This is a genomic window from Rhodococcus sp. IEGM1428, from assembly GCF_050321865.1.
GTDB lineage: Bacteria > Actinomycetota > Actinomycetes > Mycobacteriales > Mycobacteriaceae > Rhodococcoides.
Map to the genome: position 1 here is coordinate 225,957 of NZ_JBNQFW010000002.1, position 54,550 is coordinate 280,506.

Sequence of the window (54,550 nt, forward strand, 5' to 3'; positions counted from 1 at the left end):
CCACGGCGGCGTCCAGCGGCACTGCCACCGATCTAGTGACCGTTCTCGGCCTGACTCTGGCGGTGGTGGCCATCACCCGCGTCGATCCCCCGGCCACTCTGCTGCTGACGGGTCTGCTGCTGGCTGCGTTCGCATCGTTCACCGGGCGGTATGCGTTCGCGCGCTACCGAGCCCTGTCCGAATGAGAAACGACGTTCGACGGCGTCGCACCGAGAAGGGTTGGTCTCAAAGCGAACTGGCCGAACGGATCGACGTCACCCGCCTGACGATCATCTCCATCGAGAAGGAGCGATTCGACCCGAGCCTGCCCGTCGCCTTTCGCCTCGCCGCGGCGTTCGACTGCACCATCGAGCAGCTCTTCGAGCCGGACCCGACCTGAGGTCAGTTCACGAGCCCCTCGCTCTGCAGCCACTCGTATGCGACGTCCGACGGATCCTCGCCTTCGATATCGACCCGCCCGTTCAGCTCCTGCATCAGGTCGTCGGTCAAACGCCCCGACACCACCGCCAGCAGATCGGCGATCTCGGGATGCTGCTCCAGCACCGCATCGCGTACCACAGCGGTGCCGCTGTACGGCAGGAAGAATGCGCGATCATCCTGCAGCACGGTCAGATTCAGGTTCTTTATCCGACCGTCGGTGGTATAAACCATACCGAAATTGCAGGGCGAACTGTCTGCGGTCGAGGTGTAGACGACACCGGCGTCCATGCGGGTGACGTTGCTGGACGGTACCCCGCCCGGCGCGTTCAGTCCGATCCCGTATGTGTCGAGCATCGGACCGAAACCGTCCGAACGAGAGAAGAATTCGTCATCGACGCAGAATGTTCGTTCGGCTTCCGGAAGCTTCGCGACATCGGACAGAGTGGTGACGCCGAGTCGCTCGGCGGTGGCGGCAGATGCCGCGAACGCATACGTGTCGTTGAAGTTGGCCGGAGGTAGCCAGTCGAGGTCGTACTCACTCTTCTCGATGTCACGAACGCGCTCCCACAGCTCCTGCGGATCGCTGATCGTCTCGGTCTGGCTGTGATAATTGACCCAACCGGTGCCGGTGTACTCCCACAGGATGTCTGCGTCGCCGTTGAGCTGCGCCTGTCTCGACGACGCCGACCCCGGCGCACCGGTCAGGTCGGTCACCTTCGCGCCCGCGGCGGCAAGGTATGTGGCCGTTATCTTCCCGAGGAGCACGCCCTCGGTGAAACTCTTGCTCGTCACCACCAGAGACGCGCCGTCGAGCGGCCTCGCACCGTCCGTGAGCGTGGTGCTCTCGAACGTTCCCGACGAGCTCACCAGACCGCAGCTCGCCAACGAGCCGGCGAGCGCCACAGCTCCAGCGGCGGCGAACAGACGGCGAATCATGCCACTCCTCTTGGGGTCGCGAACAATTCGACCACACGGCCGAGCCAGTCGATGATCAGTGCCAGCAGTGCAACGAGAACGGCACCGGAGATGAGCAACTTCGGCAAGAAGAGCGTTGTGCCCGTCGTGATCAGCGTGCCGAGGCTGGACGCTCCGATGAACGTGCTCAGCGTGGCGGTTCCGACCAGGATGACCAGCGCGGTGCGCACGCCGTTGAGGATCACCGGCACCGCCAGGGGAAGTTCCACTTGCACCAGGGTACGAATTCCGGAGAACCCGATGCCGCGGGCCGCCTCGATCGTTCGCTGATCGACCTGCTGTATCCCGACGATCGTGTTCTGGAGGATCGGCAGAATTGCGTAGACGACCAAACCCACTACAGCGGTGCGGAACCCGGTTCCGAGCCACATCGTCAGCAGCACGATCAGACCGACTGCCGGAGCGGCCTGACCGATGTTGGCGAAGTTGACTGCCACCGGCCGGAAGTTCTTCGCTCTGTCCCGAGTGAGCAGGATGCCCAACGGTATTGCGATGACGACGACGATCACCGTGGCCGTCAACGTCAGAACGATGTGATCGACGATAGTGGTCTTCAGGTTGTCCCAGCCGAGCGATGCTTGTTCGGTGGTGGTCAGTGTCGTCGATCGGTACCACAGGATGTAGCCGAGTCCGAGTACCACGATGACGATCGGCTCGAACCACACATCCAACGGGGCACGGCGCAGTCGATTCATGTTGCTGCGCCTTCGGTATGGGCCGAGTACGTGACGTGGCCGTCGCCGGATCGAGCGTCCGAGAGCTGCCCCCGGATGACGGCCATGACGGTGGCAATAGTCAATGCGCCGGTCACGGCACCTCGGCCGTCGGTGACGAGTACGCCGCCCTGACTGGCGGCCAACATCGAATCGAGAGCGTCGTTGAGCGTCGACGACGGTGCAACGGTGGGCAATCGCTCGTCGACGTAGTCGGTGATGCGGTCCTTGGTGGCCACTTCGTCGAGAGACGGCCAGGCTCGGGGGCGGCCGTGTTCGTCGATGACGACGATCCAGGTGGCACCCTGCGCTCGTGCGCGCGCGATGACCTCCTGCGAGTTGTCGCCGACCTTGGCGGTCACAACCGAATCGTGTTCCACGTCTTTGACCCTGGACAGTGTCAGGTGCGCCAGAGTGGCTCCGGAGCCGATGAATTCCTCGACGAACGGACTGGCCGGCTTGGCCAGAATTTCTTCCGGAGTCGCGTACTGCTCGATGTGACCACCCTCGGACAGAATCAATACCTTGTCGCCCAACTTCGTCGCTTCCTCGAAGTCGTGGGTGACGATGACGATCGTCTTCGCGAGCTCGTGCTGGATGGCAATGAGGCTGTCCTGCAGTCGAACCCTGGTGATCGGGTCCACTGCGCCGAAGGGCTCGTCCATCAACAGAACCGGCGGATCGGCAGCGAGCGCTCTTGCTACACCCACACGCTGTTGCTGCCCGCCCGACATGTCCTTGGGTAGGCGATCGCGGAAGTCGGAGACATCGAGCCCGACCAGATCGAGCAGGTAGTCGGTTCTCTCCTCGATCTTCTTCGCGTCCCAACCCAGGACGCGCGGAATGGCTCCGACGTTCTTGGCGACCGACCAGTGCGGGAAGAGTCCGCCGGACTGGATGACGTACCCGATGGACTGACGAAGCTTGTCCGGGTCCTCGCCGGTCACGTCACGGTCACCGATGAAGATACGGCCCTCGGTCGGTTCGATCAGTCGGTTGATCATCTTGAGCGTCGTCGTCTTACCGCAGCCGGACGGTCCCACGAACGCCACGATATGGCCGGCCTCGATCTCGAGGTCGATCTTCTGCACTGCCGGCTTGTTCTGACCCTTGTACTGCTTGACCACACCGTCGAGGCGAATGGAAGCACCGGTGACCGTCGGTCCGCCGGTCGTGTTGTCCGTCATGACAATCCCTTCGAGATGGTGAGGCGCCCGAGAAGGACGAGCAGGGCGTCGAACACCAGGGCGATGACGACGATGAGGACTGTTCCGGTCACTGCCATCTCGACGGAATTGGTCCCGCCCAGTCTCGACAGGCCGTTGAAGATGAGCGAACCGAGGCCGGGTCCGAGCACGTACGCGACGATGGCCGCGACGCCGACAACCATCTGCGTCGAGACGCGAATGCCGGTGAGAATGACCGGCCATGCCATGGGCAGCGAGACGGACACGAGGATGCGGCTGCGCGAGAAACCGATTCCCTTCGCCGACTCGATCACGGTGTCGGGGACGCCGCGCAGTCCGACGATGGCGTTACCGATCACGGGCATGGCCGCGAAGAACGCGAGCATGATGAACGAGGGCACTACCCCGAGGCCGAACGGCACGATGAGCAACGCGAGCAACGCCAAGGACGGAATCGTCAGCGCTACTCGGCTGGTCGTCAGCGTCAACGCCGAGAACAGCGGAAGACGATGGACTGCGATTGCGATGAGCACAGCCACGACCGTGCCCACCAGAACCGTCTGAAACGCCAGCGACGCATGTTGATAGGTCAGAAACGCGAGGGATTCACCCCGCCCCTGCAGATAACCCCATAGATCCACGAATTCCCTCTCGCCCGGCAGATCGGACGACGAGCGTAACCCGCATTTCCCGGGCCGAGTCGGGAAATATCACCGGGCCACCGGTCACCAAAGGCACTGCAGGACAGCGATCAGGGGCTTTATCTGCATGAACGACCCCGTCCACTACCCGGCACGGAATTAAAATCAGCTCGAGCAGAAGTCCTACTGCGAATACGAACTGAGAAAGTTGCCGAGCCGTTCGAGCGCCGTCGCGAGATCGTCGACGTTGGGCAGAGTGACAAGTCGGAAGTGATCGGGCACATCCCAATTGAAGGCACGGCCGTGACTGACCAGAATCTTCTCCGACTCGAGGAGGTCGAGTACGAACTTCTCGTCGTCGACGATCCCGAAGCGGTCGGTGTCGAGTTTCGGGAACATGTACAGCGCACCCGCTGCCTGCACGCAGCTGATTCCGTCGATCGAGTTGAGCATGCGATGCGCGAGGTCACGTTGCGCGGTCAGCCTCCCCGCGGGAAGGAGGAGATCTTCGATCGACTGCCTGCCGCCGAGCGCAGTCTGTATTGCGTGCTGTGCCGGTACGTTCGCGCACATCCGCATGTTTGACAGCAGGGTGATGCCCTCGATGAAACTCGCCGCACGTCGACGCGGCCCGGTGACCGCCAACCATCCGGCCCGAAATCCACACACCCGGTACGCCTTCGAGAGGCCCGAATAGGTCAGGCACAAAACATCTTTCCCGGTCAGAGTGGCGAGATTCGTCATCTCGGCACCGTCGTAGACGATCTTCTCGTAGATCTCGTCGGCGAGCAGTATCAGATCGTGCTCACGCGCCAGTTCGACGAAACGCTGGAGTGCCTCGCGTGGATACACCGCCCCCGTCGGGTTGTTCGGGTTGATCACCACGATCGCGCGGGTGCGGGGCGTGATCTTGGCTTCGAGATCCTCGAAGTCCGGGGCCCAGTCCTGACTCTCGTCGGCCAGGTAGTGGACGGGTGTGCCACCGGCGAGCGCCACCGATCCCGTCCACAGCGGGTAATCGGGCGAGGGGATCAGGATCTCGTCCTCCGGGTTGCACAGAGCCTGCATCGTCATTGTGATCAGCTCGGAGACCCCGTTGCCCAGGTAGACGTTGCCGACGTCGAGATCCAGATCGGTCAATCCCTTGGTCTGGTAGTACTGCACCACCGCGGTGCGGGCGGAGAACAGACCTCTGGAATCCGAGTAGCCCTGTGCGGTAGGCAGATTTCGGATCATTGCCATCATGATCTCGTCCGGTGCCTCGAACCCGAAGGGCGCAGGATTGCCGACGTTGAGACGCAGGATGGTGTGTCCCTGCTCCTCGAGCTCCTCGGTCTTGTCCAGAATGCGTCCACGAATGTCGTAGCGAACATTCTCGAGCTTGCGCGCCTGATCGATCGATTTCGTCATGCCGAAAGTTCCTCCTGTCGAACGGACGGCGACATCCGGGTCCGGACCGCCACTGTTGCACATGCGATGACCGCTGCTCCACCCCCGACCACCGGCCACGTCAACCCCTCGCGCAGGATGATCGCGGCCCAGCAGATGGTGAGCACCGGTTGGATCAGCTGAATCTGGCTCACGCTCGACATGGGGCCGATGGCCAAACCCCGATACCAAGCGAAGAACCCGAGGTACATGCTCACCACCGCCAGGTAGGCGAACGATGCCCACTCGGGTGCACCTGCTGTCGACGGCTGCCGCCACCACGAGAAAGCGGCCAACGCACTGGTCACCGGAACGCTCCCCACCAGAGCCCACGAGACCGTCTGCCGGGCCCCGAGTTCGCGGGCCAGCAAGCCCCCTTCGGCGTAGCCCACCGCCGCTGCGACAACCGCCCCGAGGAGCAACAGGTCCGACCACCCGAGCCCGGTCAGCCGTCCGCCCTGAACGGCCGCAAATCCGATCGCGACGGCAGCTCCCATGGCTGCGACCAGCCAGAACATCGGCCGGACTCGTTGCCGCTCTCGCACGACCGCAACAACGGCGGTGGCCGCCGGGAGCAGTGCGATGACGACAGCGCTGTGACCGGCGGATGCCGTGGTGAGGGCATACGAGGTGAGTACCGGAAAGCCGATGACGACACCGGCCGCGATCACGGCCAGCCGACCCCACTGCCCACCCTGGGGGAGCCGTTGTCTCGTCGCGGCCAGCGCAACTGCCGCCAGTGCGGCGGCGAACACGGCGCGCCCGGTACCGACGAAGAGCGGTGGCAGGCCTCCGGTGACGGCGATGCGAGTGAGCGGAACGGTGAACGAGAATGCAGTGACGCCTGCCAAGCCCCACAACAATCCGGCGCGCGATAGCGGGCTCGCACCAGAGCGAGTAGCGCTACTATGCTGTGTCATGTCCGACGATAGCAGTTCACGGATTGTGGCCGCATTGAAGCAGTGGATCGCGACCGCGCCCCCCGAGGCGAAGCTGCCGTCCACCCGCTCCCTGGTGGCCCAGCATTCGGCCAGTCCGGTCACGGTGCAGAAGGCACTGCGCACCCTCACCGCGCAAGGCGTCATCGAAAGCCGCCCTGGTGTGGGCACATTCGTCAGAACCGTTCGCACGGCCCGGCCCAACGACTACGGGTGGCAGACAGCGGCGCTGGGAGCGCCGGGCAACCGACTGCAACTGCCGGCCGCCCTACAGTCCACGTCGAGCGATGTGATCGCACTGCATTCGGGCTATCCGGCCCGGGAGCTGTTGCCGGAGAGACTCGTTCACGCTGCATTCACTCGCGCATCCCGCACCGACGCGGTGATCTCTCGGCCCCCGACCGCCGGACTACCCGAATTGCGGGCGTGGTTCGCAGCGGAGTTGGGGGCCTCCACACCGGTGGGTGTCACTCCGCCGTCGGCGAGCGATGTCGTCATCATTCCCGGCAGCCAGACCGGGCTCAGTACCGCATTCCGGGCGCTCGTCGGTGCAGGCCGTCCGCTACTGATGGAATCGCCGACATATTGGGGCGCGATTCTCGCTGCCACCCAGGCGGGCGTCCGCGTCGTACCGGTCCCCAGCGGAGTGCACGGCCCTGACCCCGATGCTCTGGCACAGGCGTTCGCGCGCACCGGCTCTCGGGCGTTCTATGCCCAACCCACGTTTGCCAGCCCGACCGGAGCACATTGGTCGCCTGTGCTCGGCGAGCAGGTTCTCGACACTGTTCGACGGCACGGCGCATTCCTGATCGAGGACGACTCGGCCCACGATTTCGGTATCACCGCCGAGCCGAATCCATTGGCGGCACGGGACGACGCCGGCCATGTGGTGTACCTACGATCGCTCACCAAGACGGTGTCGCCGTCGGTTCGATTGGCAGGCTTGATCGCTCGCGGCCCCGCACACGAGCGAATCCTCGCCGACACCGGTGCCGAGTCGATGTACGTCAGCGGGATCCTGCAAGCAGTCGCGCTGGACGTGGTGACGCAACCCGCCTGGCGTACCCATCTCCGGCATCTGCGCACACAGTTGGCCTCTCGACGGGACTTGTTGGCGAACAGCCTGATCGAGTTCGCACCTCGCGGTCATCTCGATGCTGTGCCGCGCGGTGGGCTCAATCTGTGGATGCGCCTGCGCGACGACGTCGATCTGGAACAGATTGTGCAGCAATGCAAGTCCGCCGGTGTCATCGTCGGGGCCGGCAACGATTACTTTCCGGCCGAACCCACCGGCAAGTACCTTCGACTCAACTATGCCGGCCCCAACCCCGGCGAGTTCCCCGATGCTGCGCGCACGATCGGTTCCATCATCTGAGGCTGTGGGAAACATCCACGGCGAAGGTCGACTTGCGACCCCACACGAACCAGACCAGGGGACCGAGGAAAGGGAACGCCAGTACGACGAAGATCCACACTGCTCGCCCGGCGACGGTGTAGTTGGGGGAACGAATGATGCTGATCAGCGCGGCGATGAACAAGAACACCGCACCGAGCGTCAGCACCAGAGCGATCACCAGGCCCAGGGTTCCCAACCCCACACCGAGCACCTGCTCGGTGGTCGACGGTTGCTGAGAAAGAAATGTTGCGACCTGCATGATGAACCCTTCGCATTCGATGTTTCGTTGACCTGACCAACGCTACGAGTCGGGTTTCGTCTGCACATCGGTCTGCGCGGGTATCTCGCTGTACATCCGAAGATGTACGCGACCCTGACGAACACCAACCAGTTGGATCGACCCAGCAGCTAGATTGACCCGGTGAAGAAGGTCAAGAACGACTACACCGCGTGGATGGAACTGGGACCGGGAGGACTTCCCGCCAATGTCGGTGGCTGGCTGATCACCACCGCACTGAGACCATTTGCGCGACGCGACGCACTTCGTGTCGACGGTACATCCGGTACCGGTCTGCACTGGCAGCTCGAACGTCGCCCCGGACCACGGCCGTCGATCGCGCCGTACCCGATTCCCCATCGCCAGCTCACCGATCGGGGTACCCACGCCCTGATCGAGCGGTTGACTGCATCCGTCACCGCCGAGGCGTCGTCGGATGGACCGTTTCATCTGGAGCGCAGTCGATTCGAGCGTAGAGGGGAGGCACTGTATCTATCCGATCTTCGCTCTTCCTCGCCCTGGATCTCCCGAACCAAAGGCGAAATCGTGCACGTACACGAGACCGAAGGTTCGTTGCACGTCGTACTGCAACCGGACGATGCGCAGACCGTCATATCCGCGGGATGGGGCGAACTGCACCCGCTGGCCGGTCGGCCGATGCTCGGACTACCCGAGACCTACGTCTTCCTGTACGCACCAAGAGATTCCGACGACGCCGACTGCATCGAACAGATCATCCATCGCGCGACAGCTACCTCGATGGTATGACTCTGCGCTCCAGGGGATTCGACATCATCGCCGGATACATTCCGGCGCGCCACAATGTCGCCGCCGTCGACCTCGGTCGACTCCTCGATTCGATCTTCATCCTGGAAGCGAACTCTGCGGCGAAACCATCTCGCGTATAGCGAGATTCGATGATGTCGACGCAGTGCGGTTCGAGGTCGCGAATCCGGCGGCCACTGACGTCCAGGTATGCCGCATCGTGCAACAGGGCCGCCTCCGATTCCTTCGGTGTCGCGACGTCCATGTGCCGGGCTATCGCCTCGTGGACGATCTGGGCCGTTCGATCGTCGCCTTTGTGTCGGCGAACGAACTTTTCGGCTCGCTCGGCACCGATCAGTGCAAAGCATCCAGCCACCTGGTTCTGTTCTGAGCCGAGAGCTACGTCATGCAACAGGCACGCGATGTACAGCGCCTCAGAATCCGGCCGCAGACCATCGATGTCCGCAAATGCCGAGGCGTACTGCCAGCACCGCACGCTGTGCATCAACACGGGCACACTCAGACACTCCCTCGCCTCCTCGAGTGCGTCCCGGCACAACCGTGAATCCGGCGCATCGACTGTGTGCCATGCAGCACTCGACGAACATCGCCGGGAACCGAGCACGGTACCGGGCAACATCGCGAGCTGTTCTCGCACAGCAGCTCCCACGATTCGCGCACGACGCCCTGCGCTCAGTTCACCGGGTCTCATCGTCTTCCCCTTTCAGGTGGCTGAGCATGTCCGCCCGCGTGATCTCGAGCATCGCGTCGAGCATGGATCGATCGACGATGCGTCGTTGATGCAGTGACACAGCGCCGTTCATCGCCGCCCAGGCATTCAGAACCAATGCACGGGGGACGACGTCGGCTCCGGCATCCACCACCGCACGCGTCACCGAATCGATGAGTTCACCGAGTGCAGTATCGATCTTCGTCTTCGCCTCACCGACCGAGGCGGACTCGGACTTGTCCACATCCGTCAGCGCGAGCAGCCGCAGCGCCAGTGGATTGTCGCGGTGGAACGCGACGTATCGGTCGAGGAACTCGGCAACGACGTGCGTAGATTCGACCGCATCGATGGGGGCAGTCATCTGTTCAGCGTGGCTCTGGGCGGTTCGCCACGCCAGAGCGGCATAGACGTCCACCTTGCCGGCGGGGAAGTTTGCGTAGATCGAGCTCACCGCCACATCGGCTGCGGTGGCGAGCATCTCGATCGTCGTTCCCCGATATCCGTGGCGCAGGAAGAGCGAGCGAGCACCGTCGAGCACCGCTGTGTGTGTTCGACGCTTCCGCTTGTCGCTGGGGGTATCCAAGACCATGCACTTATCGCAGTCTGATTCCGATAACGGAATCAAATTAGGATAGAGGAGACGCTATGACAACCGAGGACGTTCAGCTGCCGGACAGCGGTAGCGCGGCAATGGTCCACTTTCTGCCGCAGTCACCGTTCGTGCAGCAGCTGGGAATCGAGCTGATCGATATCGGCGAGGGCACCGCCCGGCTTCGCCTGTCGTACCGAGACGAACTGTCGACCGTGGGCCAGATGCTGCACGGAGGTGATCGCCGGCTGCATCGACATCGGAATCATGACCGCGGCGTGGGCGGGAGCGGCAGTCCCCGAAAAGCTTCGGGGTGTGACCGTGTCCATGTCGGTGCAGTTTCTGGAACCGGTGTACGCCGAGGGAATAGACATAGTGGGGACACGCCTGCACGGCGGCCGAAGCCTGAAGACATGTCGCGTCGACATCGTGGGTACCCAGTCCGGTCGACTGGTCGCAACCGGCACGGGAACATACAAAGTCGGCTGAAGTCTGGGCAGGGACCGCAAAGCATGTGACCATCGATGCATGACACTCGACGACATCGTGAATCTGGTCGGCAGCTTCGACGGCACGTTGGCGCAGCGGCCTCGGGAGGGTGATGGGACTCCGGAACTCGCATGGGGCGACGTGTTCTTCTACTACTCGCCGGGCGGGACCATTCCGACGTCCACCCAGCCGTTCGCAACCATCGTGACGAAGAACTATCCCGGTGACGAGTTGTCCCGCCTGGACCGTGCCGGCGCGTTCCGCGTCAATGTCGTTGTGGGAAAGCAGGATTTCGAGCGACTCCTGGGAGTGCCCCCACGCGAAGCAGCTCACGCACCCCAGGCCGACACCGACGACACCCTTGCCGCCCACCCTCACTACGGCACTGCGGGCTGGTTGTCGGTGGTCAACCCGTCTTCGCAGACCGAATCCCCGATCGGGGAGCTCCTCGAGTCTGCTTACAACGTCGCCAAGGCCAGGTACGAGCGCCACCAACACTGATCACTCGAAGAAGTCGTCCATCGACCGGGACAGCCCCTCGATGTCGAGGCCGTTGGCTCGATCGTGTTGGGCCACCGTTCCGTACTTTCTGCGCTCACCGGGTTCCACCCCGATTCCCGACACTCGATGCCGCACATCCAATAGAGCCCGATCGATCTGTGACACAGACGTTCCCGCGAGGTACGGCTCCACGATCATGACGTCCGGCGCTGTCAGCGTCTCTCGGAGAGTTGTACCGTCGAACGGCCTGATCGTCGAGGTGTGCAGCACGGTGACGTCACGTCCACGGGCCGCGGCCAGGACCCGGTCCGTCATCGGACCGACCGAGATCACAGTGCCGGAATTACCCTGTTGCAGAACGGCCATCGAACCTCCGGGTAGACCGTACGAATGATCGTTCGAGACACCGTCGAGCCTGATGTAGACGCGATCGTCGGAATCAGCCGCGCTGCGCAGCACCCATTCGACCTCGTCGACGTGCCCGGGCACGTGCACCGTCCACCCGTCCAGGGTGTCGAGTAGCGCGACATCGCGTTGGCCGAAGTGCGTCTCACCGCCCTGTGGCCATCCGTAGGAGCCGCCCGAGCTGACCAGGATCGCGCCGACATCCTGATGTCCCAGATCGAGTTTCACCTGCTCGAAGGGCCGCTCGATCAGAAACGGTGGGAATGTGTGCACGATCGGACGCATGCCGGCGAGCGCCATACCGGCCGCGACACCGATCATCGCCTGCTCTCGAATACCCACGTTGACCACGCGCGGCCGAATATCTGACGTCAGATGCGGTTCGAGATAGGCCACGCCGATCTCGGCCAGTACCAGCACGATTCGCTCGTCCTGGGCCAACAGTTCCGGCACCAGTCGGTAGAAGTGTTCGCGCTGATCCGCGGTCCTGTTCAGCGTCGACGTCATTTTAGTTCTCCTTCTTCTCCACGTGGGCGACCACCACGTGGGGCCGGTCGCCGTGATCGATGCGAAACGCCTGCTGGAGCGCACTGTGGTCTCGGCCGTCGACGTCGGATGTCGACCACCCCTCGACGGCGAAGCGCGAGGCGATGCCGCCGGGCCAACCCAGACCGGCAGAATCGTTGTCGATCACCACTGCGGTCAGGTTGCCCAGGTGCGATCGACCGGCGAATTGGATGGCCTCCATGTTGCTGCCCTCGTCGAGCTCGGCGTCACCGATCAGTACGAACACCCGGGCCCCGCTCCGCTGGATCTGCAGCGCCACAGCAGTTCCGGCTGCCAGCGCCAGACCATGACCGAGCGACCCCGATCCGATGTCGACCCCGGGAATCAGCGTGCGGTCCGGATGATTGCCGAGCGGTGAGTGGTAGCTGCCGAACGACGCGAGATCGGTCGGCGAGAGGAACCCCCGCGCGGCGAGCACCGCGTAATACGCCATCGGGCCGTGTCCCTTGGAGAGGTAGAACCTGTCGCGATCGGGGTCATCCGGCTTCGCCTCGTCGAGACGAAGAATGTCGGAGTACAGCACCCACAGCACGTCCAGCGTGGATGTGGCACTGACACCGTGCTTTTCGTCGCCGGTCATCAGCGTCATGAGTTTGGGCAACTCGTCGAAGGTCATCTGCATGAGACCCACCCTGCAACCTCGAGTGCACTCGAGGTCAAGGGCGTCGTGCTACACCCAACCGTCCGACGACCGGCCCGCGAAGTTCGCCAGGCGTTCCAACGGCCCTGCCTCGGAACGGGGTTCCACGATGGGCCCGAAGGGGACTCCCGGAACCCGACTCTCCGCCGGCAGCAGTGCTCGAAGTTCCACGGCTACCGGATCGACGAGCGCGGGGTCGGCATGGGCCGGTTGCCCCGTCGCAACAGCAAGATCCCATCCGTGCACCAGTAACTCCCGCGAATAGCCCCAGACAGCCGATCGCCCTGGGACTTCACCCCACGGAACGACGACAGGGGCGTCGAGTGCCGCGTCGTCGGCCCAGGCCGCGCGCGCCTGCTCCACCAGAGTGTCGAACGATGCGGCGTCGTGATCAGGAGAGAACGGCGAGACCGAGTCCGGGCTACCCAGTTCGGCGATCGCGATCAGCCTGGCCACCGTAGCGACGAGGTGACCGGCCAGCGTCCGGACATCGAACTCGTCGCATGGGGTGGGAAGGTCCAGTTGGTCGGCGCGCACCCCTGCGAGCAGTCCGCTCACCCAGGCAGCGGAGGTGAAGTACACCTCGCGCGGGTCTGTCTGCTGTGTGGTCTCGATGGTGTCCATTGTTGAGCCTTCCGTTCCGCGGCCGCCTGGTGTGGCCTGCTGAATAGAAGTAAATCGGCTGAACATGACATCTTCTGTCATGTTTCGGTGAGAGACTTTTCGGGTGCGCGCAGACCGGCTGTTGTCCATCGTCATGCTGCTCCAACATCGGGGCAGGCTGAATGCTGCCGACATCGCCGCCCAGCTCGAAGTGTCCACGCGCACCGTATTGCGCGACATCGAAGCGTTGTCCTCAGCGGGCATACCGGTCTACACCGATCGCGGTCGCGGTGGTGGCATCAGTCTGCTGCCCGGCTATCGGACCGAGCTGACCGGTCTGACGGCCGCCGAGGCGACGGCATTGCTCGCTTCCGGCGCGGGACGCGTCGCCACCCCGGCGTTCGCGAGCGCGATGCGCAAGGTTGTCGCCGCGATACCCGACGCCCACCGAGCGGCGGCAAGCACTGCGTCACAACGAATCCTGGTACGGCCGGACGGTTTCGCGTTTCCCCACGAATCCGAGGTCCATCTACCGGAATTGCAGCGAGCCGTCATCGACGGTGTGCGGATACGGATGTCGTACCGCAACCGCGGCGGCGAGTTGTCCGACCGAACCCTGGACCCAGTAGGGCTCGTCTATGCCGGCGAGCATTGGTACCTGCTCGCCGCCCGAGAGGGAAACGAACGTGTCTATCGAGTGTCCCGCATCGATACCCTGACCGTCCTCGACGAGCCTGCCCATCGCAGCGCCGCCGTGGATCTGGAGGCGGCATTCACGGCGCATCGGACATCCTTTCGCGCAAGTTTGGCTCACCTCGAAGTCACCTGCCTCGTAGAGGACTCGGTATGGATCTCGTTGACCAAGAACGTCGTTCGAGTGATCAGCGATCAAGTGCAGGACGACGGACGACGCCTCGCAGTCATCGAGTTCTCCGGGCACAATCACGCTGTGGGCGCCATGTGGCAGTGCGCGCCTGCCGTAGCAGTGCTGCAGCCGAGCACAATTCGAGACGAACTGGCTCAACGCGCGACGGCAACAGCGCAGTTGTATCGCTGAAATTTCGGAGACGAGAGTGCATGACCAAGTCATTACCATTGCGAATAGTCTGGTGGTTTCGTAGGGTGAACGCGACTCCGAACATTCAGGACGGCGCTATGGCTTTCAATCCACCCCGAACGTGGTTCGGCCCGAAACGGTACGGCTGGGGAATCAGCCCGCACACGTGGGAGGGCTGGCTACTCCTGGCCATCTTCGTGATCGTCGCCGTCACGCTGGGAGCCACCGTATTCTCGTGACATGTCGCGCCCACACCTCGACGTAGCAGGGATATCCATCGACTGCCCCGAGCCGGGGGAGCTCGCTCGCTTCTACCTCGCGCTTCTGGGCGGAACGTTGTTGTGGCAGAACAAGTCGAGCTCGGGGATTCGCACGCAGTCTGGCCTCAACATAGTTGCGCAGAAGGTGGCGAACTACATCCCGCCCACGTGGCCGTCGGCGTCCATCGTGCACTTCGATCTCGCTGCGAGAGTGAGCCTAGGCGAATCCGTCGCTCATGCAGTCGAATGTGGGGCAACAGAAGCAGCGCAGCAGCCCGACCCGCGATGGCGAGTTCTCCTCGACCCCGCCGGGCATCCCTTCTGCATCACCACGGAGGTGTACGACGGTTGACGAGGGCAATAGCCTGAGACGGTGCGCAATCTCGTCGTCCTCCTGCTCCTGTTCGGATTCGTCATCGGATTGGTTCCACTTGCCTGGTACTCGATAGGTGAAATGACCACAAACACGAGTGGCGTCGTGTATTCGGGTGGCTACGAGCCGCTGTACGGAGCCACGATGAGCGACGAATTCGTGAACGCGATGAACGACTCGTTCGACCGACGAACCCAAGGCCTATCGACGCTGTGGCTGTACCTGGTCCCTATTGCCAGCGCGACACTCGGCGCGCTGACCGGGGTGGTCCTCGGACGATTCGGATTCATGTTGAACCGCAACCGGACCCGCGGGTCCTGAGGTGGGCGAACCCGCTGAAGTGGAGCTGAGTCTCGACGACATTCGACGCGTGACGGCCTTCGCAGCGGCCTGTGCCCGACGCGCATTGCCGATCTACGAGCTGGCCCGCCCCAACGATTCGCGTCCAGGCTTGGCCATCGACGGGGCTGAGGCGTTTTCCGAGTCCGGCGAGCGAACTGGAGCGCTACGCAAGCTCGCCTGGGACGCGCACAAGGCCGCCCGCGAGGTGCCGGCATCTGCGGCCACGGACGCCGCACTGTCCGCGATGCACGCCGCCGGTGCCGCATTTCTCCATCCGTTGTACAGCCCCCATCAGGTCAAGCACATTCTCGGTTCTGCCGTGCATCTGATGCTGACGGACTCCAATGCTGTTGCAGAACAGATGGAATGGATCCAAGATCTAGCCGACGCGACCGTGCGTTCGGTCTTGCGCCGCTTTCCAGCACCGGCCACCGGGCGCACGAGTTTCGGCGTGCTCATGATTCGACTCGATACCGAATTGCGACGCTGAGCCGTTGCCCCGATCGGGGTGCGGTGACAACATGAAAGGCATGAAGGCCCAAGAACGCCCGTGGACCCGATACGCGGTTGCCACCTTGCTGGCCGCGCTCGCGTTCCTGACGATCAGCGACCTCGTGTCCGATCCTTCTGCCTGGAACTGGACGAAGCTGGTGGTGCTGGCAGTAGCCGCCCCAGCGCTCTGGTACCGAGGAGGTCGGCACTCGCCCTTACCCAACAAGATCGGACCCGAGTCTGTACCCGCCGAGGATGTCGACGCGGTTGTCGCAGAATCCGGCAGAACCGTCGAAGCCATTCGTTCGCTGCGTGAAATGCATCCCGGTCTTGGTTTGCTCGATGCCAAAAGGCTTGTTCAACCAGAAAATTGACACCTCGAGGAGTCGATATGTCCGGCACACGTGACGTCAGAGATTCCGACGGGCTCTTCGAGGCCGCGAACCTGTTGGTCGATTTCAATCGCGAGTACGACGACCCGGCACCCGAGCCCCAGTGGCTTGCAGCCCATTTGAACAGGCTGGTCACATCCGGTGACACCAGCGTGCTGACATTCGGGACTCCCGCGATCGGTGTTGCGGTTCTTCGATTCCGGACCGGAACGTGGAGCGCCGACATCGAGGCCTATCTCGCAGAGTTCTACATTCAGCCAGTCCATCGCGGGAAAGGCTACGGCACAACCTTTCTCGACGACGTCATCAACCATGCCCGAGGCAGGGGTGCTACCTACATGGACCTCAACACCTCGGAAGACGACGAGGCAGCGCGCCATGTCTACGAGAAGCGTGGCTTCGACTGCCACGAAGGACACGGCGAGGGACCGAAGGCTCTCTATTACGAACTCGAGCTCGAACCGGGCGAGGTAGCCTGACCGTATGGTTAGCCGAGATAACAGCTCGACATCATTCGGGGCCGTTGCCGACGTGTACGAATCGGCTCGCCCCGAGTACCCGTCGGACGCGGTTGCGTGGCTGCTGGAGCCTGCATTCGCGTCGGGTCGAACGCCACTGGTCGCCGACGTCGGTGCCGGCACGGGCAAGCTCACGCGCAGCATCGTTGCCGCTGGTTGCGACGCCATTGCCGTCGACCCTGATACCGCCATGCTCGACGCTCTGCGGGTCGCGGTACCGGGTGTCCCGACCCTGGTCGGTACTGCCGAGTCCCTCCCAATAGACGACGAGAGTCTCGATGGGGTGCTGCTCGGACAGGCCTGGCACTGGGTCGATCCGGTGGCCGCGTCACGCGAGATCGGACGGGTCCTCTGTCCGGGCGGTGTGCTGGGTTTGATCTGGAACATTCGCGACGAGTCACTGCCCTGGGTTCGACGCCTCAACTCCGTGGTCTCACGCGGCGGAGCGGTGGCCATGTTCGACGACGGTCCGCCGCCGATAGCGGTGCCATTCGATCATCTCGAAGAGCGCCGATGGGCGTGGTCTCGCACGGTGAACCGATCGCTGTTGACCGACCTGGTTCGATCACGCAGTTTCTACATCACCGCGACGGCCGACGAGCGAAGCAGCATAGATCAAAATCTCGCCGCCCTGTTCGACGAGCTGGGGCTGCATGGGTCTACAACGATCGAGTTGCCCTACGTGACGAGGGCGTTTCGCGCCATGCGCCCGATCGGGTGACTCCTACCGCAACCCCGCGAGTCGCCACTGCCGAGCAAAACGAATATGATTCCCAATAAGTGGTATCGGTTCGAAATCGAGGAGCTACAACATGGCGTTTCCGATCATTGTCGCGAAGGCAGTATCGACGGTCGTGACAGGCGCAGTCGGCGTCGCCGCCTACAACGGTGCCAAGAAGCTGTACGAGAAGGCTCCCGTTCGCAAGGCGGCGGTATCGGCAACCGAACTCGGTCTCCGCGCTGCCCGGAAAGCCGAAATCCACGCCGAATCGGCACGGTTGGCAGTGTCGGACGTCGTCGCGGAGGCGCGCGACCGACTCGGCGAAGAGGTGCCACCACCCTCGGCCACCGAAGTCGGCCACGGCCACTCGCACTGATCACGGCAGTCGGTCGACTATGACGATGCTCGTCGAACCCGCACTCGATGCGGCTCCCGACCGCGCGGATGGCATCGAGATCCTCTCCGATGCCGCCGGCCGCATGCGGCTTCGCGTCGACTGGCTCCGCTCGAGCCCGGGCCGTGCCGTTGCGGTCGAGGACCACGTGGACAAAATTCGCGGGGTGCGGGCCGTCCACGTGTACCCGCGAACGGCATCGGTTGTCGTCTGGTACTCCCGCACACGAACCGACAGGGCCGAACTCTTCGACGCGGTGAATGCGGGGCGCTCGACGAATTGGGCCCTGGTACCGGTCCGTAGTCCGCGCTCGGCTGACGTCACCAGCGGCGACGTGCTGCGGATGACCATCGGCGGCGCGGCACTGGTTCTTCTCGGCTTTCGCCGCTACGCGTTCCGTCGGCCGCCCATCCTCGGTCCCACCAGTCGTCTCGTTGCCACCGGCGCAACGATCTTCACCGGCTACCCGTTTCTCAAAGGAGCGGTGCGTTCACTGGCGGGCAACAGGACGGCAGGAACCGACGCTCTCGTCAGCGCCGCAACCGTGGCCAGCCTCGTGCTGCGCGAGAACGTCGTCGCTCTCACGGTGCTGTGGCTCCTGAACATCGGCGAGTACCTGCAGGAATTGACCCTCAAGCGAACTCGACGCGCGATCTCCGATCTGTTGACCGGCACACAGGACACGGCCTGGATCAGACTGCCCGACGGCTCCGAGATCTCCGTCGACGTCGATCGACTCGAAATCGGCGACGAGGTCGTCGTGCACGATCACGTGGGCGTTCCCGTCGACGGCACCGTGGTCGACGGAGACGCGGTGGTGGATCAGTCCGCAATCACCGGCGAGACCTTGCCGGTATCGATCGTCGCCGGTGACCGCATCCATGCTGGATCCGTTGTTGTCAGGGGCCGCATCGTCATCCGTGCGTCCGCAGTGGGCCGTGACACCACGATCGGACGAATCATTTCCCGCGTCGAGGAGGCACAGGAAGACCGCGCCCCGATTCAGACTGTGGGAGAGAACTTCTCGCGGCGCTTCGTGCCAGCATCGTTCATCCTGTCGGCCCTCACCCTCGTGGTCACCCGAGATGTTCGACGGGCGATGACGATGCTGCTCGTCGCATGCCCGTGCGCGGTGGGCCTGTCCACTCCAACGGCCATCAGTGCCGCCATCGGAAACGGTGCTCGCCGAGGGATTCTCATCAAGGGTGGATCGCACCTCGAACAGGCCGGCAGGGTCGACGCCTTCGTGTTCGACAAGACGGGCACCCTCACCGTGGGCCGCCCCGTCGTCACCAATGTGGTTTCTTTCCAGGACGACTGGGAGCCGGAGCAGGTACTCGCGTACGCGGCCAGTTCCGAGATCCACTCGCGGCATCCACTGGCCGAGGCCGTCATTCGTAGTACCGAAGAACGCCATATCGTCATTCCTCCGCACGAGGAATGCGAGGTGCTCGTGGGGCTCGGCATGCGCACCGTCGCAGACGGGCGGACCCTGCTGCTGGGTAGTCCCTCGCTACTGCGAGGTGAGGACGTCGCTGTTTCCGACCATGCGGCCGACTGGGTTTCGCGCTTGCAGCGTGAGGCCGAGACTCCGCTACTGCTGGCAGTGGACGGCGTACTGGTGGGGTTGATCAGCCTGCGCGACGAGGTTCGGTCGAATGCACTGGAGGTATTGGATGCGCTCCGCGCCGACGGAGTCGAACGTATCGTCATGCTCACCGGCGACCACCCCGAGACCGCAGCGGCAGTCGCTGCAGAACTCGGCATCGCCGAGTGGCGCGCCGAGGTGATGCCGGACGACAAGCTCGAAGCGGTCCGCGCACTGCAAGAACAGGGATACGTCGTCGCCATGGTCGGTGACGGCACAAACGACGCTCCCGCCCTCGCAGTGGCCGACATCGGGATCGCAATGGGGTTGGCCGGCACCGATGTTGCCGTCGAAACAGCCGATGTGGCCTTGGCCAGCGACGACCTCACACGGTTGCTCGACGTTCGCGACCTCGGCCGACACTCGGTGTCCGTCATTCGGCAGAACTACGGAATGTCGATCGCAGTGAATGCACTGGGCCTCGTGGTCAGCGCCGGCGGTGCACTGTCTCCGGTGCTCGCCGCGATCTTGCACAACGCATCCTCGGTCGCGGTGGTGGGCAACAGTTCGCGATTGATCCGGTATCGACTCTGATCAGTAGCGCCCGAACGCCAGGGCAACGTTGTGCCCGCCGAATCCGATCGACGTGCTGAGCGCGTAGTCGATCTTCTGGCGGCGCCTCGAACGAACGACATCGAGATCGATTGCAGGGTCCTGATTGTCGAGGTTCAGCGTGGGCGGCACCACCGAATCACGGATCGACAGCATCGTGAGAATTGCCTCCAGTGCGCCGACCGCACCGATGGAATGACCGAGCGCGGACTTGGGCGCGCATACGGAGGCATGGCCCACGACAGCGGCGATAGCCTTGGCCTCCGACAGATCGCCTATCGGAGTCGCCGTCGCATGCGCGTTGACGTGGTCGACATCCTGCGTGCTCAAACCCGCTGCGTCGATGGCCTTTTCCATTGCCTTGCGAATTCCCCGACCCTCCGGATCCGGTGCCACGATATGGAACCCGTCCGAGGTAATTCCGGCACCGAGGAGGCGGCCGTGAATACGCGCGCCGCGAGCTAGTGCATGCTGCTCCGACTCGACGATCAACAGCGCTCCGGCCTCCCCGAACACGAATCCGTCGCGATCACGATCGAACGGCCTCGACGCGCGAGTCGGTTCGTCGTTGCGCGTGCTCATGGCACGCATCATCGAAAAGCTCGCTATCGGTACGGCATCGATATGCCCCTCGACGCCGCCCGCGACGACGACATCTGCTTCGCCGGTTGCAATCAACCGCCACGCATGAGCCAGGGCTTCCGAACCCGAAGAGCACGCCGATACCGGTGTGAACACCCCCGCACGGGCTCCGACCTCGAGTCCGATGTGAGCTGCCGGCCCATTCGGCATGACCATCGGCACCGACATCGGCGACACCTTTCGATATCCACCTGCTCGCATCGCATCGACGGCCCCGATCAACGCGTCACCGCCGCCCAACCCGGTGCCCACTGCCACTGCGAGTCGATCCGAGTCCATGCCGTGCAGACCGGACAAACCCCACAGACGGCGCCCGAGCACAACCGCCAGCTGTTCGACGAAAGACAGTCTGCGCTGCTCCACACGGGTCAGATGATCGGCCAGTGCCATCTGCAACACCCCGCCGATGCGAACCGGAAGGTTGTATTCCGACACGAACGCACTCTCGAGGGGTCCGATCCCGCTGCGGCCGTCGAGCAGTCGCTCCCAGGTGGTGTCGGCGTCGTCCGCCAGTGCCGTCGTTGCAACGTACCCGGTGACGACGGCGCTGCGGGAAGTTTGTGTAGCGATCGGTTCACTCATAGCGTTCATGAGTACATGTAGCGACCGGTACAGTCAAGTGATGGCCCGTCCTCTCGATCACGACAAACGAGTCGAACTGCTCGGCCGTGTGGTCGAGTACATCGGCACCCATGGACTCGACGACTTGACGCTTCGCCCGCTCGCAGCCGAACTCGGTACCAGTTCCCGAATGCTCATCTACTACTTCGATTCTCGTGAGAACCTGATCGTGCAGGCGCTGACAAGTCAACGGCCCGCATTCGACGAGATGTTCGGCGACGTCCGCGATTCGAAGCAGCTCGAGCAACGATTGCACCAACTCTGGACGTCGATGACCGACGGTACCGATGCGGTCAGCTCACGAATCCTGATGCAGGTCATCGGAATTGCGTCCATCAAATCCGGTGTTCTCGCGGACTTCGCACGCGCCAGCGTGCGTGCACTCACCGACGCCTTGGCTGCCGCGATGGCCCATTGTGGGATGGACTCCACAACGGCGATCATCCAGGCAACAACCGTCGGTGCGGGATTCCGAGGGCTACTTCTCGATCGCTTCACCACGGGGGATTCCGAACGCACCGATGCGGCCGCCGCCATGCTCTTTCGCGGGCACGCCAGACTGGTGTGAGCCCATGGCCGATTTCGGCTTGCGTTGGAGTGCACTCGAAGACGTAGCGTCTGGCCCATGACCGCAGCACCGCATTCACCGGCCACCACCGACACCGAGCCCGTGAGTATCGGGATTGCCGAGATGGCCGAGTCCTCGGGGCTGACGCAGGACACGTTGCGTTGGTACGAGCGGGAGGGCCTGATACCCGAGATCCCACGCACGCCGATGGGTAGGCGCGCATTCAGCCCGAGACTGGTCGCACTCGTGCAACTTCTGGTTCGTCTTCGGTCGACCGGGATGCCCACGGCCGATATGCGTCGATTCGTGGTTCTGGTGAATCTGGGTGCGTCCACACATCAGGAACGGATCGACATTCTGAGCGCGCACCGGCTACGCGTCGACGAGAAGCAACGTCGTCTCGCCGAAGCACGGTCTGCGCTGGAAACGAAAATCTCGCACTACGAGGACCTGATCGCAGGGGGTCTCGACTGCGATGGTCTCGCGGTCGTCCACCCATCAACTAACGAGCACAGGAGCATTCATGTCGATTTCCACTCGTAACGTCTCGGCACTCGGACGCAATGTCGGTGCCATCGGCCTCGGCTGCATGGGTATCAGCTGGGCCTACACCGGTGCCGATACCTCCTCGGACACTGCCGGTGCACCGATCCTGGCGCACGCACTCGCATCGGGGATCGACTTCTTCGACACCAGCGACGCCTACGCTGCCGGACACAACGAGAGGGTAGTCGGCCGCGCTCTGGCCGGGACGGATGCCGTCATCGCCACGAAAGCCGGGTTGGTCGGCAACGTCGACGGCGGTGCGCCTGTTCTGACTCGAAACGGTAAGCCGGAACACCTCACGCAGGCCTGCGACTCGAGCCTGCGGAACCTCGGTGTGGACACCATCGATCTGTACTACCTCCACCGCGTCGACGACCAGGTGCCGATCGAGGACTCCTGGGGAGCCCTCTCCGAATTGGTAGCGGCGGGCAAGGTGCGCGCCCTGGGCCTCAGCGAGGTCACCGTCGAGCAGGCACGGGTGGCCCACCGTATTCATTCGGTCTCTGCGGTGCAGTCCGAACTGTCCCTGTGGACTCGAAACGCCCTGGGGCAAGGCACTACACACGACGGTGAACCCGCGGGAAACATCGTCGAGTGGACGGGTGAGAACGACGCGGTGTTCGTGCCGTTCTCGCCTCTGGGTCGAGGATTCCTCACCGGCTCGCTCGACACCTCCACACTTCCCTCGACGGACATGCGGTTGGCACTTCCCCGATTCTCCGGAGCTGCGGCCGAACAGAACCGATCGATCGTCGAGGTAGTGTCCGCAATTGCATCGAGGCACGACTCCACCCCTGCCGCTGTGGCATTGGCGTGGGTACTCGCCCAGGGCACCCATGTGATTCCCATTCCCGGCACCACCAACATCGAGCATTTCGACGCCAACCTCGCGGCACTCGAACTTGAGCTCACCGCCGAGGATCTCACCGAGCTCGAAGGCACACCCGCTGCAGTCGGAACTCGATACTGATATGCCGCGAACGGCATTGTTGGAGATCGACTTTCAGCCCTGGATCATGGAGATCGGGCACGATACAGGCGCACTGGCGCGCGCCGAATCGGTCCGTGCAGCCCAGCGCGCCACGGGTGCGCTGGTGGTGTGCACTCGCTATCTGAGCCAGGATGCGACCGATCCGCTGCGCTCCGACATGGACGGTGACGGTGCCCGCTTCCACCCGTCGATGACGCCTCGGCCAGGAGACCTCATCGCAACGAAGTTCGACCGCGACATCTGGTCCAACCCCGATCTGAATGCCCAGCTGAGACTCGTCGGGGTGGAGCACGTGGTGATCACCGGGTACCTCACGGATTTCGGGGTCCGGATTGCCGCGGAACGTGCATGCTCACTGGGCTATAGCGTGACGGTGCCTTCGGGTGCGTGCGCGGGGTCGACCGAGGACGAACATCGGCGTGCGCTTCAAGCCATGGCGGCAGCCGGTACGACTGTCGAGTAGACCCCAGGCGAAGTCCGTTATTTCGCGTCGCGGAAGTACGGTTCGACCGTGCCCTTGAGCTTGACGAGCATGGGATTTCCGTAGCGATCCTTCGCGGTCGGTACCTCTACGCGCACCCATCCCTCGGTCACGTTGTATTCGCGAACACTGGTCTTCTCGACGCCATTGAAGCGAATGCCCACGTCTCGGCGAAGAACCTCTTCGTTGTAGAAGGTGCTGCGCGGATCGATAGAGAGATGGTTCGGCGGAACGTCTGTGTTCTGGTCCTCGGACATGACTACTTTCGTCGATTGCTGCGTTGGGTGCTCGGTTCGATTCTCAGCGAGAATACGCGACCCAGAGTTGGACCAGCGCCGTTGGTGTTGGTTCTCGACCTCAGAGACGCTGTCCGCGCAGGCGCACAGAGCGAGAGTGGTTCTCGGACAGTGGAAGCTCAGGTCAGCCGAAAAGTGCGGCGGGGGTGCTGCAACCGACACTTCCCATGACCGTGCAGTGGCCCGGCAGGAAGATTCGAATGATGTCGTCGACCTGCTCGATGGGGATACCCGACGATCCGAACGTCGGTGGCGTCGGGTCGCTGGGAGCAGCCGATGCGAAGGGGGCTGCGCTCAGCATCGCCAAAGCGACGAAGCTGGATACGACCAGGGTGCGCACGCGGTTCGATTTCATATTCGGCCTCTCGTCGGATCGGTGACGTCACCGTAAACCGAACGATAGGTTTGTTCAACCCCTGTTCGCACGCGAGCGAAGACTGATCGCTGCCGGTGTTTCACCGGACGGTGGGGATGAAGACCGTTGACGGCCGACGCCGGTCGAGCGCAGACTCGGGTTCATGGATCTCGAGCACCTCGTCGTCGCCGTCGGCGACCTCGTTATCGGACGAGGCACACTGGTGGCGGACTCCGATGGTTCGCTGTTCATCGAACCCGATACTCCCGGTCGGGCGCCGGAATCCTCCAGTGTGGCGCGGCTGCCGTTGATCGGCTCCGATCTCGATACCTCCTCGGCCGGCAACCTGGTAGCCGTTCGCGGAACCTTGCGGGCGGACGGAATTCATCTGCGCGACATAAGGATCGTCGAGGCGACTCCGTTTCCCGGCGCGCCCACACTGAGAATTCCTGGACCACTACGCACGAACTGGACTCGCGCAGACGTACTCGACACAGTCGAACATGACATGCCGGCAGGAAACGAACTGTTGGCCGGTAGCGGCGGGACAAGGAATCCTGACGGGTCGGACACCCCGGCCCGATCGATGTGTGGACCGCACTGACCAAAGATCTGCGGCCGACCGACCGATCCGACTAGCCCCGCGCCATGTCCACGAATCTCGACAGGTGCAGCTGGTGCGCCACAGTGATTGTCGCGGTCGGGCCGTTACGGTGCTTGCCGAGGATCAGGTCGGCCTCGCCGCCGCGGGGGTCGTCGCGCTCGATCGCGTCGGGGCGGTGCAGCAGAATCACCATGTCGGCGTCCTGCTCCAGTGAGCCGGACTCACGGAGGTCGGAGACCATCGGCTTCTTGTCGGTTCGCTGCTCGGGACCACGGTTGAGCTGGCAGACCGCGACCACCGGGCATTCGAGTTCCTTGGCGAGAAGCTTGAGCTGACGGGAGAAGTCCGAGACCTCCTGCTGACGGGATTCGACCTTCTTGCCGGACGACATCAGCTGAAGGTAGTCCACCACAATGAGTTTCAGGCCGTTGCGCTGCTTGAGGCGACGCGCCTTCGCGCGGATCTCCATCATCGTCAGGTTCGGAGAATCGTCGACGAACAGTGGCGCTTCGCTGATCTCGCTCATTCGCCGGGCCAGCTTGGTCCAGTCGTCGTCGGTCATCTTTCCGGAGCGCATGTCACCGAGCTTGATCTTCGCCTCGGCGGACAACAGTCGCATGACGATCTCGGTGCGGCTCATTTCCAGGGAGAAAATGACACTGGGCATGCCGTGCTTGATGGAGCACGAACGCATGAAATCCATTGAGAGCGTAGAGTTATGGGTCGGGATCATCGACTCGCTGGCGAGATACAGATGCTCCGCGTTGTCGACCTCCACACAGCGAACCGGAACGGAATCGACTCGGCGAACGTCGACGATGAACCGCGAACCCGACCGCACAGTGGATCCGGCAGCGCGACGCTCTTTGTGCAGAATCTGTTTCCGGTGCAGACCGAACACGACATCGTCTGTCGCAAACGTCAGAGTGAATGCCGTGGACGATGCCTCGCTCCGCCCGTGGACACTCTTGGTCGTCATCTGCACGCGGTAGCCCAAACTGACGATCAGCTCGCGCACCCCGAGAACGAGCCGCTCACTGGTGACCGCGAATTGAACCGAGCCGCCCCCGGTGACCGTGCCGTCTGTGTCGAGCAGACCCGCCAGAAGCGCGCGACGCTGGCTCTCGGACCCGCGGAGGTAGTCGGCGGGTACGTGCTTGTCACCCAGTACGCCGATCGTCCGTAGACGCGCCTGCACGGTTCCGATCGAGTTGCGGCATGCCTGGCAGCGGTGCAGACCTGTCGTCACCTTGCCGCAGTCGATGCAGGTCGGTGCCGCGACCGGAGCGGACATGAAACGCGCTTTACCGCCGCACGATTGGCCGCAGGTTCGGACATTGAGTGGAAACGGAACGAACTGCTTGCCGCAGACGACACAGTCCTTCGCCTCTACAACCTCGGCGGGAAGCTTGATCGAGTATCGAAGTTCGGCTTTCTCCGACGCCACCACGTGCAGGCCTTCGCCCTCTATCCGGGCAATGATCTCGGGGTCGGCGCTGGTGATCTGCGCGCAGGCCGACGTTCCATCTCCCAGCCACGCGCCCATGGTGTACGGCGGCACCAGAAGCTCACGCTCCGGCAGCTGAACGGCCTCGGTGTTGGTGACCGAGTGATTGATGCGTGCATCCTTCGTCGCACAACGGACGGTGTTCGCGATTTCCTCGGTGGTGCGCACGGCAGCGAACGTCTTCTGATTTCGAGTCCGGTTGTAGTTGACCGCCGCGGCCTGCGCCGACTTACGTGACGCCCGGGTCTCCGTCAACCACTGATGCTCTGCATCCGCCACGATGATTGTGCCGTCGGAGAATTCGACTTCGTAGCACGGCCGATCGAGCATGACGTCCGTGGCGGCCACAACCCTGGTCGGCATTCCATGGGCATCGATGAGGTGGTCACCCACAGCCACTTCGCCCATCGTGGTCCAGCCGTCGGGCGTGGGAAGTGGCGTGTCGAGAGCAAGCGCCTTACCCACACCAGGCCTCGCCGCCACGATGATCATCTGACCCGGGTGAAGGCCGTTGGTGATTTCGTCGAGTTCGGCGAATCCTGTTGGTACACCGAGGGATATACCGCCACGGCTGGCGATGGAGTCGATTTCGTCCATCGTGGGCTGCAGCAGCTCTTCGAGGGGTAGGAAGTCCTCGGAGGTGCGGCGTTCGGTGACCTCGTACACCTCGGCCTGCGCGCGGTCGACGACCTCGGCCACGTCCTGGCCGTCGGCTCCGGCGTAGCCGAACTGCACGATGCGGGTGCCGGCCTGTACGAGGCGGCGCAGAATCGACTTCTCGGCGACGATCTCGGCGTAGTACCCGGCGTTGGCCGCCGTGGGCGTCGTCTGGGTCAGCGTGATCAGGTACGGCGGACCGCCGATGCGCTTGAGCTCCCCGCGTCGATCCAGCTCGGCCGAGACGGTCACCGGGTCGGCGGGCTCGCCGCGGCTGTAGAGATCGAGAATCGCGTCGTAGACGTTCTGGTGGGCCGGCCGATAGAAATCACCCGGCCGAAGCACCTCGAGCACGTCGGCAATGGCGTCCTTGCTCAGCAACATCCCGCCCAGGACGGACTGCTCTGCGGCCATGTCCTGCGGGGGTTGGCGACCGAAATCCTCACCGGGGCCCTCGCTGGAGGAGGAGCCGGAGTAGTCGGACTGTCCTCGATCGTCCACAACTGCCACGCGAACCGGCCGTCCTCTCCCCAATAGTCGTCAGCACCGCCGAATACCACCCGGCCGTGCGCTCCAGCAAGTTCTACCCCCGGGCACCGACAGGTACTGATCGACACCGGATTCACGCCGTCTCGTCGCCTTTGCGCGGCATCGAGAGAGACGCTGCACGGACGTTAAGCGCTATCGGCAGTAGTCACAACACAGCCTGTGTATGAAGCTGTGGACGAAATGTGGATGAGCTTGAACAACAGTGTTGACCACCTGGGGATAACCTGGGTATAACTTTCACAGTTTCGGCGGTTCAGCCTGGTCGAAGGGTGTACATAAAGTTTTCTTCCTGTGCATTGATTCTGGATCGGCGTGTCGTCCGAATTGACAGCTCGGGCGTGTTGAGTAAATGCCAGGTGAACCACAGGGTGAACTAGGTCACATGGGCTGGGAATGATCACAGAAACAAACCATCAGCCCGTTTCAGCAGAAGAGGCCCGATTCCAGGCCCCGAATCGGGCCCCTCTTCGCCGCTGATCAGATGTCAGACACGGCTCTTCTGTGGGCAGTCGGACGGATCCAGCACCGTGACCTCCTTGGTGCCGATCTGGAGCACCCGGGCCGTCGGAATGTCGAAGAACAGTCCGGTGATGTGCAGGCGTCCCTCGGCGTTGGCGCGGCCGACCACGCGGTGACGAGTAAGCGTCTGCAACTGCACCGCCACGTTCACCATGGCGAGTTGATCCGCTTCGCCGAAACCGAGCTCTGCGGCCTGACGACCCACCACGTGCCCGCTGCGGTACGCGTCCAAGCTCGCCACCGCGTGACCCAGCCATTCCGCCACGGACTCGTCGGCGGCATTCTCCGGCCCACTCAGCACCGCTTTCATCGCACCGCAGCCCGAGTGTCCACACACCACCACCGACGAGGTGCCCAACTGATCCACACCGAACGCCAGCGCGGCCTCCACCGAGCAATCCTGACCCTTCGCGGGAACGAGGTTGCCCATGTTCCGGACCGTGAACAGATCGCCCGGCCCGCTACTGGTGATCGTGTTCGGCATGACGCGCGAATCCACACAGCAGAGAAAGAGCGTGTCCGGATCCTGGCTGTCGGTCAACCCCTCGAGGTGGGGACGGATGTTGGGTGCATGGGTGCGGTGGTATTCGGCCACTCCGCTCATCACAGCCCGTAGCGCCACAGGCGAATCCTCCTGCGCATCATCGCTCTTGAGCTGCCAGGCGCGCCACGGAGCCAACGAACTGCGTACCGTCGCAGACCCACGCTTGGGTGGACCCTGGGCGGCGGCAGCCATCGACGCCGTGCCCACTTCCTCGACTTTCGCTGTGCCACCGCCGAGTTCGTGCTGACGCACCCACTCGTTCAACGCGTCGTGGACGGCGTGGTCCAGGAAGTCGACACCCAAGCGCACGGTGACGTCTGTTCCCGCAGGGACGGTGGACAGTACGTGCGTCAGTCTCGGGAGCGCGAGAAAGCTCAACGAACCCTCGATGGTGACGCGCCAGGTACCGTCGACCGTCTCCTCCGCGCGGACGTTGGCCCACACCACACGACGCAGCACCAGAATGATCGACAGAGCCAATCCGATGAGCACGCCTTCGAGCAAATTCAGTGCCACCACACCGACCACCGTCACCGCATAGACCGCGATGTCACCGGTCTTGTTCGCAATCTTGATGTCCGCCAACTTGATCAGCTGCACACCGATCATCACCAACAGACCCGCGAGTGCAGCGAACGGGACCAGCTCGACGATCGAGATGAACAGCACCGAGAAGATCAAGATCCACACGCCGTGCAGAATCGCCGACGCACGAGACTTGGCACCGACCTTGACGTTCGTGGCACTGCGCACGATGACGCCGGTGATCGGCAGACCGCCGATGGCACCCGAGGCCATGTTGCCCGCACCCTGTGCCATCAATTCTCGGTCGAAGTTGGTGCGCTCACCACTGTGCATCTTGTCGACGGCAACCGCGGAGAGCAGGCTCTCGACGCTGGCGATCAGCGCAATGGTGATGACGCCGGTGACAAACGCGCTCCACTGCCCGTCGGGCATGATCGGGAAGCTCAGCGATTCGATCAGGTTGCCCGGCAATTCGATTCGCTCGACGTCCAGGGAGAAGAAGATCGAGACCGCAGTGGCAGTGACCACTGCGACCAGTGCGGCGGGAACCTTCGCGACCTTCGCCAACACGCTGGACAGCTCGGCCAAGCGCGGCCAGGCGAACATGAGCACGACAACGATTCCACCGACGATGATCGACGGCCATTGACCGTTCGCGACGGACGTGGGAATTGCGAGGATATTCTGCACGGCCGAGCTCTCGGACTCACCGCCGAGGAGGACGTGAATCTGCTGCAGCGCAATGGTTATGCCGATTCCGGCGAGCATGGCATGTACCACCACCGGCGAGATCGCCAGAGCGCTACGCGCAATTCGGCTCATTCCCAACAGGATCTGCACAGCACCGGCAAGAACCGTGATGGCGCACGTTATGCCCCAGCCGAATTGGTTGACCAACTCGGCAACCACCACCGTCAGACCCGCGGCGGGACCGCTGACCTGCAATGGTGATCCACCGAGGATGCCCGCGAGAATGCCGCCGACCACAGCGGCGATGAGACCGGCCATGATCGGGGCGCCGGAGGCGACGGCGATGCCGATCGAAAGTGGCACTGCCACAAGGAAAACGACCAGGGAGGCCGGGAGATCGTACTTCATAATCGACCCGATCCGAGACGGTGGCTCGGATCGGGTCTTCGGGCTGGGTTCTGAGTCGTGCTCTGCTGTCGTTGTCACGGCAGGTCCTCCGGGCGTCTAGGCGTCAGGTCGGTCGATCGTGTTCCGGCGTCGGATGTCGCCCCCACGTAAAGGCTACGCAAACCTTGGCTAAAGATGTCATCTAGAGAGATGCTTCACAAATTGGAACCCATTGCGACAGTTGATCTTTGTGAGAAGACACGAAAAAGCCCCGCGAACCGTGGTTCGCGGGGCTTTTTTGCAGCCGTACTGGGCCGAAAGCCGAAATCAGCTTCCGACGACCTCCAGCTTGAACTTGGCGGTCACGTCGGGGTGCAGGTTCACGACGATGTCGTGCTTGCCCGTGCTCTTGACGTGTGCCTTCGGCAGATCGATGCTGCGCTTGTCGACAACCGGGCCACCGGCAGCCTTGAGCGCGGAAGCGACGTCCGACGCGGTGACCGAGCCGAACAGCTTGCCCGAGTCGCCCGCGGTCTTGACGGACAGCGTGACGGCCTCGAGGCCTTCGATGGCCTGCTTGAGCTCGTTGGCGTGCTCGAGTCCGCGGACGGCACGAGCTTCCTGAGCGCGGCGGATGCCGTCGACCTGCTTCTGAGCTCCACGGGTGGCCTGAATGGCCAGTCCGCGGGGCAGCAGGAAGTTACGGCCGTAGCCGTCCTTGACCTCTACGGTGTCGCCAGGCGCACCGAGGTTGTCCACATCAGCGGTGAGGATCAGTTTCATACCAATCGCCCCTTTCTATCGAGCCGTCGCGGCGTAAGGCAGCAGTGCTACCTCACGCGAGTTCTTCACGGCAACGGCCACGTCACGCTGATGCTGGACGCAGTTGCCGGTGACACGGCGAGCACGGATCTTTCCGCGATCGCTGACGTACTTACGCAGCAACGTCGTGTCCTTGTAATCGATCGACGCGTTCTTCTCCTTGCAGAAGGAACACGCTTTCTTCTTGAGCACCTTGTCGCGCAATGGCGGTTTGGGCATGGGTCTTTCTCCGTTACATCTGGTTGTTCTCGATCGAAGGATCTAGAACGGTGGCTCTTCGTCTCCGCCACGTCCGCCGAAGGAGCCCGATGCCGCTGGAGCACTGCCCCAGGGATCGTCTCCGCCGGAACCGGAATTGGACGAGGAGTTCGAGCGGCCGCCGCTCGATCCGCCGGAGGAACCGGAGCCGGAGCCGGAGTTGAAGCCGCCTCCGCCGCCACCTCCACCGCGGTTGGCCTTGTTGACCTTTGCGGTGGCGTAGCGGAGTGAAGGTCCGATCTCGTCGACTTCGAGCTCGACGACTGTCCGCTTCTCACCCTCACGCGTTTCGTACGAACGCTGCCGCAACCGTCCGCTCACGATCACTCGCGAGCCTCGGGTCAAGCTCTCGGCAACGTTCTCCGCTGCCTCGCGCCAGATGTTGCAGCGCATGAAGAGCGCGTCGCCGTCTTTCCACTCGTTCGTCTGACGATCGAATGTGCGCGGCGTGGATGCAACCGTGAAGTTGGCAACCGCCGCACCGGCGGGGGTGAATCGAAGTTCTGGATCAGCCGTCAAGTTTCCGATGACGGTGATGACGGTCTCGCCTGCCATGGTTCCTCTTTCAGTAGTAAGCGTTGTAGATGCCAGCCTAGAGGCGGGCAACGACAATTACTTGCCCTGTCGCAGGACCTTCGTACGCAACACGGACTCGTTGAGTCCGAGCTGACGATCCAGCTCGCTGACGGTGGCAGGCTCGGCGTTGAGGTTCACAACGGCGTAGATGCCCTCGGCGTGCTTGAGGATTTCGTAGGCCAGACGACGCTTGCCCCACACATCGACCTTGTCGACGGTGCCGCCATCCTTGCGAACGACGTTGAGGAACGTATCGAGCGACGGAGCGACAGTGCGCTCGTCCAGATTGGGGTCGAGAATGACCATCAATTCGTAATGACGCATTAGACCTCATCACCTCCTGTGGACTAGTGAAAACGGCCACGGACTATCCGTGGCAGGAGGGTCGTTGCGTCAGCAACCCCTCGAAGATACACGACAGGGCGCTGACCTGCTAATTCCTGCTGGGCGTACGGGCCGACGTTCGCGCGTCATAGTCTTGCGTCATGCGATCCGGGGTCCGCGCCAATCCGATGACGGTCGTCGTGGTCGTCACGATGGCTGCACTCGGACTGATTCTCGGATATCTCAACAAGGCCCGCTGCGCGGTCGCGCCGTTCGACACGTCGGGTCGCAGCACGATGTTCGACGCGATCAAGGATTCCTCGGTCTGTTACTCGGACATTCAGTTTCTCTGGCTCGGTCGCGATATCGACAACCACATCTTCCCGTACATCCACGGGGCCATCACCAGCGACGGAATCCTCACCGGGGGAACGGTGGAGTACCCCGTTCTCAGCGGCCTGCTGATGTGGCTGGGTGCCATTCCCGCGCATACCGACGCGCAGTTTTTGCTGACGTCGGCCTTGATTCTCGCGCCCTTCGGTCTGGTCACCGCGTGGATGCTCGGCAGGATGGCCGGCTGGTCGGCACTGCTGTGGTCGATCGGCCCGCCGCTGGTGATGTACGCCTTCCACAACTGGGAACTGCCCGTCGTCGCCGCCGCCGTCGGCGCGATCTTCGTCATGACGTTGCCGATGCCACTGCGACGGCGAGCAGTTCTCGCGTCGGTGCTGTTGGCGATCGGCTTCTGCCTCAAGCTCTATCCCGGTGCATTCGTGCTGCCACTGATCGCGTACGTGGTCACCGGCGGAGTTCATGGGCGCGAGTCCGCCGACACAGTCGAAGGCCGCTGGGACATCCGCGGCGGCTTGATGGTTGCCGGCGCTGCGATCGGCACCGTGATCGCAGTGAATCTGCCGTTCGCAGTGTTGGGCTACGAGGGGTGGCGCGCGTCGTTCACCTTCCAATCGCTGCGGCAGGCGGACCTGACGACCAACTCCATCTGGTACTGGGGATTGCGCCACTTCTACATCAGCGACCAGATGACTCCCGATGCCTACGCCGAGGCCGAGGCGTCTTTCCAGGACGTGGTGGACGTCGCGTCGCCGCTACTGGTGTTCGTCGCCTTCGCTCTCGCGCTCTGGCTGGGCTGGCGTCGGGCAAAGGTGGAGGGTACCTATCCGTGGGTCGCGGTCAGCGGATCGATGCTGTGCGGATTCATGCTGCTGCACAAGGTGCACTCGCCGCAGTACACGCTGTGGCTGCTGCCGTTCCTGGTTCTGCTTCGGGTTCCGTGGGGACTCGTCGGCGCGTATCTGCTCGTCGATCTATCGATGGGAATCGGCGTCTTCAAGTATTTCGCTGCGCTCGCCTCGGGTGCCGACGCCGAGAACGAGGAGTTCTTCGTCCTCGTCGGGGTGTGGGGCCGAGCACTGCTGTTGGTGGTGTTCTTCGTGCTGTTCATCCGGGCTCGGATGCGCATACCTTTCCCCGGCGAAACCGACCAGCCGTCTGTAATATCCCCCCGACCAGCAACGATATCGCTGTCGACATCACCGGGGCAGTAGTACCTAGGGCGGGGCGGGGACATGACACAGGTGTCGAATTCTCAGGGGGACGCGAGCGAGCAGGGGTCCGACGTACGACGCGTCGGTCTGGTCGAGGACCACGAATCGGTGGCTCTCGGCCTTCAGGCGATGCTTGCGGACGAACCCGACCTCGAATTGGTGTCCATCGCCGCCACCGTGGGCGAACTGCTCGAACAGCGGCAGACACTCGATCTGGTGGTTCTCGACCTTCGGCTGGGTGACGGTTCGTCCCCTCGCTCGAACGTGGAGCAACTACACGCCGCCGGTGCCCGCGTACTGGTCTACACCGGTGCCGAGAACGCATTTCTGGTGCGCTCGGCTGCCCGCGCCGGCGTACTGGGTGTGGTGCGCAAGTCGGCACCCGCGGCTGCGATCGTCTCGGCGATCAGGCGCGCCGCGAGCGGCGGTCAGGTGGTCACGACGGATTGGGCCGCCGCGATCGACGGTGATCCGCAGCTACCCGATGTCGGTCTCAGTCCCCGCCAGCGCGAGGTACTCGCGTTGTATGCGTCGGGAGAGAAGGCGGCTCGAGTAGCCAGTCTCGCCGGACTGTCCGAGCAGACCGTCAACGACTACCTCGTCCGCATCCGGAACAAGTACGCCGAGGCCGGGCGTCCGGCACCGACAAAAACCGACCTGTACAAGCGAGCGGTCGAAGACGGTTGGTTGCCGATGCCCGAGTTACCACTACGGGATTGATGCCGGCTGTGGTTCATCCCACAATTTCGGGGCGGGTGAGCATCGCCGTTTCCACTGCCCTTCGGGGTGCGGAGGGAGGAGTGGTGACCGCTCGAATCCTGCCTCCCGGGCGCGGGAAGATCGCGTCCATACTGGTCAGCGACTCGCGAGAGGATCTGCAAATCGAGCTCGACGCCGATGGACGCGAGTCTGTCGTACTGCCGTGAGACGCTGCCGCGACGGTTGACGTTTCAATGCCCCTGAAAATCAGGGCAGAAAACCTGAGCATTACCTGTGAGAATCGTCCACATTGGTTTAGTCGGTCTCAACCACTTCGGCGTCCGGGAGATTTTGATGTCTGCACTGCTCGAACCCTTGCCCTCCGCGAACGACTCGGCAATCCCGACGACGCGAGGTGCACGGGGTCCCATCAGCCTGGTTCCACCGGCGATGCAGATACACCCCGTCCCGGTGCCTGCTAGCCCGTTCCCGCCGCGGCCCGACCTCACCGGCCGTGAGATCGAGGTGCTTCTCTGCTGGATTCGACACGACTCGAAGACCGAGGTTGCGAAAGCTCTGTTTCTCTCGCTCGGCACCGTCAACACCCACCTCACCCGCATCCGGGCCAAGTACACCTCGGTCGGACGACCGGCCCCGACCAAGGCAGGCCTGGTGGCACGGGCCCTCCAGGACGGACTGGTGGATATCTCGGAGCTGTGACCCGGCGTATCCGGACCACAGCGGACCCGCAGATCAGACGCTGACCGAGGTCTCCACGCCTTCCTTCTCGAGGCGCTTGTTCCGTCGGATACTGCTCAGCAGAGCAGCTCCGATGAACAGGATGCCCACGAAGCCGGTGATCAGCTCGTTGATGTGAACGCCGATCGAGACCAGCAGGATGATGGACAACGCACCGATCGCCCAGTGCGCACCGTGCTCGAGGTACACGTAGTCGGACAACGTTCCCTTACGAACCAAGAAGACCGTGATCGAGCGGACGAACATCGCGCCGATGAAGCCGAGGCCGAGCGCAATGATGATCGGGTCCGCAGTGATGGCGAAGGCACCGATGACGCCGTCGAACGAGAACGAGGCGTCGAGCACTTCGAGGTAGAGGAACAGGAAGAAGCCGGCCTTACCCGTCGCCTTTGCCAGTTCGCTGGGCCCACCCGACGACTCTTCGCCCTCTTCTTCGACGTGGAACAGCTCGCCGAGACCGTTCACCGCGATGTACGTGATCATGCCGAGCACGCCGGAGACCATGACCGTGGAGATCTTGTCGTCGTCGGCGAGAAATTCAGCGCTCAGGACCAGCAGCAGGCCCGCGACGACAACGGAGAGCTGATCGAGGCGACCGATTCGGGCGAGCGGCTTCTCCAACCAGCTCAGCCAGGTGATCTCGCGATCCTCGAAAATGAAGCCGAGGAAGAGCATCAGCAGGAACATCCCGCCGAACGCTGCGATCTGCGGGTGCGCGTCGGTGAGCAACGTTTCGTAGCTGGGTCGGCCGTCGTCGAAGTACGCCGCGTCGTTCGGCGGCGGGTTCAGCGCGAGGTCGATCGCGGCCACCGGGCCGAGCCCGGAGGCAGCCCAGACGATGACCAACGGGAAGAGCAGCCGCATACCGAACACGGCAATGACGATGCCGATGGTGAGGAAGATCTTCTGCCAGAACTCGCTCATCCGTCGCAGCACGGTGGCGTTGATGACGGCGTTGTCGAAGGACAGGGACACCTCGAGCACGCCGAGGATGAGGACGAGGATCATCGCCTCGATCCCGCCGTAGAGGAAGGCCACGATGACGGAGACGATGGTGACCGCGATCGACCATCCGAAGATCTTCACAACCACAGGTGTGGCCCTTCTGGCTAGGAGCGGAGCCGGCGGAGTGACCCGCCAGCTCAGGAGCGGAGCCGGCAGGAGCGACCGGTCGGGGCAGACAAATACGGAAAAACCCCCGCCCATCATGAACGATGAAGCGGGGGTATCCCCAATCTTGGGAGAGTCTTGACTAGACGTTTACTCCGAAGTCACGGGCGATGCCTGCGAGGCCGGATGCGTAGCCCTGACCGACTGCGCGGAACTTCCACTCCGCGCCGTTGCGGTACAGCTCACCGAAGACCATGGCGGTCTCGGTGGAGGCATCCTCGCTGAGGTCGTAGCGAGCGAGCTCGGAGTTGTCGGCCTGGTTGATGACGCGGATGAACGCGTTGCGCACCTGACCGAACGACTGCGAGCGTGCGTCCGCATCGTAGATCGACACGGGAAAGGTGATGGTCTCGATCTCCGGCGGCACAGCGGCGAGATCGACCTTGATCTGCTCGTCGTCTCCGTCGCCCTCACCCGTGGTGTTGTCTCCGGTGTGTTCGATGGAGCCGTCGGGAGACTTCAAGTTGTTGAAGAACACGAAGTGTCCGTCGCTGAGGGCCTTCTTCGTCGAGTTCAGCGCGATGGCGCTGGCATCGAGATCGAAGTCGGTACCGGTCGTCGTGCGGATGTCCCACCCGAGTCCGACCACGACTGCCGTGAGGTTCGGAGCTGCTTTGGTGAGCGAGACATTGCCACCCTTGCTGAGGCTGACGCCCATGGAGAGGTCCTTTCGCAAATGGTTTCCCGTTACGGGTACAACCGTAGTGGGAATGTCCGGTTCTTGGACGTACTCCGCCAACGACTGCGACATCGCCAGGGTTCCCGTCAGTACTATCGAGCAGGTGACAAGTCGCTGGCCTGGGGTGTTCCGCAGAGGAGCCGAATCCGACGCCTCCGCGCGCCGATCCCAGGACAACGCCGTCGCCGCCTTCCTCGATATGGACAAGCGTCAGTCCATTGCGTCGGCAGGCGTCGAGGCCTCCACCGCCTTGCGCCCCGAGGACAGACTCGCAGCCCGATGGGCCGACACCGAGAAGCAGTGCTTCGACGCCGGGGCCGCCTACCTCACCGCAACCGATCAATTCGACGGAATCACCACGGCTGCCGCCAGATCGGCATTCGACAACGCGACCCGACTACTGCACGATGCCAGCGCGGCGGTCGACCGGTTCTACGACGCCCATCGCGGCACCCTCGAGCAGGCCTCCGCCCAATTCGCGGCCACACCGCGCCTGGTGCACGACGCACTGACCGAGGCCGATGCCGCCCGAGCCACCGTCGACCAGCAGTACGCCGGGTACCCGTCGCTGCGTCTGGCTTGGCGCGAACTCGATTCGGCAACAACGCAATTGCAGAGCAATCAGCGCGATCCGCTGCGCGCACGCGAGCATGCCGCCCAGGTGCGCGAACGAGCCGCAGCTCTACGCGCGGCAGTGGAGTCGGCCCCAGGACGACTTCAGGAGGCCAGGACCGCACTGTCCTCGGTACGCACTCGAATCGAAGCCGTCCGAACGCGATCGGAGGGCATCGCCCCCGCCTTCTCCAGCCTGCTTCGCGAGTTCAATGCCAAGAGCTCGGCTGATCTTTCGCGCAACGAACGGTCGAGTGCGCGACACATCGAGCAGGCGGACGAGGATCTGCGCGCGGCGCGTTCGGCGCTCGACGCAGGCAATCCCGAGCAGTCGCTGGATCTGGTGACCCAGGCGCGCCAACACCTGAGCGATGCCGAACATCTGGTCGACGCGGTGACCGACCGAGTTCGTCTGCTGCGCGCGGTGAAGGCCGACCCGAAAGAGACCGAGAACAAAGTGCGGTTCAAACTTCGTGACGCTCAACAACTCGCGATCAATCGTGGCCTGGTTGCCGAATGGGGCTCGGTGTTGGATGCTCAGCTCGCCCGGATCGACAGGGCGAGCACAGCGCTGACGGGTACCCATCCCGACTACTGGTCATATCTGCAGGATCTGGATACCATTTCGGACTTCATCGCAGGCGTGATCGAACGCATGCGCAGCTCGCACTGATCACATTCACACGAAGGACAGTGGTGCAACACTTTCGCCATCTCGACGCAGACACCCGTGCACGAGTGTTCTTCCGGCAGCCGGAAGACATCGAGACGAGCGACGGAAACGACGTCGTGGCAACAGCTCTCGGCGCCACGCTGTACATCCCGGCGACACGCCCCGACCTGACCGCGACGGTGAACAAACGCACCGACGAGGGCGTGCGGTCCATCGTCATCGATCTCGAAGACGCTGTCGCAGATCATGATCTGGAAGAGGCTTTGGCCAACGCCATCCGAACTCTGAACGAACTCTCGGGGTCGAGTTCGCTCGTGTTCGTCCGGGCGCGCACCCCCGAGCACATCCGGACCATCTGCGCCGGCCTCACCCAGGGCGCGGGCGGGCTCGCCGGATTCGTCGTGCCGAAGTTCACTGCGGCACGCGGAGCCGAGTTCCTCGACGAGATCGTCGCGGCGTCGCGGTTGCACGGCACCCGCCTGTTCGCGATGCCCGTCCTCGAATCGCCGGAGGTGGTACACCGTGAGACCAGAGACGCAGAACTCGTTGCCATCCGTGAGCTACTGGGGACCTACCGCGACACGGTGCTGGCCGTGCGCATCGGAGCCACCGACATGTGCGGCACCTTCGGCATCCGACGCGACCGCGACCTGACGATCTACGACGTCCGCGTCGTCGCCGACGTCATCAGTGCGATCGTCAACCACCTGGGCCGCTACGACGGGTCCGGCTACGTCATCACCGGCCCGGTGTGGGAGTACTTCGCAGACCACGAACGCATGTTCCGTCCGTTGCTACGTCAGACACCCTTCGTCGACCAGGACGCCGTCCGCTTCCGCCAGCAACTGGTCAGCAGTGACCTCGACGCGCTCCTGCGCGAGGTTGCTCTCGACCGGGCCAACGGCATCCAGGGCAAGACCGTCATTCATCCGTCGCACGTCCCCGCCGTTCACGCCTTGTCCGCGGTGACGCACGAGGAATATCACGATGCACTCGACATCCTCTCGTCCGACCAAGGTGGCGTGCAGGCGTCCGGCTACCGGAACAAGATGAACGAACTGGGCCCACACCGCAATTGGGCGAAGCAAACGGTACTGCGCGCCAAGGCGTTCGGTGTCACCAACGAAGGAATCACGTTCGTGGACCTACTGACCGCGCTGGCACAACGATGAACCGGAATCCGGCCGACGGCATCGCCCTGACCGATACCGGCTCGTCGTCGTCCTGGGCTGCAACACAGTTGGTGCGTCCCGGTCTGCGTCGCAATCCCCGCCGCGCCCACTTGCTGGTCTCGACCGTGCTCGGCAAGCACATCCCCGTCGATCCCGACGTCGTCGTCTCGGCCGGCGAGGAACTGGCGGCTCTCGTCGCCGCCGCCGTGGACGGGTCCGATGTCGATGTGCTCGGATTCGCCGAAACTGCAACGGGATTGGGGCACACCGTCGCGACTGCCCTGGGCGCACACTGCTACCTGCATTCGACTCGGCGCACCGTTCCCGGGATGACCGTGCACGGTGAGTTCGAGGAGGGGCACTCGCACGCCACCGACCACCTGCTGATGCCGACATCGCCCGATCTTCTCGACGGCGAGCTGCCGTTGATTCTGGTGGACGACGAGATCTCGACCGGAGCGACGGCGCTGGATGCGTTGCGGCAGATTCATTCCTCGGCCGGACGCAGGCACTACGTCATCGCATCCCTGGTCGACATGCGTACCGACGAGCATCTTGCTGCAGCCTCGGCGGTGGCTACCGAGCTCGGCATTCGGATCGACAACGTGAGCCTCGCTCAGGGATCGGTGGAGCTCGCCCCCGGATTGGTGGAGACGGTGCTTGCCCTCCCCGATCCAGTATTCAATCCCGTTGCTGCACAGCCCAGTTCGGTGCACCGGGTGGACGCGCAGTGGCCGGCGACACTTCCCGACGGCGGACGGCACGGGTTTCTGCGATCCGACGCGGCTGGTTTCGACATCGCGATCGACGCACTTGCGGCCACCGTCGATGCTGCGCTGATCGAATCGACAGCGGTGGTGGTGATCGGCCACGAGGAGCTGATGTACCTGCCTCTCCGGCTGGCGGCCGCGCTACAGAAGCGGGGACACACCGCGCTGTTCCAGACCACCACCCGGTCGCCGGCATACGTTCTCGACCTGCCCGGGTATCCGCTGCGCCGCGGCTTCGAATTCGCTGCTCCCGAGGACGAATCGGGACTCCGCTACCTCTACAACGCATCGGCACCGGACGACGCGACGTTGATACTGGTTGCCGACGCCCCCGCAGACACGGACGCCCTGACGGCCGCGGCCGAGACTCTCGCCGCGTCGGGCGCCGACGTCGTACTCGTCGTCCTCACGGGTGCAGACCCGGTAGCACTCGAGATCGCTCGGCGGGCGCGACCGCTTCGAGGACCCGAATTCGGTTCGTACGCAGCAGAAGAAGTCACCTGGCTGCTCAAGGACCTCTCGTCGGTCTCGTTGGAAGCCGAAGTCAACGAGCGCGAGAAGGCGATTCAGGCCGGCACGGCACATTACGCCGAGTCGCTCCCGGTCGAATACCAGCCGGATCTCGCCTACCGTGAGCTGTTCGAGAAGGTATTGCAGGAGAGCGCATCACGCCTGGCAGTCGCCGTCGGTACCGTCACCGAGGTCGTCCTGGCCGAGCGCGGCTACGACATCGCCCTCGCATCACTGGCTCGCGCGGGGACACCCGTCGGAATCCTGATGCGTCGCTGGGCATTCGCTGCTCACGGCATCGAGATTCCGCACTACGCCGTCTCGATCGTGCGCGATCGAGGTATCGACGCCGTGGCGCTGCGCTACCTCGCCGACCACCACGACTCGCGCTCGGTGGTGTTCGTCGACGGCTGGACGGGCAAGGGTGCGATCGCCCGCGAACTCACCGCCGCGCTCCGCGGCTTTCCCGGAGCCCAGTTCGACGACGACCTCGCCGTGCTCGCCGATCCGGGCAACTGTGCACGCACCTACGGCACCCGCGACGACTTCCTCATCGCCTCGGCTTGCTTGAACTCGACTGTCTCGGGGCTGGTTTCACGGACCGTGCTCAACGACGAACTGATTCGGCCCGGTGACTTCCACGGGGCGAAGTACTACGCCGATCTAGCGCCCGACGACGTCTCACGCCACTTGCTCGACACCGTCGCTGCGCGTTTCGACGACGTCCGGGACGAGGTCGATGCCTCGGTGGCAACAGTGCTCGGCTCCGACCGAACACCCAACTGGTCCGGCTGGGCGTCGGTGGAGAAAGTACGTGCGGAGTACGGGATCTCGCACGTCAATTTCGTCAAACCCGGCGTCGGCGAAACCACTCGGGTGCTGTTACGTCGTGTCCCGTGGCGGGTACTGGTGCGCGACGCCGATGCGCCCGAGCACGAACACATCCGGATGCTCGCTGCGGCGCGGGGAGTCCCGGTGGACGTCGTCCCCGACCTCGCCTATTCGTGCATGGGACTGATCAAGAACGTCTCCACCGAGGACGCGTCGTGAGTGCTCTGGTTGCCGTGGACCTCGACCGCACGATGATCTTCTCCGAGGGGGCACTCGGGGTTCCACTGGACGACGCTTTCGAATGCGTGGAGGTGTACGAGGGGAAACCGTTGTCGTACATGAGCATTCGGTCCATCTCGCTGCTGCGCGAGTTGAGCGAGAGTGTTGTGGTCGTGCCGACCACGACTCGCACCATCGAGCAGTTCCGCCGGATCGCGCTCCCGGGAGCCCCGTGGAGGTACGCCATCACCAGCAACGGCGGCAACATTATCGTCGACGGCGAGCCGGACATGCACTGGCGCAACGGATTCGAGTTGGGTCTGGCCGGAATCGGCGCCGAGTTGAGATCGCGGGTGTCCGATGATTGGGTACTGAAGTACCGCGAGGCCGACGGGCTGTTCTGCTATCTCGTCGTAGACACGAAGGCTGTACCGGAGGACTTCGTCGCAGAGTGGTCGCGGTGGTGCGCCGCGCGGGACTGGAACGTCTCGCAGCAGGGGCGCAAGATCTACACGATGCCCAACGCGGTGTGCAAGAGCTCCGCGGTGGCCGAGGTTCGTTCCAGGCTGATTCAGGACGGCACCCTCGACGCCGATGACCGAGTCTTCGCCGCCGGTGACGGCGCACTCGACGCGGAGATGCTCATCGCCGCCGACGCCGCGATCCGTCCGCGGCACGGCGAACTGGAGCTGCTCGGTTTCACCCGCCCCGGGCTGACCGTCACCGATTCTTCCGGCGTCCGGGCCAGCGAGGAGATTCTCGAGTGGCTACGGAACCGAACTGCCGTGCGCCGCGTCTAACTGGTCGTCGGGGGGACAGACGTAGGGCAAGGGGTGGGTATGGCGGATCCGTATGCAGAACTCCAACAGCAGGTGCAGGCCATCATCGATCACGGGCCTGCAGCCGGCTTCGGGCCTGAGGCCGTCAATTCGCTCATCGAGAACACGTTCTCGAAGAAGAACGGTTCGTACGGATACGAGGGCGAGTACGAGCCGAACGAGGTCGTGGTCACCGAGTCGTTCGACGTGATGAAGCACGCGGAGATCGTGCAGAAGGTCAACACGCTCGCCGCGGAGTCGATATCGACGTCGTCGCAGAACTGGAACGATCTGGCCGCCGCAGCCACCGAAGGATCCGACAGTTTCCGGAACGGGATCGAAGGCGCGATGAGTTCCGGCTGGTCGGGCCCCACCTCGGCGGCCGTGCGGGGTGGGATCGGCGACTACACGTCCTCGGCCACGGCGCTGTCCACTGCCATGACGATGATCAGCAACAAACTGCTGGAGGCGCACGCAGGATTCACCCAGACCAGGGCTGCCGTACCTCCGATCGTCGACATCGGCGTCGGCGCGAGCATGCTCGAGTCGTCGTTTCCGAGCGGACTGCCGTTCGCCGATTCCATCAAGGAAATAGCGCGCCTGCACGACGAGCAAGAAGAGCAGGCACGCCAGGTCATGCGTTCGGTCTACGTGCCGGGGGTCCTGCAATCCGACGCCCAGGTTCCGGTGCTGCCTGCGGCACACGACCCCGTCGCCGACGGTGGCGGTGGCGGTTCGACCGCAGGCTGGGGACTCGGCGGGAGCGGCGGCGGATCCACCTCGGGTGTCGGTGCGGGGTCCGCGGGTGCAGCCGACCCGGCTGCAGCTCGGACACAACCCGGTGGTGCGGACCCTGCCGATGCCGGGCAACCGGGGATGGGATCGGGCCGGCCCGGATCCGGGCAAGCGGGATCGCTGCCGCCGGCCGACAGTGCCGGAGAAACGCGTGCCGCATCTGCTTCCGGACCCGGATCTGCCGGCGGCACCGGTTCTGGGGGTAGCGGTGGTTCGGGGGCCGGCGCTGGTTCCGGCAGCGGCTACGGCGGCTCGGGTTACAGCGGCTCTGGTTACAGCGGCGGCTCGGGTTATGCCGGCGGATCGGGTGGCGGTTCCGGTTCGGGATACGGCGGCTCCGGTTATGGTGGCTCCGTTCTCGGCTCGCCGATCGGCGGCACCGGGACCACCGGCGGCGGACCGGGCGGTAGCGGATCGGGCAGCGCAGCAGCGGCCGGACGTGCAGGGGCGCACGGCACACCGGGAATGGGCGGCATGGGGGCAGGAGGCGCGAGAGGAGCCGGCGACAACGACACCGATCATGCGACTCCCGGCTACCTGGTCGACGTCGGCAACGGTAGTGAACTGATCGGTGAGCTGCCTCTGGTCGCACCTCCGGTACTCGGCGGCTGAGCATGACGAGCTGGACCATGAACGGCATCGATTTCATGATGCTCTGCAGTCGATTCGGACGAGACCGACTGCCGTACCCCCTGGCTGTCACCGTCGACGTCGACACCGAGGACCGGTACCAACTTCTGCGGCGGGAGGCCTCGGCGAGAATAGATGCCGTGCTGGACGACAACCTCGGGGCGGCTCTTCGCACCCTCGTCGATCCGGTTGTGCGCATCGAATGTCGGGGCGACACACGCGATCCCCGCAACGGAACCATCCGTGCCCACGCGGCGGTGCGCCACGATGTTGCCGCGGTGCTCACCCAGCAGCCGGGACCCGACGCCACTTCGGGCGGTGCCGTCACGATCTCGTTGACCAGCCCTGCCCAGGCACCTGACCGTGTTCTCGCATCCCTTCCAGCCAATGCGGCAGGCCGACGACCGACCATGCGACTCGAACGATCTACTGCCACAGCAACAACGGCTGGGAGGCATCTGTCCACCGCGACCCGAGGGGCCACCGCGGACGAGCAGTTCCGGACCTTCTTCCACCGCCCACGATCCGCGGCCGGTGAAGTCATCGTCGCGCGCGGTAGGACGTACGACAACCGTCGCGATACCGACGCAGTCGCATTCTTCTGGATGGACTTCGAACGGGACGGCCGATACATCGTCTACTCCGAGGACACCATCGACATCCTGCCTGCCGATACCGCCGGCTTGGCGTCGGAGATCGGTCACCACATGGCGGTCGCGCTGCGACGGTAGTGCCGGCCACCCCTTGACACCCTATCGATAAGCGATAGGTTATCGATATTCGTTGTTATCGACTATCGATATGGAGGCGGCGAGATGGCATACGGACTCGGCTCGGCACGGGCCAACAAATGGGCGATGGCGTTCTACGCGGGAATCGCGGTGGTGTGGTCCGGATGGAGGCTGTGGCAGTACCACTCGTCGGACTACGTCAGCGCCACCGTCACGCCACGAGAAGGCGTGCCGACTCTCGACCTGTTCGGCGGACAGTTGCAATCAGGGAACGTCATCGAGCTCAGTGTCGCCAAAAGCGACGTCCAGCGACTCATCGGGATGATCGACTTCATGAGGTACGGCGAGATCGTAGCCGGCGGAATCGTGATCTTGGTGGGAATCTTCTTCGCGTACCGATTCTTCGACAATGTCATCAAAGAAACCCCGTTCAGCGTCGGTGCCAGCATCGATCTCGTCGTGGTTGCCGTCTGCCTGGTTCTGTACCCGGTCATCACCGGAGGCCTCCGAGTGATGAGTACCAACGCAATTCAGGGCGCACTCGAGACGACCGAGATCACCGATACTGCACGGAGCCTGGGCTCATTCTGGCTGGCCGTGATCGTGGCACTTGTCCTGCAATTCGTCTACGCAGTCCTTCGACAAGGCTCCAAGCTCGCTCGCGATGCCGAAGGCCTGGTCTGATGACGGAGGAGTTCGTCGACCATCTGGTCGTCTGCCATCTGGGCGAGATCCTCGACGCCCGCGGCATGACGCTCGCCGAACTCTCGCGTCTCGCCGGAGTCAGCGTCGTAAATCTCTCGGTGCTCAAGAACGACCGCGCCAAGGCCATCCGATTCTCGACCCTCACCGCGGTGTGCCGGGTGCTCGGCTGCACACCGGGCGACCTGTTCACCCTGCGCCGGATCTGACGTCCGCTCGGCCACAGCAGTCGGACAAATCGAACAAGTACATTGGATGACGGTAACCAGCACTTCGAGAGAGAGTCCATCACATTGTCTGCTCCGGCCGGTCAACCGTTGTCCAAGGGTCAGAACGGCCCCCTCACCGTCGGTGACGTCGTCGTCTCCATCGCGTTGGCCGTGCCCGCGGACCTGTCTGCACTACTGGTCACCGACGCCGGGAAGGTGCGGACGGACGCAGATTTTGTGTTCTTCAACCAGCCCACCGGCCCCGGCGTACGCCTCGAGCCCGGCCAGGGCGGTCCGGCCCGGCTGGCAGTCTCGCTTGCCGCCGTTCCCACAGACATCGAACAGATTCGCGCGGTCATCACCCTCGACGACGCGTCGAGCAACTTCGGTCGATCCACCGCTCCCGTCGCGCGGGTCAGCGACACGGCCGGAAACGTGTTGTACGAGTACACAATCGACGGGTTGAGCTCGGAGTCGATCGTGATCGCACTCGAGATCTACCGTCGCCAGGGCAGCTGGAAGGTGCGAGCCGTCGGGCAGGGTTACGCGGGCGGATTCGCCGCATTGGTGACCGACCACGGTGTGTCCGTCGACGACGCCCCTGCTCCCGCACCGACGCCTCCTCCCGCCCCCGCAACTCCACCGCCTCCCGCTGCCCCGCCGGCACCTCCCGCCGCACCGGTCCGCACCGAGGCACCGGAAGTCAGCCTCACCAAGGCCAAGCCCGTCAGCCTCACCAAGGGCCAGAAGGTCACTCTCCGCAAGGACGGCGGCGTGGCTCTGACGGTCATTCGCATGGGCCTGGGCTGGGACCCGGTCACCACTCCCAAGAAGGGCGGCCTCTTCGGCGGCGGCGGCCGCGCCGCGAACATCGACCTGGACGCGTCCGCGATCATGCTCGCGGACCGCAACGTCAACGATGTCGTCTACTACGGTCAGCTCAAAGCCAAGGACGGCTCGATCGTGCACCAGGGCGACAACCTCACCGGTGAGGGCGAGGGCGACGACGAGGTGATCGTGGTCGACCTGACGAAAGTGCCCCAGCACGTCACCGGCATCGTCTTCACCGTCACGTCGTACCGCGGTCAGACGTTCGAGCAGGTCGCCAACGCATTCTGCCGCCTGGTGGACAACACGACCAACACCGAGCTGGCGCGGTTCACCCTGCAGGGCGGCATGCCGTTCACCGGCTTGGTGATGGCCAAGGTGTATCGCCAGGGCAGCGAATGGAAACTACAGGCCATCGGCGACGGCATTCAGGCCAAGCACGCCGGTGAAGCCGTCAAACAGCTCGGCCGCTATATGTGACCTTGCGGGCAGTAGTCGTCCGATCTGCAGCGCCGTCGAGAACGCCACCGAGCGGGTCGACGGCGCTGCCGTTTCGAATGAGGTCTTCGGAGGGCCGGTAGATCTGTCGAATAATCAACGCGCACAACCCGATCACGGCGACATCGCGCACCACGACAGCTGCGGTGAACCACTGTTCGGGCACACCCTTGTTCTCCACGCCCAGGTAGTAGTACATCCGCGGAAACCAGACGAACGCGTCGATAGTCATCCACGCCAACAGTATTCGTCGATGCGGTAGTGCCAGTACGGCCAGTGGAACCAGCCACAGCGAATACTGCGGGCTCCACACCTTGTTGGTGAGTAGGAAGCCGGCCACCACCAGGAACACCAACTGCGCGAGCCGCGGCCGCACCGGGGCGGTAGTACCGATGTAGGCGATCACCGCACACACGATGGCGAACAACACCAGCGTCACGGCATTGAGGATCAAGGGCTTGGCACCTGCGTACAGCGGACCGTCGAAACCGGGCCAGCCGGTGAACGAGGTGACCACGTTGTACAGCGAATCCGGATCGGCCCCGCGCTCGGAGTTGAGCCGGAAGAACTCGTACCATCCCGACGGATACAGCAGTGCGAGAGGAAGATTGACCGCGAGCCAGGCTCCGATCGCGGCGCCGGCGGTCAGGCCCCACTCGCGCATCCGTCCGGTGCGCCAGCACAGCACCAACAGCGGACCGAGGAACAACAGGGGATAGAGCTTGGTGGCACCGCCGAGTCCGATCAGCACACCGGCGAGAACCGGCCGCTTCTTGGCCCATGCCAACAGACCGGTGAGCGCGAAAGCCGCTGCCAGAGCGTCGAAATTGGTGAAGCCGTGCACGATCACCAGCGGCGACGCAGCCACCAGGGCCGCGTCCCAGATTCGCCGTCCGGCAGCTATTGCCGTGGCCCACACGGTCACCAGCCAGGCGACGGCCAGCCCCAGGGCAACCACGTTGAAATACACGACGACGGGCAGGGCCTGGGGAAGGAAACTCAGCGAGTTCCACGTCTTCCCGACGACCATCGAGCCGTACTGGTACAGCCCCGCGAGCACCGGGTACTCCATGTACCGAACCTGGGTCGAGCCGTCGGCCTTGGTTTCTTCCCAGGACTTCTTGTACGGGAACGCACCTTGATCGAGTCGCTCGGCACCGTAGAGCGGAACGGTGTCCGAGTAGCACATCGCCACGTACTGCCGGCTGCCACTCCAATCCAGTCCGAGCTCACCGCCCGTGCCCACCGGAGCCTGCTGAATGCACGCGGCTTTCGCGAACCAACCGAAGCACAGAAAGACCACCGCCAGCAGCAGGATCACCCGCAGTGCGGTGAACCACCGTTGCCGTCCGATCACCGCGTGCCGTCCGACCGGACCGCCGATGACCGAGGACAGTTCCCCGGTCATCGGATCGGTCCGACTGGGTAGATCTCGGTCTACGGCGCTCGCCGAGTCGAGGCGACCGGGGCTCGCCAATGCTCGACCCTTGCGGTCGGGTTCGGTCGTCACCGGTGGAGTCGCTACTGCCCGGGTGTAGCCGGTTCGGGCGCTGCCGGTGCTGGTGCCGGCTCAGCCGGTGCCAATCCGGGCAGCGGGATCGTCACGCCGGGCAGAATTTCGACCTGCCGTGGAGTGATGACGACCGGTGGGGAGATTTCCGTAGGAATCGGCAATGTCACCTGCGGCGGAGCGGACGGTGCCGCCGTGGTGGTCGGAGCGGGCGCCGAATACTGCGGGACGCCTGCCTGACCGGCGATGGCCTCGGGCGTCGGGAACGTCTCGTTCGAGGTGCCCTCCAGCGTCCCGTCCATCGTCGCCTTCCAGATGTCCGACGGTATGCCCGATCCGTAGATCGGACCGCCGTAACTGTTCTCGAGCGGCAGGCCCTGTTCGGTACCGACCCACACTGCCGTCGACAGCGACGGGGTGTAGCCGACCATCCACGCGTCCTTGTTCTGACCGGTGTCGCCGAGCTGCGCGGTACCGGTCTTGGCGGCCGACTGACGACCGCCTGCGAGGTTGTGGCCGTTGGAGTATCCGGCGATCGGACGCATCGCCGAGGTCACGTTGTCCGCGACCGCCGCCGAGACCACCTGCTGGCCCGCCTCGGGTGCGCGGTCGAGCAACACCGTGCCGTCGGCCGTGACGACCTTCTGTACGAAGTGCGGGGTGTGGTACACCCCGGACGCCGCGAGTGTCGCATAGGCAGAGGCCATATCGAGGACCCGAGATTGGTACTGGCCAAGCACGATTCCGTAGTTCGGGCCGGCGTTGTCGGGCTCGGTCAACGTGGGGCCGACGCCCTCGATCTCCTGCGGGATACCGAGCCTGTGAGCCATGTCCGCGATGGCCTGCGGGCCGTTGTCCATGCCGAGCATCATGCGGTAGAAGCTCGTGTTGAGCGACCGCTTGAGGGCCTCGGCGATGGTGCAGGTTCCGCAGGATTCGCCCTCGACGTTGCTGATCTGGATGCCGTTGACGTCGAGCGAGGAGCTGTCGTACATCTTCGACAGGGGAATGCCCTGGTCCAGGGCAGCGGCGAGGCCGAACACCTTGAACGAGGAGCCGGTCTGCAGGCCCGATTGCGCGAAGTCGAATCCGCGCCCGTCCGCGCCGCCGTAGTACGAACGGACCGCGCCACTGCGCGGATCGATCGACACCGACGCCGTCCGCAGTTCCGACGGTTCGCCTTCGAGGTTGTTGTCCACGGCCTCGACCGCAGCGGCCTGCGCCTTCGGATCGATCGTCGTGGTGATCTGCAGACCCTCGGTGTTGAGGTCCTGCTCACTGACCCCGGCAGCGGACAACTCGCGCAGCACCTGGGCCTTGATCAGTCCGTTGGGACCCGCGTCGTCCGCGTCGCCGGAGTCCACCTGGGAGCTGGGGATCCACGGCGGATACTGCATCGCGGCTCGCTGGGTCGCGTCGAGCTGGCCCTGCGACACCATGCCGTCGAGCACGTAGTTCCAGCGCGCCTGAGCACCCGTGGGGTTGAACTCGGGATCCAGACCCGAGGGCTGCTGAATCGTCGCCGCCAGCACGGCACCTTCTTCGACCGAGAGCTGATCGACGGACTTACCGAAATACGCCGTCGACGCGGCTGCGATGCCGTACGCGCCGCGACCGAAGTAGATGGTGTTCAGATAGGCCGCGAGAATGTCGTCCTTGGACCACTGCCGCGCCATCTTGGAGGAGATGACCAGCTCGCGCATCTTGCGCGTCAGCGTCCGATCGTTACCGACCAAGGCGTTCTTCACGTACTGCTGGGTGATCGTGGAACCGCCGCCTGCGCTGTCGCGTCCGAGCACGTTGTCCCGCAGAGCTCGGCCGAATCCGGTTACCGAGAATCCAGGGTTGGAGTAGAAATCGCGGTCCTCGGCCGAGAGCACGGCATTGCGTACGTGCTCCGGGATCTGGTCGATCGTCACATCGGTCCGGTTGCCCTCGGGGGGCACCACCTTGCCGATCACGCTCGTGCCGTCGGACGCAAAGACAGTGGCGACCTGGTTGGTTCTGAGGTCACCGGGACGCGGGACGTCGACCAGCGTGTACGCCACCATGAACGCCAAAATCGGCACGATCAGACCCAAGGCGATCAGCGCGTACATCGTGCGCCGAACAACCCGCCACTTGGACTTCTTCTTCGTTTTCGCGGCGGAACCTCTTTCGGGCGGCCCGGGCGGTTCGCTGCCCGAGGAGCTGACTGATGGATCGTTCGGTTCGTGTGGCGGCGGGACGGATCCCGATCGGGTCACTCCCGCCGCACCGGCTGCCGGCCCTACTGCGGAGCGCGCAGCGGGCGTGACCGGCGGCTCCCCATACCGGCGTTCACCGGGGGGCCGACCCTGCGGCGGCATCGGCCGCTGCCCGGACGCTGGTCCCGGACGCTGCCCGGGCGGAGGCATCGGAGGCCGACCCTGAGGCGGCATAGGACGCTGCCCGGGCGGAGGACCGGGACGCTGCCCGGGCGGAGGCATCGGAGGCCGACCCTGAGGCGGCATCGGACGCTGCCCGGGCGGAGGTCCAGGACGCTGTCCCGGGGGAGGTCCCGGTCGCTGACCGGGGGGAGGCATCGGTGGCCGACCCTGAGGCGGCATCGGACGCTGGCCGGGCGCAGGCATCGGACGCTGACCGGGCGGCGGTATTGGGCGACGCCCGGGCGGATCGGAATGCCTGCTGCCGCGCGGGGGTCCCGGCACGTCGGGACGTCGTCCGGAGTCGCTACGGCCAGGTTCGTTGTTACCGGGGTTGTTGTCGTAGGGGGAACTCACGTACAGATCTCCAGTAATTTCGGCGGCCGCGTCGACTTCTCGCGAAAAGGCATCAGCCGAGCGATTGTGTCACTCACTCGCGGTACGACGGTTCGGTTGGCGGGAACCCGATCGCGGACGACGGGGTTGCTTGGGTGCGGGGACGGCCCCGAGGACATAGGACTGGACGAGGTGGTTCCAGCTGCAGGAGCGGCACACCTCGACCACGTGGACCGAGAATTCCTCCTGGGTCGCAGCGAGCCGGACGAGTTCGTCGGCCGTTCGCGCCGACCCGGACAGCGCACCGAGCTTCTCACCGAAAACCCAGGACACCAAGGTGAGCTGCTCTTTGCGGCAGATGGGGCACACCACATCACTACCGCGTCCGTGGAACTTGGCAGCGCGGAGCAGGTACGGATCCGCGTCGCAGACCGCCGCGACACCCGTCCTACCGGAGTAGACCTCGGCCAGCAGCGACCGACGCTGAAGGGCGTAGTCCACCACCTGTCGCTGAAGTCGCACGAGGACCAGAGTACGTGCGCCCCCTCCGATGGGGACCTGCGAACCCCCGCCTCGACGACGAGCGGCTCCCCTTTCGGGCCCGAGAAACTATGCTCCACCTGTGCCGACGCGATCTGCCCCCTCCACACGTGCGAGAGATGCAGATCGCACCGACGCGTGCGCAACCCTCGATCGAGCCCGCGACGAAGGGCAGCTGACCGACGCCGAACACTCCGTGCGGGTTGCAACGGCTCTGAAAGCGACCACGCTGGGCGATCTTCATCAGCTCATCGAAGACCTACAGGGCGAGACCGATCTCGCGGAGATGGCCTCGTGGAAAAGCGTCACCGTGCCCGGGCGACGTGGACGCCGGCTGGGGCTACTGACAGTGGTCGTGCCGTTGATCGGTGCCATCGTGGCCCTGACGTTCGGCATCCGCTCCTGCGCCGTGGCCGACGACCCTCGCCACCAGTTCGGCCCCGCGGGATTTCTCGAACTCGAGGGTCTCGAACGGGTCGTGTCTGTTGCACGCGAAGAGCTCGGTACGACGGTTGTCGACGACCTCTCTGTGTATCCGGACTACGCCATCTACACCCATGCCGTCCGCGACCGTCCATTTCTCTACACGGACTCGATCTACCGCGACGGGTCCATGGACGACTTCGGCACTCCGTCCACCCGTACTCCCTCCACCCTCACCGTCGACATCGAGATGCTCGACCTGCCCGTCGTCGCAGGCGTGATCGCCGGCGCGGGCGTCAGCTTGAATCTCACCCGGGTCGATACCGTCTACCTTCTGGTACGCGATTTCGGCGGTGGCCCCCAAGTCTCGGTGTACGCGAGTAATGAACTCGGTGAAAATGGTTATCTCACAACGGATCTCGACGGTCACTTCACCTCCGTTAGACCGTTCGATCCGGAAGAATAGGGGCCGACCATGGCGGAAAACTCGAGCAAACGAGCGCGGGACATCGATCGCGTTACGACGGCAACCGCACTGGATAAGGCGTACTCCGACGGTCAGATGACCTACGAGGAACATCGACTTCGCATCGAAAGAGCTCGCACTGCAGTCACACTCAGCGATCTCCGCGCTCTGACCGACGACCTGCAAAGCGACGTCGACCTGCCGGAACCGCCGCCGCGGCACTACGAACCCAAGCGCCGGGTGCTGTACGCACTTCTGGCCGTCATCGTCGTCGCGGTGGGATTGACCGTGATCCTGCTCGACTCTCGCGCCGACGACGAGCCGATCCTGGCTGCCGTTCCCACATCGACTCCGACACCGGTGGTGGAGGTTGCCGACGGTGTGACGCCGATTGTCGCGCGGCCCTTCGTCTTCGACACCGCCGCTGGTCTCGACGACTTCCGAGCGCGCTACCTCGAGCAGTACAAGTCCTTGGAGGTGATCGCGGTAAGTATCCGCCTGGTCGACCAGCGGGCCGATGTCTACCGCTTCGACGCCGATCGCGCCGTCGAAGACGTGAGCGTCAACGGCGGCTTCGAGCCAAGGCTGTACTCGTCGCCCAGCCTGAACGACGCCGGGACCTTCGACTGGACGACGATCGACCACACACTCGTAGCCAATTTGCTTGCCGGAGTGCCCGAATCGCTCGGGAACCCGAGTGCCGTGGTGGACAGCCTGACGATCGACAACCAAGAGAGACCGGAGATCGAATTCCGCACCGACAGCGGACGAATCGTCTACGACTTCGCCGGAAACCCGATCGCGGTGTACACGTAGTCCAGTGGTCTCGACGAACCGTCGCTTTCGCCCGAGACTTCCCGACGATGTAGGTGCCCTCTAAATCGATTCCCTGTCCGTCACCCCTGGGCGTTCAGTGAACGGCATGAACACGTTCCGAACGTTCCACCACCTGACCGCCGACCCACCCGCCGCGCTCGTCTACGCACGGATCGCGGACCTGCACGACGCGGCGCGGGCCCAGCAGATCGACCCGATCGCGCGTCGTCCGCGGCTCCTGACCCGCCTGGTCGACGCCGTACTTCGGTCGAGGCCCGACCACCGCCCACTCTTGCGGCATCGCGCGACGTCGGTCTAGCGTCGCAGCACGATGATCACCTATCGGCTCGGCGTCGACGATCTGGCTCGCGTGCGGCTGGCGTACTCGGCGATGACCGAAACGGCATTGAGTTTGTGGGCCCTGGTGCTGGGGCCGCAGGGCAGGTTTCATCTGACGCAGTGGCATGAGCAAGCCCGGAATGCCGAAGCGCACTACGACGCCGAGCTGGTGCGCGCACTCGTATCCCCTTCCGGAGCACGGATTCCCGACTTCATCACACCGCTGCCCACCGACAAACGACTCGGCCTGGAGGAGGAGTGCGAGCTGATCGCGACGTCCGATCCGGCCGTCGTCGCACACGACCTCATGACTGTGTTCGAGGGTCGTCCGCCGCCGGCGGCGCTGGCCGGAGTCTTCGATGACCCGCAG

The 54,550-nt window shown here is 63.9% G+C and carries 65 protein-coding genes and 1 pseudogene (2 of these 66 only partly in view); 39 read left to right on the top strand and 27 right to left on the bottom strand.

The window, feature by feature from the left end; all coding sequences use genetic code 11:
- Both ACQR3T_RS09595 and ACQR3T_RS09600 read left to right on the top strand, forming a co-directional pair.
- On the top strand, positions 1–185 hold the 3' end of the coding sequence (locus tag ACQR3T_RS09595; protein WP_094703330.1) for a hypothetical protein. Its footprint begins 223 nt before the window's first position; the window shows 185 of its 408 coding nt (coding positions 224–408); its start codon lies beyond the left edge, outside the window; its stop codon occupies positions 183–185.
- Positions 182–379 (top strand): helix-turn-helix transcriptional regulator, encoded by a 198-nt coding sequence (locus ACQR3T_RS09600; RefSeq protein ID WP_037175057.1) that lies wholly within the window; start codon positions 182–184, stop codon positions 377–379. Before ACQR3T_RS09595 ends, ACQR3T_RS09600 begins: the two co-directional genes overlap by 4 nt.
- Positions 380–381: 2 nt before the next feature.
- Here ACQR3T_RS09600 and ACQR3T_RS09605 read toward each other — a convergent pair whose 3' ends face one another.
- From ACQR3T_RS09605 to ACQR3T_RS09630, 6 genes are all read right to left on the bottom strand, one after another.
- The gene (locus tag ACQR3T_RS09605; RefSeq protein ID WP_032378674.1) at positions 382–1,356 is read right to left on the bottom strand and encodes a glycine betaine ABC transporter substrate-binding protein; all 975 of its coding nucleotides are present in this window, start codon (positions 1,354–1,356) and stop codon (positions 382–384) included.
- Positions 1,353–2,090 carry an ABC transporter permease gene (locus ACQR3T_RS09610; protein WP_196249147.1) on the bottom strand — a complete coding sequence of 246 codons (738 nt, stop codon included), beginning with the start codon at positions 2,088–2,090 and terminating at the stop codon, positions 1,353–1,355. Before ACQR3T_RS09610 ends, ACQR3T_RS09605 begins: the two co-directional genes overlap by 4 nt.
- Positions 2,087–3,295 carry an ABC transporter ATP-binding protein gene (locus ACQR3T_RS09615; RefSeq protein WP_032378675.1) on the bottom strand — a complete coding sequence of 403 codons (1,209 nt, stop codon included), beginning with the start codon at positions 3,293–3,295 and terminating at the stop codon, positions 2,087–2,089. The genes ACQR3T_RS09610 and ACQR3T_RS09615 overlap by 4 nt, the downstream gene beginning before the upstream one ends.
- On the bottom strand, positions 3,292–3,936 hold the full coding sequence (locus ACQR3T_RS09620) for an ABC transporter permease (RefSeq protein ID WP_032378676.1): 645 nt from the start codon (positions 3,934–3,936) through the stop codon (positions 3,292–3,294). The genes ACQR3T_RS09615 and ACQR3T_RS09620 overlap by 4 nt, the downstream gene beginning before the upstream one ends.
- Before the next feature lie 183 nt (positions 3,937–4,119).
- Complete coding sequence (locus ACQR3T_RS09625) at positions 4,120–5,346, bottom strand: pyridoxal phosphate-dependent aminotransferase (protein WP_032378677.1); 1,227 nt, start codon at positions 5,344–5,346, stop codon at positions 4,120–4,122.
- Positions 5,343–6,284 carry a DMT family transporter gene (locus ACQR3T_RS09630; RefSeq protein WP_428693241.1) on the bottom strand — a complete coding sequence of 314 codons (942 nt, stop codon included), beginning with the start codon at positions 6,282–6,284 and terminating at the stop codon, positions 5,343–5,345. The genes ACQR3T_RS09625 and ACQR3T_RS09630 overlap by 4 nt, the downstream gene beginning before the upstream one ends.
- Here ACQR3T_RS09630 and ACQR3T_RS09635 point away from each other — a divergent pair.
- Positions 6,283–7,677: a PLP-dependent aminotransferase family protein gene (locus tag ACQR3T_RS09635; RefSeq protein ID WP_428693242.1), complete on the top strand. Its 1,395-nt coding sequence runs from the start codon at positions 6,283–6,285 to the stop codon at positions 7,675–7,677. The genes ACQR3T_RS09630 and ACQR3T_RS09635 overlap by 2 nt on opposite strands.
- On the opposite strand, the gene ACQR3T_RS09640 is transcribed toward ACQR3T_RS09635, so the two are convergent.
- Positions 7,670–7,957, bottom strand: a complete 288-nt coding sequence (locus ACQR3T_RS09640; RefSeq protein WP_428693243.1) for a PLD nuclease N-terminal domain-containing protein — start codon at positions 7,955–7,957, stop codon at positions 7,670–7,672. The genes ACQR3T_RS09635 and ACQR3T_RS09640 overlap by 8 nt on opposite strands.
- A 162-nt stretch (positions 7,958–8,119) precedes the next feature.
- On the opposite strand from ACQR3T_RS09640, the gene ACQR3T_RS09645 reads away from it, so the two are divergent.
- Both ACQR3T_RS09645 and ACQR3T_RS09650 read left to right on the top strand, forming a co-directional pair.
- Entirely contained in the window at positions 8,120–8,743 is a 624-nt protein-coding gene (locus ACQR3T_RS09645; RefSeq protein ID WP_428693244.1) for a hypothetical protein, read from the top strand.
- Positions 8,740–8,883 carry a hypothetical protein gene (locus ACQR3T_RS09650; protein ID WP_428693931.1) on the top strand — a complete coding sequence of 48 codons (144 nt, stop codon included), beginning with the start codon at positions 8,740–8,742 and terminating at the stop codon, positions 8,881–8,883. The genes ACQR3T_RS09645 and ACQR3T_RS09650 overlap by 4 nt, the downstream gene beginning before the upstream one ends.
- Positions 8,884–8,954: 71 nt before the next feature.
- Here the strand turns inward: ACQR3T_RS09650 and ACQR3T_RS09655 are convergent.
- The 3 genes and pseudogenes from ACQR3T_RS09655 to ACQR3T_RS09665 form a co-directional block, all read right to left on the bottom strand.
- A pseudogene (locus ACQR3T_RS09655) lies at positions 8,955–9,452 on the bottom strand (HD domain-containing protein); the annotation flags it as partial.
- Complete coding sequence (locus tag ACQR3T_RS09660) at positions 9,439–10,059, bottom strand: TetR/AcrR family transcriptional regulator (RefSeq protein ID WP_428693245.1); 621 nt, start codon at positions 10,057–10,059, stop codon at positions 9,439–9,441. The pseudogene ACQR3T_RS09655 and the gene ACQR3T_RS09660, both read right to left, overlap by 14 nt.
- A gap of 122 nt (positions 10,060–10,181) precedes the next feature.
- Positions 10,182–10,433: a hypothetical protein gene (locus ACQR3T_RS09665; protein ID WP_428693932.1), complete on the bottom strand. Its 252-nt coding sequence runs from the start codon at positions 10,431–10,433 to the stop codon at positions 10,182–10,184.
- Here ACQR3T_RS09665 and ACQR3T_RS09670 point away from each other — a divergent pair.
- Positions 10,387–10,548, top strand: coding sequence for a hypothetical protein (locus tag ACQR3T_RS09670; protein WP_428693897.1), 162 nt, complete (start codon positions 10,387–10,389; stop codon positions 10,546–10,548). The genes ACQR3T_RS09665 and ACQR3T_RS09670 overlap by 47 nt on opposite strands.
- Positions 10,549–10,587: 39 nt before the next feature.
- Positions 10,588–11,049 carry a DUF6194 family protein gene (locus tag ACQR3T_RS09675; RefSeq protein WP_428693246.1) on the top strand — a complete coding sequence of 154 codons (462 nt, stop codon included), beginning with the start codon at positions 10,588–10,590 and terminating at the stop codon, positions 11,047–11,049.
- Here ACQR3T_RS09675 and ACQR3T_RS09680 read toward each other — a convergent pair whose 3' ends face one another.
- From ACQR3T_RS09680 to ACQR3T_RS09690, 3 genes are read right to left on the bottom strand one after another with little or no spacing between them, the layout of a single operon-like run.
- Entirely contained in the window at positions 11,050–11,961 is a 912-nt protein-coding gene (locus ACQR3T_RS09680) for a transketolase family protein (RefSeq protein WP_428693247.1), read from the bottom strand.
- Position 11,962: 1 nt separating this feature from the next.
- Entirely contained in the window at positions 11,963–12,643 is a 681-nt protein-coding gene (locus ACQR3T_RS09685; protein ID WP_428693248.1) for a thiamine pyrophosphate-dependent enzyme, read from the bottom strand.
- A 48-nt stretch (positions 12,644–12,691) separates the two neighbouring features.
- On the bottom strand, positions 12,692–13,285 hold the full coding sequence (locus tag ACQR3T_RS09690; RefSeq protein ID WP_037152010.1) for a TIGR03086 family metal-binding protein: 594 nt from the start codon (positions 13,283–13,285) through the stop codon (positions 12,692–12,694).
- A gap of 103 nt (positions 13,286–13,388) precedes the next feature.
- Between ACQR3T_RS09690 and ACQR3T_RS09695 the strand changes: the two genes are divergently transcribed.
- The 10 genes from ACQR3T_RS09695 to ACQR3T_RS09740 all read left to right on the top strand — a co-directional run bounded on the left by ACQR3T_RS09695 (position 13,389) and on the right by ACQR3T_RS09740 (position 19,995).
- Positions 13,389–14,321 carry a helix-turn-helix transcriptional regulator gene (locus tag ACQR3T_RS09695; protein WP_428693249.1) on the top strand — a complete coding sequence of 311 codons (933 nt, stop codon included), beginning with the start codon at positions 13,389–13,391 and terminating at the stop codon, positions 14,319–14,321.
- Positions 14,322–14,419: 98 nt separating this feature from the next.
- Positions 14,420–14,560, top strand: a complete 141-nt coding sequence (locus ACQR3T_RS09700; protein ID WP_428693250.1) for a hypothetical protein — start codon at positions 14,420–14,422, stop codon at positions 14,558–14,560.
- Position 14,561: 1 nt separating this feature from the next.
- Positions 14,562–14,933, top strand: coding sequence for a VOC family protein (locus ACQR3T_RS09705; RefSeq protein ID WP_428693251.1), 372 nt, complete (start codon positions 14,562–14,564; stop codon positions 14,931–14,933).
- A gap of 21 nt (positions 14,934–14,954) precedes the next feature.
- Positions 14,955–15,275, top strand: coding sequence for a hypothetical protein (locus ACQR3T_RS09710; protein WP_037175041.1), 321 nt, complete (start codon positions 14,955–14,957; stop codon positions 15,273–15,275).
- A 1-nt stretch (position 15,276) separates the two neighbouring features.
- Entirely contained in the window at positions 15,277–15,786 is a 510-nt protein-coding gene (locus ACQR3T_RS09715; RefSeq protein WP_428693252.1) for a putative immunity protein, read from the top strand.
- A gap of 40 nt (positions 15,787–15,826) precedes the next feature.
- Positions 15,827–16,162, top strand: coding sequence for a hypothetical protein (locus ACQR3T_RS09720; RefSeq protein ID WP_428693253.1), 336 nt, complete (start codon positions 15,827–15,829; stop codon positions 16,160–16,162).
- Between the two features lie 17 nt (positions 16,163–16,179).
- Complete coding sequence (locus tag ACQR3T_RS09725) at positions 16,180–16,659, top strand: GNAT family N-acetyltransferase (RefSeq protein WP_428693254.1); 480 nt, start codon at positions 16,180–16,182, stop codon at positions 16,657–16,659.
- A gap of 4 nt (positions 16,660–16,663) precedes the next feature.
- A complete protein-coding gene (locus ACQR3T_RS09730; protein ID WP_428693255.1) occupies positions 16,664–17,419 on the top strand; it encodes a class I SAM-dependent methyltransferase in 756 nt (251 codons plus the stop codon).
- 91 nt (positions 17,420–17,510) lie between these two features.
- Positions 17,511–17,795, top strand: coding sequence for a DUF1490 family protein (locus ACQR3T_RS09735; RefSeq protein WP_428693256.1), 285 nt, complete (start codon positions 17,511–17,513; stop codon positions 17,793–17,795).
- A 25-nt stretch (positions 17,796–17,820) separates the two neighbouring features.
- Entirely contained in the window at positions 17,821–19,995 is a 2,175-nt protein-coding gene (locus ACQR3T_RS09740) for a heavy metal translocating P-type ATPase (protein ID WP_428693257.1), read from the top strand.
- Here the strand turns inward: ACQR3T_RS09740 and ACQR3T_RS09745 are convergent, their stop codons facing one another.
- Positions 19,996–21,237, bottom strand: a complete 1,242-nt coding sequence (locus ACQR3T_RS09745; protein ID WP_428693258.1) for a KasA/KasB family beta-ketoacyl-ACP synthase — start codon at positions 21,235–21,237, stop codon at positions 19,996–19,998.
- 40 nt (positions 21,238–21,277) lie between these two features.
- Between ACQR3T_RS09745 and ACQR3T_RS09750 the strand changes: the two genes are divergently transcribed.
- The 4 genes from ACQR3T_RS09750 to ACQR3T_RS09765 are packed head-to-tail and all read left to right on the top strand — an operon-like array spanning position 21,278 to position 23,844.
- Positions 21,278–21,844, top strand: coding sequence for a TetR family transcriptional regulator (locus ACQR3T_RS09750; protein ID WP_428693259.1), 567 nt, complete (start codon positions 21,278–21,280; stop codon positions 21,842–21,844).
- A gap of 57 nt (positions 21,845–21,901) precedes the next feature.
- Positions 21,902–22,387 (top strand): MerR family transcriptional regulator, encoded by a 486-nt coding sequence (locus ACQR3T_RS09755; protein WP_428693260.1) that lies wholly within the window; start codon positions 21,902–21,904, stop codon positions 22,385–22,387.
- Positions 22,368–23,360, top strand: a complete 993-nt coding sequence (locus ACQR3T_RS09760; protein ID WP_428693261.1) for an aldo/keto reductase — start codon at positions 22,368–22,370, stop codon at positions 23,358–23,360. The genes ACQR3T_RS09755 and ACQR3T_RS09760 overlap by 20 nt, the downstream gene beginning before the upstream one ends.
- Before the next feature lies 1 nt (position 23,361).
- The gene (locus tag ACQR3T_RS09765; protein WP_428693262.1) at positions 23,362–23,844 is read left to right on the top strand and encodes a cysteine hydrolase family protein; all 483 of its coding nucleotides are present in this window, start codon (positions 23,362–23,364) and stop codon (positions 23,842–23,844) included.
- Positions 23,845–23,861: 17 nt separating this feature from the next.
- Here the strand turns inward: ACQR3T_RS09765 and ACQR3T_RS09770 are convergent, their stop codons facing one another.
- Both ACQR3T_RS09770 and ACQR3T_RS09775 read right to left on the bottom strand, forming a co-directional pair.
- Entirely contained in the window at positions 23,862–24,119 is a 258-nt protein-coding gene (locus ACQR3T_RS09770) for a DUF3297 family protein (protein ID WP_428693263.1), read from the bottom strand.
- A 163-nt stretch (positions 24,120–24,282) separates the two neighbouring features.
- Positions 24,283–24,513, bottom strand: a complete 231-nt coding sequence (locus tag ACQR3T_RS09775; RefSeq protein WP_428693264.1) for a hypothetical protein — start codon at positions 24,511–24,513, stop codon at positions 24,283–24,285.
- A 163-nt stretch (positions 24,514–24,676) separates the two neighbouring features.
- On the opposite strand from ACQR3T_RS09775, the gene ACQR3T_RS09780 reads away from it, so the two are divergent.
- On the top strand, positions 24,677–25,117 hold the full coding sequence (locus ACQR3T_RS09780) for a hypothetical protein (protein WP_428693265.1): 441 nt from the start codon (positions 24,677–24,679) through the stop codon (positions 25,115–25,117).
- Positions 25,118–25,148: 31 nt separating this feature from the next.
- Here ACQR3T_RS09780 and dnaB read toward each other — a convergent pair whose 3' ends face one another.
- From dnaB to rpsF, 6 genes are all read right to left on the bottom strand, one after another.
- Positions 25,149–27,695 (bottom strand): replicative DNA helicase, encoded by a 2,547-nt coding sequence (dnaB, locus tag ACQR3T_RS09785; protein ID WP_428693898.1) that lies wholly within the window; start codon positions 27,693–27,695, stop codon positions 25,149–25,151.
- A 619-nt stretch (positions 27,696–28,314) separates the two neighbouring features.
- Positions 28,315–30,594, bottom strand: coding sequence for a SulP family inorganic anion transporter (locus ACQR3T_RS09790; RefSeq protein WP_032378697.1), 2,280 nt, complete (start codon positions 30,592–30,594; stop codon positions 28,315–28,317).
- A gap of 228 nt (positions 30,595–30,822) precedes the next feature.
- The gene (gene rplI / locus ACQR3T_RS09795; RefSeq protein WP_032378698.1) at positions 30,823–31,278 is read right to left on the bottom strand and encodes a 50S ribosomal protein L9; all 456 of its coding nucleotides are present in this window, start codon (positions 31,276–31,278) and stop codon (positions 30,823–30,825) included.
- A 15-nt stretch (positions 31,279–31,293) separates the two neighbouring features.
- On the bottom strand, positions 31,294–31,536 hold the full coding sequence (gene rpsR / locus ACQR3T_RS09800) for a 30S ribosomal protein S18 (protein ID WP_008711381.1): 243 nt from the start codon (positions 31,534–31,536) through the stop codon (positions 31,294–31,296).
- Between the two features lie 42 nt (positions 31,537–31,578).
- Positions 31,579–32,130, bottom strand: coding sequence for a single-stranded DNA-binding protein (locus ACQR3T_RS09805; RefSeq protein WP_032378699.1), 552 nt, complete (start codon positions 32,128–32,130; stop codon positions 31,579–31,581).
- Between the two features lie 57 nt (positions 32,131–32,187).
- Positions 32,188–32,475, bottom strand: a complete 288-nt coding sequence (gene rpsF / locus ACQR3T_RS09810) for a 30S ribosomal protein S6 (protein ID WP_008711385.1) — start codon at positions 32,473–32,475, stop codon at positions 32,188–32,190.
- Positions 32,476–32,636: 161 nt separating this feature from the next.
- Between rpsF and ACQR3T_RS09815 the strand changes: the two genes are divergently transcribed.
- From ACQR3T_RS09815 to ACQR3T_RS09830, 4 genes are all read left to right on the top strand, one after another.
- On the top strand, positions 32,637–34,040 hold the full coding sequence (locus ACQR3T_RS09815; protein ID WP_428693266.1) for a glycosyltransferase family 87 protein: 1,404 nt from the start codon (positions 32,637–32,639) through the stop codon (positions 34,038–34,040).
- 21 nt (positions 34,041–34,061) lie between these two features.
- On the top strand, positions 34,062–34,760 hold the full coding sequence (locus ACQR3T_RS09820; protein WP_052065296.1) for a response regulator: 699 nt from the start codon (positions 34,062–34,064) through the stop codon (positions 34,758–34,760).
- An 83-nt stretch (positions 34,761–34,843) separates the two neighbouring features.
- Entirely contained in the window at positions 34,844–34,966 is a 123-nt protein-coding gene (locus tag ACQR3T_RS09825) for a hypothetical protein (RefSeq protein WP_268989285.1), read from the top strand.
- A 127-nt stretch (positions 34,967–35,093) separates the two neighbouring features.
- The gene (locus tag ACQR3T_RS09830) at positions 35,094–35,459 is read left to right on the top strand and encodes a helix-turn-helix transcriptional regulator (protein ID WP_032378701.1); all 366 of its coding nucleotides are present in this window, start codon (positions 35,094–35,096) and stop codon (positions 35,457–35,459) included.
- Positions 35,460–35,492: 33 nt separating this feature from the next.
- Here the strand turns inward: ACQR3T_RS09830 and ACQR3T_RS09835 are convergent, their stop codons facing one another.
- Positions 35,493–36,590 (bottom strand): DUF475 domain-containing protein, encoded by a 1,098-nt coding sequence (locus ACQR3T_RS09835; RefSeq protein ID WP_428693267.1) that lies wholly within the window; start codon positions 36,588–36,590, stop codon positions 35,493–35,495.
- Positions 36,591–36,750: 160 nt separating this feature from the next.
- Positions 36,751–37,326: a TerD family protein gene (locus ACQR3T_RS09840; protein ID WP_027495074.1), complete on the bottom strand. Its 576-nt coding sequence runs from the start codon at positions 37,324–37,326 to the stop codon at positions 36,751–36,753.
- Positions 37,327–37,546: 220 nt separating this feature from the next.
- Between ACQR3T_RS09840 and ACQR3T_RS09845 the strand changes: the two genes are divergently transcribed.
- The 9 genes from ACQR3T_RS09845 to ACQR3T_RS09885 all read left to right on the top strand — a co-directional run bounded on the left by ACQR3T_RS09845 (position 37,547) and on the right by ACQR3T_RS09885 (position 47,327).
- A complete protein-coding gene (locus tag ACQR3T_RS09845; RefSeq protein ID WP_428693899.1) occupies positions 37,547–38,632 on the top strand; it encodes a hypothetical protein in 1,086 nt (361 codons plus the stop codon).
- A gap of 23 nt (positions 38,633–38,655) precedes the next feature.
- Complete coding sequence (locus ACQR3T_RS09850; RefSeq protein ID WP_037175242.1) at positions 38,656–39,804, top strand: HpcH/HpaI aldolase/citrate lyase family protein; 1,149 nt, start codon at positions 38,656–38,658, stop codon at positions 39,802–39,804.
- Positions 39,801–42,134 (top strand): phosphoribosyltransferase, encoded by a 2,334-nt coding sequence (locus ACQR3T_RS09855; RefSeq protein ID WP_428693268.1) that lies wholly within the window; start codon positions 39,801–39,803, stop codon positions 42,132–42,134. The genes ACQR3T_RS09850 and ACQR3T_RS09855 overlap by 4 nt, the downstream gene beginning before the upstream one ends.
- Entirely contained in the window at positions 42,131–42,934 is an 804-nt protein-coding gene (locus ACQR3T_RS09860) for an HAD family hydrolase (RefSeq protein WP_428693269.1), read from the top strand. The genes ACQR3T_RS09855 and ACQR3T_RS09860 overlap by 4 nt, the downstream gene beginning before the upstream one ends.
- A 39-nt stretch (positions 42,935–42,973) precedes the next feature.
- Positions 42,974–44,359 carry a PPE domain-containing protein gene (locus ACQR3T_RS09865; protein WP_428693270.1) on the top strand — a complete coding sequence of 462 codons (1,386 nt, stop codon included), beginning with the start codon at positions 42,974–42,976 and terminating at the stop codon, positions 44,357–44,359.
- 17 nt (positions 44,360–44,376) lie between these two features.
- On the top strand, positions 44,377–45,108 hold the full coding sequence (locus tag ACQR3T_RS09870) for an ESX secretion-associated protein EspG (protein ID WP_165712594.1): 732 nt from the start codon (positions 44,377–44,379) through the stop codon (positions 45,106–45,108).
- Positions 45,109–45,192: 84 nt separating this feature from the next.
- Positions 45,193–45,792, top strand: coding sequence for a hypothetical protein (locus tag ACQR3T_RS09875; RefSeq protein WP_428693271.1), 600 nt, complete (start codon positions 45,193–45,195; stop codon positions 45,790–45,792).
- Positions 45,792–46,019, top strand: a complete 228-nt coding sequence (locus tag ACQR3T_RS09880) for a helix-turn-helix domain-containing protein (RefSeq protein WP_428693272.1) — start codon at positions 45,792–45,794, stop codon at positions 46,017–46,019. Before ACQR3T_RS09875 ends, ACQR3T_RS09880 begins: the two co-directional genes overlap by 1 nt.
- Positions 46,020–46,103: 84 nt before the next feature.
- Positions 46,104–47,327: a TerD family protein gene (locus tag ACQR3T_RS09885; protein ID WP_230594627.1), complete on the top strand. Its 1,224-nt coding sequence runs from the start codon at positions 46,104–46,106 to the stop codon at positions 47,325–47,327.
- Here ACQR3T_RS09885 and ACQR3T_RS09890 read toward each other — a convergent pair.
- The 3 genes from ACQR3T_RS09890 to ACQR3T_RS09900 form a co-directional block, all read right to left on the bottom strand.
- On the bottom strand, positions 47,302–48,753 hold the full coding sequence (locus tag ACQR3T_RS09890; protein WP_428693900.1) for a glycosyltransferase family 87 protein: 1,452 nt from the start codon (positions 48,751–48,753) through the stop codon (positions 47,302–47,304). The two genes, ACQR3T_RS09885 and ACQR3T_RS09890, sit on opposite strands and share 26 nt — an antisense overlap.
- A 113-nt stretch (positions 48,754–48,866) precedes the next feature.
- Complete coding sequence (locus tag ACQR3T_RS09895) at positions 48,867–50,954, bottom strand: transglycosylase domain-containing protein (protein ID WP_428693901.1); 2,088 nt, start codon at positions 50,952–50,954, stop codon at positions 48,867–48,869.
- 732 nt (positions 50,955–51,686) lie between these two features.
- A complete protein-coding gene (locus tag ACQR3T_RS09900; protein WP_170944655.1) occupies positions 51,687–52,118 on the bottom strand; it encodes a DUF5318 domain-containing protein in 432 nt (143 codons plus the stop codon).
- Positions 52,119–52,218: 100 nt separating this feature from the next.
- Between ACQR3T_RS09900 and ACQR3T_RS09905 the strand changes: the two genes are divergently transcribed.
- The 4 genes from ACQR3T_RS09905 to ACQR3T_RS09920 form a co-directional block, all read left to right on the top strand.
- The gene (locus ACQR3T_RS09905) at positions 52,219–53,025 is read left to right on the top strand and encodes a DUF1707 SHOCT-like domain-containing protein (RefSeq protein ID WP_032378708.1); all 807 of its coding nucleotides are present in this window, start codon (positions 52,219–52,221) and stop codon (positions 53,023–53,025) included.
- Between the two features lie 9 nt (positions 53,026–53,034).
- A complete protein-coding gene (locus ACQR3T_RS09910) occupies positions 53,035–53,841 on the top strand; it encodes a DUF1707 SHOCT-like domain-containing protein (protein WP_032378709.1) in 807 nt (268 codons plus the stop codon).
- A gap of 106 nt (positions 53,842–53,947) precedes the next feature.
- Positions 53,948–54,160, top strand: coding sequence for a hypothetical protein (locus tag ACQR3T_RS09915; RefSeq protein WP_155291036.1), 213 nt, complete (start codon positions 53,948–53,950; stop codon positions 54,158–54,160).
- Positions 54,161–54,172: 12 nt separating this feature from the next.
- Positions 54,173–54,550: the 5' end (the start) of an ArsR/SmtB family transcription factor gene (locus ACQR3T_RS09920; protein WP_428693273.1), read on the top strand. 624 nt of this gene lie beyond the right edge of the window; the window shows 378 of its 1,002 coding nt (coding positions 1–378); the start codon lies at positions 54,173–54,175; its stop codon lies beyond the right edge, outside the window.

Bases quoted from the DNA above. Each gene is read 5' to 3' on its own strand.
- ACQR3T_RS09840 (WP_027495074.1), bottom strand. From the start codon at position 37,326: ATGGGCGTCAGCCTCAGCAAGGGTGGCAATGTCTCGCTCACCAAAGCA.
- ACQR3T_RS09745 (WP_428693258.1), bottom strand. From the start codon at position 21,237: ATGAGTGAACCGATCGCTACACAAACTTCCCGCAGCGCCGTCGTCACC.
- ACQR3T_RS09750 (WP_428693259.1), top strand. From the start codon at position 21,278: ATGGCCCGTCCTCTCGATCACGACAAACGAGTCGAACTGCTCGGCCGT.
- ACQR3T_RS09635 (WP_428693242.1), top strand. From the start codon at position 6,283: ATGTCCGACGATAGCAGTTCACGGATTGTGGCCGCATTGAAGCAGTGG.
- ACQR3T_RS09665 (WP_428693932.1), bottom strand. From the start codon at position 10,433: ATGTCTATTCCCTCGGCGTACACCGGTTCCAGAAACTGCACCGACATG.
- ACQR3T_RS09720 (WP_428693253.1), top strand. From the start codon at position 15,827: ATGAAGGCCCAAGAACGCCCGTGGACCCGATACGCGGTTGCCACCTTG.
- ACQR3T_RS09650 (WP_428693931.1), top strand. From the start codon at position 8,740: ATGACTCTGCGCTCCAGGGGATTCGACATCATCGCCGGATACATTCCG.
- ACQR3T_RS09865 (WP_428693270.1), top strand. From the start codon at position 42,974: ATGGCGGATCCGTATGCAGAACTCCAACAGCAGGTGCAGGCCATCATC.
- ACQR3T_RS09605 (WP_032378674.1), bottom strand. From the start codon at position 1,356: ATGATTCGCCGTCTGTTCGCCGCCGCTGGAGCTGTGGCGCTCGCCGGC.
- ACQR3T_RS09675 (WP_428693246.1), top strand. From the start codon at position 10,588: ATGACACTCGACGACATCGTGAATCTGGTCGGCAGCTTCGACGGCACG.
- ACQR3T_RS09870 (WP_165712594.1), top strand. From the start codon at position 44,377: ATGAACGGCATCGATTTCATGATGCTCTGCAGTCGATTCGGACGAGAC.
- ACQR3T_RS09880 (WP_428693272.1), top strand. From the start codon at position 45,792: ATGACGGAGGAGTTCGTCGACCATCTGGTCGTCTGCCATCTGGGCGAG.
- ACQR3T_RS09610 (WP_196249147.1), bottom strand. From the start codon at position 2,090: ATGAATCGACTGCGCCGTGCCCCGTTGGATGTGTGGTTCGAGCCGATC.
- ACQR3T_RS09910 (WP_032378709.1), top strand. From the start codon at position 53,035: ATGGCGGAAAACTCGAGCAAACGAGCGCGGGACATCGATCGCGTTACG.
- ACQR3T_RS09895 (WP_428693901.1), bottom strand. From the start codon at position 50,954: ATGTACGCGCTGATCGCCTTGGGTCTGATCGTGCCGATTTTGGCGTTC.
- ACQR3T_RS09740 (WP_428693257.1), top strand. From the start codon at position 17,821: ATGCTCGTCGAACCCGCACTCGATGCGGCTCCCGACCGCGCGGATGGC.
- ACQR3T_RS09615 (WP_032378675.1), bottom strand. From the start codon at position 3,295: ATGACGGACAACACGACCGGCGGACCGACGGTCACCGGTGCTTCCATT.
- ACQR3T_RS09685 (WP_428693248.1), bottom strand. From the start codon at position 12,643: ATGCAGATGACCTTCGACGAGTTGCCCAAACTCATGACGCTGATGACC.
- ACQR3T_RS09600 (WP_037175057.1), top strand. From the start codon at position 182: ATGAGAAACGACGTTCGACGGCGTCGCACCGAGAAGGGTTGGTCTCAA.
- ACQR3T_RS09815 (WP_428693266.1), top strand. From the start codon at position 32,637: ATGCGATCCGGGGTCCGCGCCAATCCGATGACGGTCGTCGTGGTCGTC.
- ACQR3T_RS09855 (WP_428693268.1), top strand. From the start codon at position 39,801: ATGAACCGGAATCCGGCCGACGGCATCGCCCTGACCGATACCGGCTCG.
- ACQR3T_RS09700 (WP_428693250.1), top strand. From the start codon at position 14,420: ATGGCTTTCAATCCACCCCGAACGTGGTTCGGCCCGAAACGGTACGGC.
- ACQR3T_RS09735 (WP_428693256.1), top strand. From the start codon at position 17,511: ATGGCGTTTCCGATCATTGTCGCGAAGGCAGTATCGACGGTCGTGACA.
- rpsF (WP_008711385.1), bottom strand. From the start codon at position 32,475: ATGCGTCATTACGAATTGATGGTCATTCTCGACCCCAATCTGGACGAG.
- rpsR (WP_008711381.1), bottom strand. From the start codon at position 31,536: ATGCCCAAACCGCCATTGCGCGACAAGGTGCTCAAGAAGAAAGCGTGT.
- ACQR3T_RS09705 (WP_428693251.1), top strand. From the start codon at position 14,562: ATGTCGCGCCCACACCTCGACGTAGCAGGGATATCCATCGACTGCCCC.
- ACQR3T_RS09875 (WP_428693271.1), top strand. From the start codon at position 45,193: ATGGCATACGGACTCGGCTCGGCACGGGCCAACAAATGGGCGATGGCG.
- ACQR3T_RS09680 (WP_428693247.1), bottom strand. From the start codon at position 11,961: ATGACGTCGACGCTGAACAGGACCGCGGATCAGCGCGAACACTTCTAC.
- ACQR3T_RS09670 (WP_428693897.1), top strand. From the start codon at position 10,387: ATGTCGGTGCAGTTTCTGGAACCGGTGTACGCCGAGGGAATAGACATA.
- ACQR3T_RS09730 (WP_428693255.1), top strand. From the start codon at position 16,664: ATGGTTAGCCGAGATAACAGCTCGACATCATTCGGGGCCGTTGCCGAC.
- ACQR3T_RS09915 (WP_155291036.1), top strand. From the start codon at position 53,948: ATGAACACGTTCCGAACGTTCCACCACCTGACCGCCGACCCACCCGCC.
- ACQR3T_RS09820 (WP_052065296.1), top strand. From the start codon at position 34,062: ATGACACAGGTGTCGAATTCTCAGGGGGACGCGAGCGAGCAGGGGTCC.
- ACQR3T_RS09630 (WP_428693241.1), bottom strand. From the start codon at position 6,284: ATGACACAGCATAGTAGCGCTACTCGCTCTGGTGCGAGCCCGCTATCG.
- ACQR3T_RS09770 (WP_428693263.1), bottom strand. From the start codon at position 24,119: ATGTCCGAGGACCAGAACACAGACGTTCCGCCGAACCATCTCTCTATC.
- dnaB (WP_428693898.1), bottom strand. From the start codon at position 27,695: ATGGCCGCAGAGCAGTCCGTCCTGGGCGGGATGTTGCTGAGCAAGGAC.
- ACQR3T_RS09640 (WP_428693243.1), bottom strand. From the start codon at position 7,957: ATGCAGGTCGCAACATTTCTTTCTCAGCAACCGTCGACCACCGAGCAG.
- ACQR3T_RS09775 (WP_428693264.1), bottom strand. From the start codon at position 24,513: ATGAAATCGAACCGCGTGCGCACCCTGGTCGTATCCAGCTTCGTCGCT.
- ACQR3T_RS09890 (WP_428693900.1), bottom strand. From the start codon at position 48,753: ATGACCGGGGAACTGTCCTCGGTCATCGGCGGTCCGGTCGGACGGCAC.
- rplI (WP_032378698.1), bottom strand. From the start codon at position 31,278: ATGAAACTGATCCTCACCGCTGATGTGGACAACCTCGGTGCGCCTGGC.
- ACQR3T_RS09725 (WP_428693254.1), top strand. From the start codon at position 16,180: ATGTCCGGCACACGTGACGTCAGAGATTCCGACGGGCTCTTCGAGGCC.
- ACQR3T_RS09780 (WP_428693265.1), top strand. From the start codon at position 24,677: ATGGATCTCGAGCACCTCGTCGTCGCCGTCGGCGACCTCGTTATCGGA.
- ACQR3T_RS09755 (WP_428693260.1), top strand. From the start codon at position 21,902: ATGACCGCAGCACCGCATTCACCGGCCACCACCGACACCGAGCCCGTG.
- ACQR3T_RS09845 (WP_428693899.1), top strand. From the start codon at position 37,547: ATGGACAAGCGTCAGTCCATTGCGTCGGCAGGCGTCGAGGCCTCCACC.
- ACQR3T_RS09765 (WP_428693262.1), top strand. From the start codon at position 23,362: ATGCCGCGAACGGCATTGTTGGAGATCGACTTTCAGCCCTGGATCATG.
- ACQR3T_RS09830 (WP_032378701.1), top strand. From the start codon at position 35,094: ATGTCTGCACTGCTCGAACCCTTGCCCTCCGCGAACGACTCGGCAATC.
- ACQR3T_RS09690 (WP_037152010.1), bottom strand. From the start codon at position 13,285: ATGGACACCATCGAGACCACACAGCAGACAGACCCGCGCGAGGTGTAC.
- ACQR3T_RS09660 (WP_428693245.1), bottom strand. From the start codon at position 10,059: ATGGTCTTGGATACCCCCAGCGACAAGCGGAAGCGTCGAACACACACA.
- ACQR3T_RS09625 (WP_032378677.1), bottom strand. From the start codon at position 5,346: ATGACGAAATCGATCGATCAGGCGCGCAAGCTCGAGAATGTTCGCTAC.
- ACQR3T_RS09760 (WP_428693261.1), top strand. From the start codon at position 22,368: ATGTCGATTTCCACTCGTAACGTCTCGGCACTCGGACGCAATGTCGGT.
- ACQR3T_RS09805 (WP_032378699.1), bottom strand. From the start codon at position 32,130: ATGGCAGGCGAGACCGTCATCACCGTCATCGGAAACTTGACGGCTGAT.